31 protein-coding genes (1 of these 31 cut by a window edge) are annotated in these 43,473 nt (G+C 40.0%); 13 read left to right on the top strand and 18 right to left on the bottom strand.

Annotated features, from left to right (window positions below):
• Nucleotides 1–348: 348 nt before the first annotated feature.
• The 3 genes from H6G96_RS26930 to H6G96_RS26920 form a co-directional block, all read right to left on the bottom strand.
• Complete coding sequence (locus tag H6G96_RS26930) at nucleotides 349–1,740, bottom strand: ATP-binding protein (RefSeq protein WP_190915219.1); 1,392 nt, start codon at nucleotides 1,738–1,740, stop codon at nucleotides 349–351.
• Between the two features lie 84 nt (nucleotides 1,741–1,824).
• On the bottom strand, nucleotides 1,825–2,367 hold the full coding sequence (locus H6G96_RS26925) for a methanogen output domain 1-containing protein (RefSeq protein ID WP_190915217.1): 543 nt from the start codon (nucleotides 2,365–2,367) through the stop codon (nucleotides 1,825–1,827).
• Nucleotides 2,368–2,737: 370 nt separating this feature from the next.
• Nucleotides 2,738–4,063 carry a response regulator gene (locus tag H6G96_RS26920; protein ID WP_242063405.1) on the bottom strand — a complete coding sequence of 442 codons (1,326 nt, stop codon included), beginning with the start codon at nucleotides 4,061–4,063 and terminating at the stop codon, nucleotides 2,738–2,740.
• 622 nt (nucleotides 4,064–4,685) lie between these two features.
• Between H6G96_RS26920 and H6G96_RS26915 the strand changes: the two genes are divergently transcribed.
• Both H6G96_RS26915 and H6G96_RS26910 read left to right on the top strand, forming a co-directional pair.
• Complete coding sequence (locus H6G96_RS26915) at nucleotides 4,686–5,654, top strand: terpene synthase family protein (RefSeq protein WP_190915215.1); 969 nt, start codon at nucleotides 4,686–4,688, stop codon at nucleotides 5,652–5,654.
• A 61-nt stretch (nucleotides 5,655–5,715) separates the two neighbouring features.
• Nucleotides 5,716–7,101, top strand: a complete 1,386-nt coding sequence (locus tag H6G96_RS26910; RefSeq protein ID WP_190915214.1) for a cytochrome P450 — start codon at nucleotides 5,716–5,718, stop codon at nucleotides 7,099–7,101.
• Between the two features lie 196 nt (nucleotides 7,102–7,297).
• Here the strand turns inward: H6G96_RS26910 and H6G96_RS26905 are convergent, their stop codons facing one another.
• Together H6G96_RS26905 and H6G96_RS26900 are read right to left on the bottom strand one after the other, a co-directional pair.
• Complete coding sequence (locus H6G96_RS26905) at nucleotides 7,298–12,937, bottom strand: ATP-binding sensor histidine kinase (protein ID WP_190915212.1); 5,640 nt, start codon at nucleotides 12,935–12,937, stop codon at nucleotides 7,298–7,300.
• Nucleotides 12,938–13,645: 708 nt separating this feature from the next.
• A complete protein-coding gene (locus H6G96_RS26900) occupies nucleotides 13,646–14,329 on the bottom strand; it encodes a response regulator (RefSeq protein ID WP_190915232.1) in 684 nt (227 codons plus the stop codon).
• 340 nt (nucleotides 14,330–14,669) lie between these two features.
• Between H6G96_RS26900 and lipA the strand changes: the two genes are divergently transcribed.
• Nucleotides 14,670–15,590, top strand: coding sequence for a lipoyl synthase (gene lipA, locus H6G96_RS26895; protein ID WP_190915210.1), 921 nt, complete (start codon nucleotides 14,670–14,672; stop codon nucleotides 15,588–15,590).
• A 181-nt stretch (nucleotides 15,591–15,771) separates the two neighbouring features.
• Nucleotides 15,772–15,909 (top strand): photosystem I protein PsaX, encoded by a 138-nt coding sequence (locus H6G96_RS26890; protein WP_190915208.1) that lies wholly within the window; start codon nucleotides 15,772–15,774, stop codon nucleotides 15,907–15,909.
• 21 nt (nucleotides 15,910–15,930) lie between these two features.
• Here H6G96_RS26890 and H6G96_RS26885 read toward each other — a convergent pair whose 3' ends face one another.
• Nucleotides 15,931–16,797 (bottom strand): branched-chain amino acid ABC transporter permease, encoded by an 867-nt coding sequence (locus tag H6G96_RS26885; protein ID WP_190915206.1) that lies wholly within the window; start codon nucleotides 16,795–16,797, stop codon nucleotides 15,931–15,933.
• 205 nt (nucleotides 16,798–17,002) lie between these two features.
• On the opposite strand from H6G96_RS26885, the gene hrmK reads away from it, so the two are divergent.
• Together hrmK and larE are read left to right on the top strand one after the other, a co-directional pair.
• Nucleotides 17,003–18,865, top strand: a complete 1,863-nt coding sequence (gene hrmK, locus H6G96_RS26880; RefSeq protein WP_190915204.1) for a hybrid histidine kinase/response regulator HrmK — start codon at nucleotides 17,003–17,005, stop codon at nucleotides 18,863–18,865.
• An 83-nt stretch (nucleotides 18,866–18,948) separates the two neighbouring features.
• Nucleotides 18,949–19,779, top strand: coding sequence for an ATP-dependent sacrificial sulfur transferase LarE (gene larE / locus H6G96_RS26875; RefSeq protein WP_190915202.1), 831 nt, complete (start codon nucleotides 18,949–18,951; stop codon nucleotides 19,777–19,779).
• A gap of 35 nt (nucleotides 19,780–19,814) precedes the next feature.
• On the opposite strand, the gene H6G96_RS26870 is transcribed toward larE, so the two are convergent.
• Both H6G96_RS26870 and H6G96_RS26865 read right to left on the bottom strand, forming a co-directional pair.
• A complete protein-coding gene (locus tag H6G96_RS26870; protein WP_190915230.1) occupies nucleotides 19,815–20,177 on the bottom strand; it encodes a DUF4864 domain-containing protein in 363 nt (120 codons plus the stop codon).
• 71 nt (nucleotides 20,178–20,248) lie between these two features.
• Entirely contained in the window at nucleotides 20,249–21,313 is a 1,065-nt protein-coding gene (locus H6G96_RS26865) for an SGNH/GDSL hydrolase family protein (RefSeq protein ID WP_190915201.1), read from the bottom strand.
• Between the two features lie 1,109 nt (nucleotides 21,314–22,422).
• Between H6G96_RS26865 and H6G96_RS26860 the strand changes: the two genes are divergently transcribed.
• Nucleotides 22,423–22,635: a hypothetical protein gene (locus H6G96_RS26860; protein ID WP_190728355.1), complete on the top strand. Its 213-nt coding sequence runs from the start codon at nucleotides 22,423–22,425 to the stop codon at nucleotides 22,633–22,635.
• Between the two features lie 72 nt (nucleotides 22,636–22,707).
• Here H6G96_RS26860 and H6G96_RS26855 read toward each other — a convergent pair whose 3' ends face one another.
• From H6G96_RS26855 to psaA, 6 genes are all read right to left on the bottom strand, one after another.
• Entirely contained in the window at nucleotides 22,708–23,613 is a 906-nt protein-coding gene (locus H6G96_RS26855) for a site-specific DNA-methyltransferase (RefSeq protein WP_190915199.1), read from the bottom strand.
• A 275-nt stretch (nucleotides 23,614–23,888) separates the two neighbouring features.
• Entirely contained in the window at nucleotides 23,889–24,329 is a 441-nt protein-coding gene (gene cynS, locus H6G96_RS26850; RefSeq protein ID WP_190915197.1) for a cyanase, read from the bottom strand.
• 273 nt (nucleotides 24,330–24,602) lie between these two features.
• On the bottom strand, nucleotides 24,603–25,559 hold the full coding sequence (locus H6G96_RS26840; protein WP_190915195.1) for a hypothetical protein: 957 nt from the start codon (nucleotides 25,557–25,559) through the stop codon (nucleotides 24,603–24,605).
• Between the two features lie 132 nt (nucleotides 25,560–25,691).
• Nucleotides 25,692–26,393 carry a P-loop NTPase fold protein gene (locus tag H6G96_RS26835; protein ID WP_190915193.1) on the bottom strand — a complete coding sequence of 234 codons (702 nt, stop codon included), beginning with the start codon at nucleotides 26,391–26,393 and terminating at the stop codon, nucleotides 25,692–25,694.
• A gap of 265 nt (nucleotides 26,394–26,658) precedes the next feature.
• Nucleotides 26,659–28,890 carry a photosystem I core protein PsaB gene (gene psaB / locus H6G96_RS26830; protein ID WP_190915190.1) on the bottom strand — a complete coding sequence of 744 codons (2,232 nt, stop codon included), beginning with the start codon at nucleotides 28,888–28,890 and terminating at the stop codon, nucleotides 26,659–26,661.
• A 198-nt stretch (nucleotides 28,891–29,088) separates the two neighbouring features.
• Complete coding sequence (psaA, locus tag H6G96_RS26825) at nucleotides 29,089–31,347, bottom strand: photosystem I core protein PsaA (RefSeq protein WP_190915188.1); 2,259 nt, start codon at nucleotides 31,345–31,347, stop codon at nucleotides 29,089–29,091.
• Between the two features lie 537 nt (nucleotides 31,348–31,884).
• On the opposite strand from psaA, the gene H6G96_RS26820 reads away from it, so the two are divergent.
• Both H6G96_RS26820 and H6G96_RS26815 read left to right on the top strand, forming a co-directional pair.
• Complete coding sequence (locus H6G96_RS26820) at nucleotides 31,885–33,543, top strand: hypothetical protein (protein ID WP_190915228.1); 1,659 nt, start codon at nucleotides 31,885–31,887, stop codon at nucleotides 33,541–33,543.
• A 103-nt stretch (nucleotides 33,544–33,646) separates the two neighbouring features.
• Complete coding sequence (locus tag H6G96_RS26815) at nucleotides 33,647–35,452, top strand: ATP-binding protein (RefSeq protein ID WP_190915186.1); 1,806 nt, start codon at nucleotides 33,647–33,649, stop codon at nucleotides 35,450–35,452.
• On the opposite strand, the gene glsA is transcribed toward H6G96_RS26815, so the two are convergent.
• Complete coding sequence (gene glsA, locus H6G96_RS26810) at nucleotides 35,429–36,343, bottom strand: glutaminase A (RefSeq protein WP_190915184.1); 915 nt, start codon at nucleotides 36,341–36,343, stop codon at nucleotides 35,429–35,431. The genes H6G96_RS26815 and glsA overlap by 24 nt on opposite strands.
• A 54-nt stretch (nucleotides 36,344–36,397) precedes the next feature.
• Nucleotides 36,398–37,264 (bottom strand): HAD family hydrolase, encoded by an 867-nt coding sequence (locus tag H6G96_RS26805; protein WP_190915182.1) that lies wholly within the window; start codon nucleotides 37,262–37,264, stop codon nucleotides 36,398–36,400.
• Nucleotides 37,265–37,445: 181 nt separating this feature from the next.
• On the opposite strand from H6G96_RS26805, the gene H6G96_RS26800 reads away from it, so the two are divergent.
• The 4 genes from H6G96_RS26800 to H6G96_RS26785 all read left to right on the top strand — a co-directional run bounded on the left by H6G96_RS26800 (nucleotide 37,446) and on the right by H6G96_RS26785 (nucleotide 41,647).
• Nucleotides 37,446–38,963 (top strand): thioredoxin-like domain-containing protein, encoded by a 1,518-nt coding sequence (locus H6G96_RS26800; protein ID WP_190915180.1) that lies wholly within the window; start codon nucleotides 37,446–37,448, stop codon nucleotides 38,961–38,963.
• Nucleotides 38,964–39,183: 220 nt separating this feature from the next.
• Nucleotides 39,184–39,501: a KGK domain-containing protein gene (locus H6G96_RS26795; protein ID WP_190915178.1), complete on the top strand. Its 318-nt coding sequence runs from the start codon at nucleotides 39,184–39,186 to the stop codon at nucleotides 39,499–39,501.
• 360 nt (nucleotides 39,502–39,861) lie between these two features.
• Nucleotides 39,862–40,512 carry a Uma2 family endonuclease gene (locus H6G96_RS26790; RefSeq protein WP_190915176.1) on the top strand — a complete coding sequence of 217 codons (651 nt, stop codon included), beginning with the start codon at nucleotides 39,862–39,864 and terminating at the stop codon, nucleotides 40,510–40,512.
• 214 nt (nucleotides 40,513–40,726) lie between these two features.
• Entirely contained in the window at nucleotides 40,727–41,647 is a 921-nt protein-coding gene (locus H6G96_RS26785; protein WP_190915225.1) for an RluA family pseudouridine synthase, read from the top strand.
• Between the two features lie 217 nt (nucleotides 41,648–41,864).
• On the opposite strand, the gene H6G96_RS26780 is transcribed toward H6G96_RS26785, so the two are convergent.
• Nucleotides 41,865–42,632: a phycobilisome rod-core linker polypeptide gene (locus tag H6G96_RS26780; protein WP_190915174.1), complete on the bottom strand. Its 768-nt coding sequence runs from the start codon at nucleotides 42,630–42,632 to the stop codon at nucleotides 41,865–41,867.
• 470 nt (nucleotides 42,633–43,102) lie between these two features.
• A protein-coding gene (locus H6G96_RS26775; RefSeq protein WP_190915172.1) for a hypothetical protein crosses the window boundary here: on the bottom strand, nucleotides 43,103–43,473 show its 3' portion. 172 nt of this gene lie beyond the right edge of the window; the window shows 371 of its 543 coding nt (coding positions 173–543); its start codon lies beyond the right edge, outside the window; the stop codon is at nucleotides 43,103–43,105.

Raw genomic sequence — 43,473 nt, 5'->3', positions numbered from 1 at the left:
CAGCAATTCCTCGCTTTGTATCATTGGAGACAACAGGGAGAAATCTTTGAGATGCACTACAGTTTACTTTCAGTGTTGATTACAACACTTAATTTACACAACTTTGAGCCTTAACTGAACCGTATTGACATATAATCCAATACAGTTCAGTTAAGCATTTATTTCTTCTCCCTGTGTTCTCTGTGCCTCTGTGGTTAGTAAAAAAGACTAACTTTGACAAAAAGTTTTAGCCTTAACTGAATAATTTTCATAAATGATTTAGGACTGCTATATATAAATAGAACTATTACTAATAGTTCATGATTTATATATTAATTTTGATAAAAATACTAAAGTAGTAATTAAACTTTATGAGACTGAGCTAATAGGTATCTTAATTACAAATTCTGCACCTTCTCCTGGAACAGAAAAACAGCTAAGTTGTCCGTTATGTTTTTCAACTATAATTTGATAGCTTATATATAGCCCTAGCCCAGTACCTTTGCCTACAGCTTTAGTAGTGAAAAACGGATCAAATAGCTTTGAGTGAATTTGTTCATTTATCCCCAAACCATTATCAACAATACTAACCGTTATCCATTTTTCATCGATTACCTCAGTTTTAATTTCAATTTGGGGATTATTCTTTGTCAGTGTTTGATTGCCAGTATTTCGTAGATTGACTTCTAAAGGCTGGCCATTGACCGCCGACACCTCCAGTGCATCAAGCGCATTAACAAGAATATTCATAAACACTTGGTTAAGTTCGCCAGGGTAACAAGTTACATTGGGTAGTCGACTATATTTTTTGATTACTTTGATTTCTGGGTACTCATCCCTAGCTTGGAGCCGATGCTTCAAAATCATTAAAGTACTATCAATTCCCTCATGGATATTGACTTGCTTAAGTTGTGCTTCATCAAGTCTCGAAAAATTGCGTAGCGATTTAACAATTTCTTGAATGCGCTCTGTTCCTACTGTCATTGACTCGAAAAGTCTAGTTATGTCTTGAAACAGAAAATCTAAGTCTATTTCTTCTACTTGCTCTTGGATCTCTGGAGGAGTATTTGGAAAAACCTGTTGATACACTTGCACTAATTTCAGTAAATCCTGAGTATATTTATGGGCGTGGTAAAGGTTTCCATAAATAAAACTGACAGGGTTATTAATTTCATGGGCAATACCAGCGACCATCTGACCTAAACTAGACATCTTCTCAGCTTGGATAAGCTTGGTTTGGGTAAGTTGTAGTTCGTTTAATGTTTCTTGTAAAGCAGTTGTACGTTCTTCAACTCGAATTTCTAGCTTTTGATTCGCTTTCTTGAGCGCTTCCTCCGCCTGTTTTCGTTTCTGAACTTCTTTTGCTAACTCATCAATTTTCTCATTCAGAAGGACGAAATTACTGCTGGCTAAAGCTCTGTTTTCCAAGCGTAAGAGAATTAAAGCTGAAGATTCAGGAGACCAAGGTTGAATAACGGCTCCTTGACTACGACATATTAAGGTTTGTCCATCATTCTTTCGTAAAGTCAAAGAGCCAATAACCATTGCCCTGCTACTTGAACAAGCTTGCAGGTACTTTACAACATCGTTAGCAAACTCAGTCACAAATTCAAAAAGCATTCTTCCCCGCAGTTCCTGACGGCGTAATCCCAGCATATCTGCTACTGGTTGATTGGTAGCCAAAAGCTGACCCTCACTACTCACCAGGAGTAAAGGTTCTGGTAAAACTCTGGCAAATTCAAGAAATTGTTCAGGGGTCATGGGGCTTTCAATTTCAGGGTTCAACTCTACTTTACATATCTGCGCTCAAGCTTGTATTCTGTGCTTGATATAGTGGTGAAGAGCTTACACAGACTCTATTCCTCTAAAATATTCTCTACCTTCTGCATCTTCTGCCTCTTCTGTAAGTTTTAAGTAAACAATAACTCTACATCCAGAAGCACCCTGTGCTATTGTCTCTTGCAATTCTACTTTCGCATATCCCAGATTATTAGCTGCGATCGTTCCAAAGACGTTTGAAGTCATCATACACATAGCAGGGCGATCAAGCACTTTTTCGGCAAATGGACAGACACGGTTGCCAAAGATAATTTTTTCATCATCCTGCTCAATGACATAAAAATCGCCTTGAATTCGTTTTTTTATATCAATTAAGACATCAGCGACCTGCTTACGAGAAAGATTTGAGACTTCCAGAGCAGATTTGTAATCTTGGTTGAGCTGGCTAGCCATCCTTTCACCAACTACGCTAATAAATCCAGATGCTTCTTCTAAGCCAACTACATCCTGCAAAGTGCCAGATAATTCTCTGATTAATGTACGTAAAAATATATCGCGTTCTAAAGAAAGATTAAGCGTAGGTATTGAGCGGTTAAATGCATTGGTCATAAATTTTGAGAACACAATTTTGGAGCTACAGTTCTAGAGTTCCCCAAAATGCTTCTAAAATAACTGCTTAATCTCTTTTTTTAGACAATTTGATGCTTGCTTTTTTTTAATCAATAGAAATGGCCATCATAAATTTTGAACCTTGTCGTTGTAAAAATTCCCAGTTTTACAAAGTCAGTAAATCGCAAAGTTTTTCCAAGAGAGTGATTGCTAATTAGATACTTAATAGAAGTTAGTTCTGAATAATCTGCAAGAGAACTGGCGCATTGCTAAATCACTTCTTCAACTGCTGATACAGAATCTGGATCGTTACTGTGACCTACTACTGTTTTAAACATAAATTCATTTATATGGATAAGTGTTTTTTCTATTATTTTTCAATTGGAAGCTTAATAATAAACTCTGAACCTTGTCCGGGTGCTGAATTTACCTCCAAAGTCCCACCATGTTTTTCGACAACAATTTGGCGAGCAATTGATAATCCTAATCCTGTGCCTTGGCCTACAGGCTTAGTGGTAAATAAATGGTCAAAAATTTTTTGCTGTACATCAGTCGGCATTCCCACCCCATTATCTTTAATACAAATAAAAATATGATTTTTGTTTTCGCTAAGGCTAGTCTGAATCAAAACTTGGTTGGGATTTGCTTCAATTTCAATATAGGTGCGTCCTACATTAGACTCCTCTAAAGCATCAATAGCATTAGCTAATAAATTCATAAATACCTGATTTAGCTGTCCGATAAAACATTCTAATTCTGGTAAATTATCGTAATCTCTAATTATCTGAATATCGGGGCGTTCCTCGGATGCTTTTAATCGGTGTTTGAGAATCATGATTGTACTATCGATGCCATCATGAATGTTGCAAAAAACTTTGCGATCGCTATCTGCGCGAGAAAAGGTTCTTAGACTTGTACTAATGTTGCGAATGCGCTGAACACCCTCTTTCATTGAAGAAATTAAATTAGGTAGATCGGCAAGGATATACTTCAAATCTATTGCTGTAATTTCCTCTTTAATTTCTGGAACCGGATTAGGATAATGCTGCTGATAGAGGTTAATAATATTAATCATGTCTTGGAAATATGCTGAAGCGTGTCCGAGATTGCCATGAATGAAACCAACAGGATTATTAATTTCATGAGCAACTCCTGCTACTAATTGACCAAGGGCAGACATTTTTTCTGTCTGTACAAGCTGTAGTTGAGACTCTTGTAAGTCTTTTAATGCCCTAGACAACGCTCCTGTCCTTTCTGTAACTCGTTTTTCTAAAGTTTTTGTGAGATTTCGTAATTGAAGATGGGTTTTAATTCTAGCTAATAATTCTTCTTCATGAAAGGGCTTAGTAATGTAATCAACGGCTCCTATATTTAGTCCCTTTACTTTACTATCAGTGTCAGAATTGGCAGTCATAAAAATTACTGGAATGTCACAAGTAGCTGAATTCTGTTTTAGCCTTTTACAGGTTTCAAACCCATCTATTCCAGGCATCATTACATCTAATAAAATTAAATCAGGTAATCTCTGCTCAACCTGTTTAATTGCTCTCTCCCCAGTGGTTTCTGTAGTAACTTCAAAACCTACTTTCGTTAATATATCAAAGACAATTTCTAAATTTGTTGTAGTATCATCCACTACTAAAATTGAATTGTCTTCTGGTACATAAAGCATTTGTATATTTTGCTTGTAATTCATGTATTTAAATTAATTTGGCTCCTTGTTGCTTGTTCAATATTCACCCTACGATCGCAGCTAAGTCACCTTTATGTTATCGGTGGACTTACAGACGAATTTTTCGTCTGACATTCCTATAGTTCCCAAAACTCTGATAACAACAACATTTTTACGCTAAATTGTTCTATGTGATTGGGAGAACGATCGCTACAGGATGGGAATAAGCACTAAATCTTCACTTTTACTAGAGTGAAGCATCTTCTTTTATGAAGGCGATCGCTCTGAAATTAGTCATTATTACCGTTGTATTTTTATAAAAGTGCCGCTAGATCGGAAAAGTATTGCGATGCCATAGGTTGACTTTTTGAGTTCGTCAACAGTACTTATTAGATACCAATAAAACTATAATCAATTTTATAGAAAAATTTATAATTCAGAGTAATTACGGTTATTTATTTTTAAAAAAACCTGAACAATAACTAGATAAGTATTGAGAAATTTATATATAGCTAAAAATAGACGTGTAAAAATTATTTACATACTGTAGAAGTCTTGGAGCTATATTAATTTTTTTTAAAAGCAATACTATATCGCTTTGTTTGTCTTTAAATTCATCTTCGTTACTTTGAACTAATACAATTTTATGCCGCAATTACTTTCCTCTGGTTTGTACTGCCCATTTCCATCCCAGATCAATAAACATGTTGATGTTTTAGAAAAGCATGCTCTCGAATGGGTGCTTCGATTCAACCTACAACCAAGTAAAACTGCTTACCAGCGTTTCTCAAAGTCAAAATTTTTCTTGTTAGCTGCAAGTGCCTATCCAGACTGTGGTTTAGAAGAACTTAAGATTGGAAATGACTGGCTTAGTTGGGTATTTATCTGGGATGATCTATGCGATATGTCAGAGTTCAAAAAACAACCGGCAGCGCTCAAAGTTTTTCAACAAAGATTTATAGAAATATTGAGAGGAGCAGAACCAACAAAGCAGGATATACCCATCAATCATGCCTTAGCTGATTTGCGACAACGAACACGTGAAAGAGCGAGTGAAAAATGGTTCAATTACTTCCTCCACTGCTTTGAGCAATACTGCCACGGATGTGTAGAGGAAGCAGCTATTCGTGCTGAAGGAATTGTACCTAATATTAACACTTATATGAAATGTAGAAGATTCAGCGTAGGAGGATATCTTTTCCTGACAGTAAGTGAATTTTGCAATAATTACATGCTCTCTGATATTTTACGAAATCATAAAACCGTGAAACAACTAGAATTAATAACAATTGATATTCTTGCTTGGTGCAATGATGTTTTTTCAGCATCTAGAGAGATAGACAGTGGCGATGTTCATAATTTAGTTATTGTGCTACATCATCTACATAAACTCCCTTTGAATAAAGCAATAAAGCGCTCTGCTGATATGCATGATCAAAAGGTAAAATCGTTGATAAATTTAGAAGCTTCTCTTCCTTCTTTTGGAGAAGATATAGATGTTGAACTGGCAAAATATATATCAATAATGCACTCCTGGATTAGTGGCAATTTTAATTGGTATTCTCTTACTTCCCGATATGAAAGTGCAGAAAAATTGGAGTTAATTAACTTTTAAGTTAATTTTAAACTTTCAAATAAGCGAATTCGACCGCTCTACTTGTAAGCATAATTTTGAGATGAAAAAACAGGCTCAACTACCAAATATTCTCAAAACCCGTCCTTTTTTTCAAAAAATTCAATGGATCGCTGACCCTGTTGGGTATATGGAAAAAGCGGCTCAGCAATATCCTGACATTTTTACTGCTAGGATAGTTGGTTTTGGGGATACCGTAGTTTTTGTAAACCATCCCCAAGCAATTCAGGAAATTTTAACCAACGATAGAAAGAAGTTTGTAGCTGTTGCTGAGGCTAACAAAATTGCAAAACCCTTAGTAGGAGAATATTCAGTCTTCTTGCTGGAGGGTACTCGTCACAAACAGCGACGACAATTAGTGATGCCTGCCTTTCATGGAGAGCAAATGCAAAGCTACGGTCAGAGGATCTGTAGTCTGGCTGAAAACGCTTTTAGTCAGTTACCACTAGATCAGCCTTTCTTGGGGCATAATGTAACGCAGGAAATCTCATTGCAAGTTATTTTACAAGTTGTCTTAGGCTTGCATGAAGGAGAAAAACTTCAAAAATTTAAGCATCTATTGCTACAGATGTTGAATCTTTTTCAGTCACCGTTCACTTCTAGTGTGTTCTTTTTCTCATTTTTGCAAAAGGATTTAGGAACTTGGAGTCCTTGGGGTAAATTTCTGCGTGATCGTAAGCAAATTGATGAATTGATCTACGCTGAAATTACCGAACGTAGGCAGCAACCCGATACAAAACGTGTTGATATCCTATCTATGCTGATGTCAGCAACGGATGATGCTGGTCAACCGATGACGGATCAAGAGTTACGCGATCAGTTGATCTCCTTAATACTTGCAGGATATGAAACTACGGCAACTGCAACGGCTTGGGGATTGTACTGGATTCACAAAAAGTTACTAGTTCATGAAAAACTACTCAAGGAACTGGATACCCTTGGTGATTTCACAGATCCAATGAGTATTTATCGGCTGCCATATCTCACAGCTGTCTGTAACGAAACCTTGCGAATTCATCCGGTTATAATGTTCTGTTTTCCTAGAGTAGTGCAAGAACCTGTACGACTACTGGGACATCTTTTAGAGCCTGGGACAGTACTACTTGCCAGTGTTTATCTTACTCATCAGCGGGAGGATTTATATCCCCAGCCTAAGGAATTTAAACCAGAGCGCTTTGTTGAAAGCCAATTTTCTCCCTATGAATTTCTACCCTTTGGTGGTGGTGTTCGTCGTTGTATTGGTGAAGCTTTGGCTATATTTCAAATGAAGCTAGTATTAGCAATAGCCTTGTCACGCTATGAGTTTGCACTAGTTGATCGGCGACCAGAGCGACCTCAGCGTAGAGGTTTTACCCTTGCGCCGGCAGATGGAGTCAAGATGGTAATTACAGGACGCCGTGTGTGTCAAGAGTCTTTCAAAAGTCTTTAGTCAATATGACAGCTACACCTGTATCTTAGTAGCTTTTCAGAGTTGTTTTGATGAGTATTATAAACCCAGTTTTTGTGGCAAACTGGGTTTTTATGATTATAGGTTTGGTAGAGTAAAGCAAAATTCAACAAACTTCCAAATGTTAAATTTTACTCCGCTTAACCCAATCGTGTATCTTAATACAAGTGGTACTACTCTAGATACCTGACTGTTGCACAGGGATCTCAATTACGAACTCTGTTCCCTCTCCTAATATAGAATTACAGGTTAAACTACCCTTATGTTTGTCCACAACAATCTGATAGCTAATCGACAATCCTAACCCCGTTCCACTTCCTACCGACTTGGTGGTAAAGAATGGGTCAAATATTTTCTGCTGCACAGCTTCTGTCATACCACAACCATTATCACCAATCCGAATTACAACCGTCTTAAAATCTGTTATTTCAGTAAAAATGCGAATTTTTCCTTTATCTTTTATCATTTGTGTTTTGTCATTTACTAATAACGGGAGATCAATAGCAAATGACTCTTCTAAAGCATCTATTGCATTACTCAAGATATTCATAAATACCTGATTTAGCTGACCAGCGTAACAAGTAATTTTTTCCAGCTTTCCGTATTGTTTTATGACTTTAATCTCAGGGTAATCGCTTTTTTCTTTCAGCCGATGCTGCAAAATCATTAAGGTGTTGTCTATCCCCTCATGAATATCTACAAGCTTCATTTCAGATTCATCTAGGCGGGAGAAGTTGCGTAAACCCAAAACAATATCCCGAATACGGGAACTGCCAACGTTCATTGAATCTAGAATCTTTGGTAAGTCTTTTACTAGAAAATCTATATCAATTTCCTCAGCTTTCTCTTCAACTAAAGGCAAAGGATGGGGGTATTGCTGCTGATAAACAGCTATCAAATCCAGTAAGTATTGAACATACTCACTAGCATAAATAATATTACCATGAATAAAATTAATGGGGTTGTTTATCTCATGGGCAATTCCTGCGACCATTTCCCCCAATGAAGACATTTTTTCACTTTGAATCAATTGGGTTTGGGTACGTTGCAATTGTTGTAGAGTCTGTTCTAAGTGTTGATTCTTCTCATTGATTTCTTGTGTTCTCTTCTCGACTTTTTCTTCTAATGTATGGTTGTATTTTTCCAGATTTTCTTTAGCTTGACCCAAGTTTTTGTAAAGGATAGCATTCTCTAAAGATATTGCTGCTTGGGTGGTGAGGAGTTTGAGAATTTCTATACGATCACGTGTAAATGCCCCTGTTGTCAGCTTATTTTCTAAGTAAAGAATACCGAGTAATTTGTTCTGATTGATAATAGGTATACACAACAAGCTCTTGGGTTCTTCACAAAGAATATACCTATCAGATGCTAAATAAGAAACAGTCATTGCATCATCGATAACCAATATTTCTCTGGAGCGTTTAACGTAGTTTATCAAACTAATGGGAATATCATAACTTGACTCTAGGCAAGTTGAGGGGAACTCTGTGTAGGTATGCTCAAAACTTGAACTTGAACAAACCGCTGTGACAGTTAATGCTAAGTTATCACCTTCGCTTAAAATCAAAGCGCATTTAGAGGCTCCTGCATTCTCCATTACAACTTTCATTAAAGTAGAAAGTAGTCGCTCAAGTTCTATTTCCCCAGAAAGTGCTTGAGATGCTTTAATGAACGCGGCTAAATCCAGAGAGTCAGAAATACTTGTTTTCGATCCAACAACAGTTTGTTGATTACTCAACGTAGATAAAGATGTGCTATTGAAAGAGGTGCTTTCCTCGCTGGAATCAACCCTCAGTTTTTCTTGCTGGAATATAGGAGCGAGTAATTGGGGATAGCGTTTTGCTAAATCGTCAACTTTGGCTAATGCTCCCCAGCGAACGTAGCTATAATAGGCATCTGTAAGGTAGATTTGGGCAATCTTATGCTTGCCCCATTCTAAATAGAATTTGGCTGTAAGTTCTTGAGCTAGCGCTTCTTCATTAATATATTCATGTTCTTTGGCAAGGGAGATAGCGCGATCGTAGAATTCCATTGCTTCAAGATATTGACCAGCAATTCGATACCGTTCAGCCTCAACAAGATAATATTTGTGTAAATAATTCATTGGAGCATGATGTGCCCAATGCTCTATTTTTTCCTGATTCGCTTGAACCTTATCCAGAATGTACTTTTGGTCAGAACTAGATGCATTAGGATATATTGCCAGTCGCGCTAGTGAATCATATAAGTAGAAGAGAGGAGTGACTAGTTGTCCTGTTCCACCATGTAAATACTTTTCTGCTAGGTTAGCATTTTTAATTGCTTGAGAAAAGTCTTGAAATAGGAAACAAAGATGTAACTTTCTTACATATAAATAGAAAATCCCCGTTCCATCATTAGCTTCAACATGAAGCAGCAGCATTTTATTTTCATCGTAAACTTCACCAATTAAACTATAGGGATTAGTTACAGATCCCAGTAAATTTAATATACTCTGTCGATAGATAGTACTCCAGTTAAATACTGCTTCTTGCTGAATTTGCCTGATGGCATTAGTGTAAGTTGCCATCTCCCGTTCTAATCCTGTCAGTTCTCTACCAATGAAATATGCAGAGTAACAATAAGCGTTAATACAATAGGCAGCAAATTCTAAATCTCCTGTTTCCAGTCCAACATAATAACCTTCCAGTAAAGGTTTTAATGTTTCCTTAGTATGTTCCTTCCAATTCCAAATACCTGTGTTAAATATCAGTATAATCTTAGCTTTAACTTCTTTAGCATTAAGCTTATCAGTCAAAGTTGTAGCTAGTTTGCCAAATTTATAACCAGACTCAATATCCCCCACTACCCCGCTGAGTATTAACCCGTAATTAACGTAAGCATAGGCAGATAACGGAGTATTACCATGTTTTAGCGATAAGCTGATTTGTTTGAGAGTAATCAGCAAAAACAATTCAGGAGCGACTGCATAAGCAACAGAGGCTCCAGTTGATAGGATACGCATAGTTGCCATATGCGGCCCTTCTATCATTTCCGGGAGATTAATTAAATCCTCAATGGGCCTACCGTTGAGATTTGATGTTAATTCTGCGATTGCTAACTGAATATTAGACTGGCTTGGATGTTCAGGAAATTCCACTCCCAAAAGTTTTAAAAAGGTTAATGCAGTATTTACAGCCTCTAGTGCTTGATTCTGCGCCCCATAAGCCTGAATTTTGACTTCATAAACTTTCACTTTTTCTAGTAGTGTTTCACGTGCTAACACCACCTCTGCTAATTCCTCCATCTGTTCAAAATTGCCAGCTAGGTATGCTGCCTCTGTCGCAGTCTCATATAAAGCCAGGGTAAGATCATGTTTGGTTTCCCAGCTATCAGCTGCTAGCAATTGAATACCAGTAGTTAAATAGTTAACCGCAGCGAGATAAGCCGTTGATGTTAAAGCTTTACGTCCAGCTATTAAATTCATTTGCGCTAGTTCATCTCGTTTAGCTTGATGAGAGATGAATTCTACTGCGATATTAAACTGGTTGACAAGCTCAAAAATCTTTTCTTCCTGTTCTGCTACTGGAATATTGTTCAATAGCAGTAGTCCAATCTTTAAGTGAATTGGCTTTTTTTGTTCTTTAGGAATCAAAGAATAAGCGGCTTGCTGCACTCGGTCATGTACGAATTTATATTTAGGTAGCTGTAAATTAGAACTCGAAAATTGTGTAGATTCTATTCCATGAACAATAAATTCTTGATTAAGATTATCTTGCGAAAAGATGTTATAATTTTCGGTTTGAGGGAAAACTAGCCCATCGAGTAATGCTTGCCACAAGTCTGATGCTGTATCTACTACAGATTTTTCATTGACGATCGCAAGAGTTTTTAAGTCAAATTGATTACCAATACAGGCAGCAAGTCTCAGAACTTTTTGGGTATTGATTGGCAACTTCTCTATTTGAAGTGCGATAAATTCTACTACATCATCTGTAAGAGCTAATTCTTTGACTTTTGAAATATCATACTGCCAATAACCAATATCAAAGTTTAATACAATTAGTCCATCATCATATAAAGACTTGAGGAATTGAACGGAAAAGAAGGGGTTACCTTTAGTTTTGGCAAACACCATCTGGGTGAGAGGAACAGCAACTACTTCAGGGCAATTAAGGGTATCAGCAATTAGATAATTTAAATCACCCTGATTTAACGGTGCTAGAGTGATCGTATTAATATTTGCTCCTGCTTTTTGAATCTCCTGTAGTGTTAAAGAAAGTGGATGTGCCTTGGAAACTTCATTATCTCGGTACGAACCAACTAATAAGAAACTTCCCTTTGTTTCACGCATATCTTCTATCTGTTCTGAAACAGAAGGCAAGGGGGTTTCAGACATTAATAATTGAATTAATTTCAAAGATGCCATATCTGCCCATTGCAAATCATCCAAAAAAATAACCAGGGGATGTTCTTTGGTTGTAAAGATTTGGATGAATTTTTGAAACAATAGATTGAAACGATTTTGGGCAGCACTACCAGAGATTTCTGTAACCGGAGGTTGCTTGCCAATAATCTGTTCAAGTTCAGGGATTACATCAATAATCACCTGAGTTTGTGTACCCAATCCCCGCAGAATTTTGGCTTTCCATTGTTGAATTTGGGCATCAGTTTCTGAAAGCAGTTGCCCGATTAAGTCCCGAAAAGCTTGCACCAATCCTGACAAGGGAATATCACGTTGAAACTGGTCAAATTTTCCTTTGATGAAGTAACTACGCTGCCGCACAATAGGTTTGTGGATTTCATTGACCACAGCAGTTTTGCCTATTCCAGAGAAACCCGCGACTAATATCATTTCTATTGCCCCTTGTGTCACACGCTTAAAAGCAGCGAGTAGGGTTTCAACTTCACTTTGGCGACCATAGAGTTTTTCAGGAATTACAAAATGGTCTGAAATATCTTTAACGCCTAGTTCAAAGGGTGGAATATTTTTTGTTTCTTGCCACTGGCTTTGGCACATCTCCAAATCATGCTTTAATCCCAAAGCACTCTGATAGCGGTCTTCGGCATTTTTTGCCATCAGCTTGCTGATAATGTCAGACAAAATTAGTGGAATATTAGAGTTAATCCGATCGGCTTTTAGCGGTTGTTTAGCAATGTGAGAGTAAACTAACTCCATCGGATCTTTAGTTGTGAAGGGCAACTGTCCGGTGAGGAGTTGAAAGAAGGTGACACCGAGGGAATAAAAATCAGTGCGGTAGTCAATACCTCGGTTCATTCTCCCGGTTTGTTCTGGGGAAATGTAAGCTAGGGTGCCTTCTAAAACGTTGGGATTCGTGACAAATTGAATTTCTTTTGGTAGCAGGGTGGCAATACTAAAGTCGATGAGTTTTATTTCATCTGTAGTAGGGTTGATCAGGATGTTGGCAGGCTTGATGTCTTTATGAATGATGCGATCGCGATGCAATCCTTCAAGGGTAGAAGCAATTTTAATGGCAATGTTGAAAAACTCATCTAAGGAAAACCTGTTTTCATCCTTCCCTTTGTCCTCCAGTCGCCAGTCTTGGAGGGAAATGCCACCAAAATCTTCCATCACTAGGACGTAGCTGTTACGGTAATTTTCTAAGCTATAGGTTTTGACTATGCCAGGAAGATCGAGGTTTTTGGCAATGATATATTGATTGCGGAACTGGGCAATTTCCGCGAACGTAGGATATTCATTTCGCATCAATTTGAGAACAACTGATTTTTGATCTTGTTCTCTAATGCCACGATAAACTAGGGTTTTACTGCCTAAGTAGATTTGCTCAGTGAGGCGATAGCCAGGAAACGCATATAATGTATCTAATACTACCAACATCGCAGACTATGCTCATAATTCTTGTTTCTATGGCTTAGTATTCCCATGCGAAGACTATCATTATCATGAAATAAGAATTCTTTTGTTTAGTTTGTATTTAAAAATTTAATTTTTTCTTAAAGTATTATCTTGGACTATGTAATTCTAGAAAAGGTAAAACAATTCGCAATTTGCAATGGGCTACGCCCCGCTACGCTAACGCAATTACGTTTTGTGTCGGGGTCTAAATCCCCGTCACAAAACGCGCTACTTGATAGAAGCAGGGGACTTAAACCCCCACCACTTGGTAATTTTGATATCAAGGCATAAGCTGCCTAAATATATTTTTAGCGAATTTTTCTGTGCTTTCGATTAGTGGAGTAGCATCAAGTAGCACAGATTGTAAATGGAGCAGGCTACATAACAAAAAAGCCTGCCGTTCTCATTAGTTCAAGAGCAAACTGCGGCAGGTTTAGTGGGTTTAAGGATGCTTTGCTAGACTGTCAACCTCTTCTTCTCACGAAGACGTTACGCGATCGGGGAATTCAAAATCCAAAGTTGATAAAGGTGGAAATAATTGTTAGCTATTTTTCCAGTTTTTGAATTTTGTTGTCAACGATGATTTATCAACATAAGTATTTTTGAACTAACTATTTTTACCCGCTATTAATCGGACATCCGTTATTAGAAACGGAGTATTTTTGGCTGCGATAATAATGAGCACAAATGCTACTTGATTTTTTGTTTAATAAAGGTCACAACCTGAGTTAGCTGTTTCTTTAAGCCATCGATTTCAGCTTGCATTTTGACAATTTTCTCGTTCAATGCATCAATTTCTGCGTTGGAGGCTCCTCCGGTGCTAGGAGTTGCATTGCTTGCCGCCGTAGGCATCGCAGTATTTGTAGCACTAGGAGTTATTACTGTAGTATTGGCGACACTAGGGGCTGCTACCGTAGCATTAGCGACACTAGAAGTTGCAACTGTGCTATTTTTAACGGCAACTGCTGCTCCTACTGAGGCTAGTTCTGGGCGTGGCTGTTTCGCCTTGGTCATAGCTAACTTAATCGCGCCAATTAGTTGCTTCTGATCAAAAGGCTTACCCAGAAATTCAAAGTATTCAAAGGGTTCTGTGATTTTCTCAGTCACCTCTTCTTTGCGACCAGACATGATCACCAAAGGAATTTTTCGTAACTCCGGATCGGCTTGAACTTTCTGGAAAACCTCCCAGCCACTCATTTTAGGCAACAGGAAATCCAGCATAATCAGGCTGAGTTTTTCCTGAAGAATAAAATTTAGTCCTTCCAAACCGTCTTTTGCTTCCAGTACCTCAAAATTGCCTGGAGGCAACATTTCTCGTACTTTCACCCTGACAACTGTAGTGTCATCGATAACTAAAATCTTGTTGCTTGCCACGACTGTTCGCTCTAACAGAAACTTTAAGTGTAAATAGCGGCTTTGCCGATTGTCATTGAGAATTCCCCCACTATATACAAAATTTCTAGAAATTGGGGGATAGTATATTTCGGTATAAATGACACTGGTAGAGGTATTTTGCAAAACTTTTGCTTTTGCTCTTTTCAATTTGTGTCATGGTGATATTTAAGGCTTTAGCTTAGTTCTAGGGCATAAGGGGCATCGTGATTTGATTAAAAGCATCCTCGCCTCTGCCGATCCCTGCGCCTATTGTTATGTATCATTTGTTAATTGACAGACCGTTACCGTTACTCAATATCCGCATCTTCCCTGGATGTCTATGATTTCGTCACAACAAGCCGACCTAAAGTCTGAAATTAAGGCAATGCCTAGCTGGTTACGTCGCTCTATTGGCAAAGCCAGTGAAATCTCTACCGTACAACGGATTATTAAGCAGCGCCAAATTCACACGATTTGCGAAGAAGGGCGCTGTCCCAACCGAGGGGAGTGCTATGCCCAAAAAACTGCAACTTTCTTACTAATGGGGCCTACTTGCACACGCTCTTGTGCTTTCTGTCAAGTAGATAAAGGTCATGCACCGATGGCTCTTGATTTAGAAGAACCCCAAAAGGTAGCACAGGCGGTGCAGCTTTTGGGATTGCGTTATGTGGTGCTGACTTCTGTAGCCCGTGATGACTTGCCCGATCAGGGCGCAGGTCACTTTGTAGAGACGATCGCAACTATCCGCCAGTTGAATCCAGAGACTCAAATTGAAGTGCTAACACCAGATTTTTGGGGTGGTGCTGGTATTGGGGAGTCAGGTCAATACCAGCGAATAGCGATGATTGTGAAAGCCAAACCTGCTTGTTTTAATCACAATATTGAGACAGTGCGACGGTTAACTGGGCCAGTGCGCCGGGGAGCCAAGTACGATCGCTCCCTCTCGGTACTGGCTATGGTCAAAGAAATCGATCCGACAACTCCCACCAAATCAGGTTTGATGCTGGGACACGGAGAAACACTTGATGAAGTCGTCGAAGCAATGGCTGATCTCAGAACTGTGGGGTGCGATCGCTTAACTCTTGGGCAGTATATGCGTCCTTCTTTAGAACATCTACCAGTCCAAAAATATTGGACTCCAGAGGAATTCGATCGACTCGGCAGATTAGCATGGGAAATGGGATTTAACCATGTTCGTTCTGGGCCTCTGGTTCGCAGTTCCTATCATGCTGGAGAGGAGGGAGTAGGGAGTGAGGAGTAGAAGCCGGAGATGAGGGAGCAGGGGAAGAAATAACTAATGCCCCATACCCAATGCCCAATACCCAGTCCCCAGTCCCCACTCCCCAATTCTTAACTTCACACAAATATTCTTAAAGAATTTGAATATTTGGTACGCCAGTTTGGTATTTCTTAAAAAGTCGTGACATTAGGAGAATCGCATTATGACCGCTAAAACGAAGGATTCCGCAGTTGCCGACAGTGGAGCTAAACCTCCCTACGCCTTTCGCACAGGCTGGGCACTGTTCTTGTTAGCTATCAATTTTGTGGTGGCAGCCTTCTATTTCCACATTATTGAATAGTTAGAAGTGGAATGGTGCTGCTCAAATCGTTCCTTTGAATAAACCTTTGGGACGAATGAGCAGCACCAAAATCATGATTAACAGTGCTACACCTTGTTTGTACTGCGAACCCAGCCAAGGGGTGCTGATTTCTTGGACGATGCCAATAATAAAAGCTGCTGCGATCGCACCGTAAGGGTTGCCTATCCCACCAAGAATTACTGAGGCAAATAATGGTAAAATTAAAAACCATCCCATATTCGGACGCACGGCTGTAATTAACCCATACATACTGCCGCCCAGTGACGTAAGACTGCCGGCAATTACCCAAGTCCAAAGAATTACTCGGTCAACATTAATACCTGAAACTCTGGCTAAGTCCAGATCGTCAGCAACTGCTCGCATCGCCTTACCAATTTTGGTATTTTGCAGCAAGTAATGCAGCGCCAAAATTGCTAGCACCGCTAACCCCAATACCAATAATTGATTTTGCGGCACCTTTAAACCAAAGATGTCTAAAGCTGGCGTGACAGGTAAATTATAATTTTGGTTCTTGCCACCCCAGATAAAAATAATGCCATTGCGAAGAAATAAGGCAAGTCCGATAGAAATAATAATCAGCGTAGTGGAAGTAGCACGAATAGAGCGCATCTTTGACCAGAGTAACTTTTCCGATAACAGCATTGCTGCTACTGTTCCCGCCGCTCCCAGGATCATCGACAGCCAAATATTGACTCCAATAGTGTTTATTAGCCAGGTCAGATAGGCTCCTAGAGTGAGAAAGTCACCATGAGCGAAGTTAGATAACCGTAAAATTCCGTAGGTAAGAGTGAGTCCGACTGCGGCTAAAGCAATAATGCTCCCAACCGCAATCCCGTTAACGATTAGTTGGGCAAATTGTGTATCCATAAGGCTTAAGTTGCTTTCAAAAATTTTAGATCCGTGGTTTATATAATAATTTTTTCGGATTAGCGGCTAAATTTAACATCATAAGTTATGGTTTATAACAACATAGGTTATGGTTTATAAATAAAAGAGAATTGTCCGCTAATATACATAGAATCCTTTTAGGATTTTTATGCAAAGCTAAACTTGTTCAGCGGTCTAGTTGACCATGCAGCAGTATTCAAGCTTACCAGACCAGAACTCACAGATAGATGCAAGGCCAAAACCTTTGACAACAATTCAGCAACTTCGCGCCAAGTTGTGGCTGGAGAGCAGCTTGAACCAGTTGCAAAGTCGCCTTAGTGATTGTGTACTTTCTGCTTGTAACAATGTCCCACAGGCAGAAGCCGCAGAAGCACAAATTCTCCAAACTGTAGTAAACGAGATTAACAGTGCTGTTCACAGCAGTAATCTGGCGCTTACAGATTGTGCCGTAGGCATTGCTCTGTTTCAACCACAAGAAACTGTTGCCACAGTTTGCTATGTTTCTCGTTCTCCATCGCCAAACTCACAACCTTTATTTTTAGAAGTGCTGACAGCAGAAAAAAAGCTGCTGTTGAGATTGCAAGAGGTTATAGAACTCGAAGATTTGCAACAGCTTGAGAATCAGCAACCACCGAGCGCTTGGCGGTTAGCTGATGATTCTGGCAACGTCATGGGCTGGCTAATTATCGCTCTAGCAGGCCTAAACTCTAATCGTGAGTCGCTCATAGAAGAATTACAAGCTCAACTCAGATCACAATTGATGGCAAGGTCTGCCAAACACTGTACTACAGCCTTAGTACAGCTTAGAAAGATCCTGTCTTGGCAACAACGGTATCAACAGTTAAGTAACTCTAATCAAGAATTGGAGCGCACCAATCAACTCAAAAATCAGTTTCTGGCAAACACCAGCCACGAAATTCGGACACCCCTAAGTTCTATGATTGGGTTTACCCACCTGCTTTTAGCTCAAGGGTACGAACCAACTAAAGAACGCCAGCAAGAGTATTTAAATATCATTCAGTCTAGCGGCAAGCACTTGCTAGCTCTGATAAATGATATTTTGGATCTTTCTAAAATTGAAGCAAATCAACTAGAAGTGCAGTGGGAAACAATAGATGTCCCACTACTGTGTACCAATGTTTTGGCACTGGTGAAAGAGAAAGCCGCTAATAAGGGTTTGAAACTTCGTCTAGAACTTGACCCCGATATTACAACCCTAGTAGCTGATCCCTTGCGACTCAAGCAAATGCTGTTTAATTTACTCTCCAACGCCCTAAAGTTTACTAGTAAAGGAAGTGTTGGCTTACAGGTTGCTCCCAAAGGTGTCTTTATGCATTTTACAGTTTGGGATACTGGCACTGGCATTTCCCAAGAAGACCAAGTTCAACTGTTTGAACCCTATTTCCAAATTGCCAAGGCTGTCGCTGGTGGTGCTGAAGGTACTGGTTTGGGTTTAACAGTGACTCGGAAACTCGCCCAAATTCACGGTGGTTCTGTAAAAGTTGAATCTGAAGTAGATCGCGGTTCCCGTTTTACCCTTGTACTTCCCCTTAAGCAAGAGGCGGGAGATGAGGAAGGAGGGGGAGCAGGGGAAGCAGAAGAGGCAGAGGAAGCAGGGGAAGCAAAATATTCATCTTCTTTGCCTTTCACCTCTAGCTCGTCTGTAGAGATTTTGCTGGTAGAAAATGATTTTCCCAACGCTAATTTGATGCAAATTTATCTACGTGAATTGGGATATCAGGTGACTTGGGTTAAGAATGCTGACGAAATGTGGGAAGCTCTAACACAGTTACACCCAGTGGTGATTTTAATGGATGTTCATCTGGCAGATGCAAATGGTCTTAACTTAGTACAGCAGCTGCGAGAAAATCGGCAATATCAGGCGATTCCGATAATTGTACAAACAGCAAGGGCAATGAAAGGCGATCGCGAAATTTGTTTAGCAGCTGGAGTAGATGACTATATTTCTAAACCGATTGATTTACCACTTTTAGCCAGTCTGGTGGCCAAGTACAGTAAAGCACCAAGCTTAGTTGATGGGGAGTAGGGAATGCCCAATCCCCAATGCCCTATAAGTAATCACTACAATAGAATTTGTTGGGTGCTGTAGGGTTTGGGCAGGATTGAGAAATGATGCTGACAGAAAAATTTGAGCAATTAAAAGCTTTATTTGAAGAAATGGAGCAGGCATTGATTGCCTACTCTGGGGGCGTTGATAGCACTTTGGTTGCCAAAATTGCTTATGATGTGTTGGGCGATCGCGCTTTGGCTGTCACGGCTGTTTCTCCTTCGCTATTGCCAGAAGAATTGGAAGATGCCAAAATTCAAGCCGCAACTATTGGGATTCCTCATAGAGTTGTCCAGACTCACGAGATGGAAAATCCCAATTACACCTCTAACCCTGTTAATCGCTGTTATTTTTGCAAAAGTGAATTGCACGACACTCTCAAACCTTTAGCTTTAGATTTGGGTTATCCCTACGTAGTGGATGGGGTAAATGCCGATGATTTGCATGATTATCGCCCAGGAATTCAGGCGGCGAAAGAAAGAGGGGCGCGATCGCCTTTAGCTGAAGTTAGTGTCACCAAAGTCGAAGTTCGCCAACTTTCGCAACAACTCGGTTTACCTTGGTGGGATAAACCTGCTCAACCTTGCTTAAGTTCCCGGTTTCCTTACGGTGAAGAGATTACTGTCGCTAAGTTGCAACGAGTCGGTAGAGGAGAAATTTTCTTAAGAAAGCTGGGTTGGCAGAATTTACGCGTGCGATCGGAAGGGGATACGGCACGCATTGAATTAGCACCAGAACAAATTAAAGAGTTTGTGTTGACTACGGATTTACACAAAGTAGTTTCTGCCTTTCAGGATTTCGGATTTCTTTACGTAACCTTGGATTTAGAAGGTTATCGCAGTGGTAAGTTGAATCAGGCCTTGAATCGGGAAGCCATGAGCGTTAAATTATAATATTTTGGTTACAAAAGGTAAAAAAAGGTAAAAAATTATAAATTTTTACCTTCTACAGAAACTAGAAAGCAACCGTTAATCTTCCAGGTATTATCTGGTTGTTTTTCCATAAAATATAAAGCCCTTAAGGGAACTCCATCAGGAGCTAATAGTAACACTGGCTGAGTTATGTTTCCCTGGATGGTCGTTATCTCCTCAAAAAAGACAGAACGAGGACGGTATACTGCTGGGTAGCTTATCTTCACCATCCGGATAAAATTTTCTGGGGTTCCAAATTGCGCCTGAATTGCCGGACTAGCGAAGGCAAAAGCCCCTTGGGCATCATCCTTTTGAAAGCCTGCCAATTGGTGTTCAATTACAGAACGTATGGTGATTGCATCGTTGTCAGTAACTTCCATAAATCTAAAATTACGTAGGCGCAGCCCGTTGTAGACATCGCTCCAAGCGTCTTTGTTGGCGTAGCGATCGCTCAATTTTCAAGTTGAGTCAGCTTGTATTCTATCTGCTGTAGTGCCAACCGCCATACATCATACCCCTCTTGAGACAGGTGCAACCCATCTGTGGTCAACTCTGGGCGCAAATTGCCTTCCATATCCGTAAACCAGCTATAAATATTTAGATAATTAGCGCCTTCTTGTTTGGCAATCTGGGTTAGTTGTGTGTTGATGTGACGAATACGGCTATTGGAAAGTTTTACTTGGCGAGTAGGCAAAATGGATTGGACAATGATTTGAGCTTTTGGGTGAGCCTGCCGTAACCGACGGACAATCCGGCGATAATTACGCAAAATTGCATCATCACTATCACCTTTTCGTAAGTCGTTAATCCCAGCCATGATGTAAATTACATTCGGCCGCGTTGCCGAAAATGCCCCTAATCTTTTTAAAACGCCACTGGAAGTATCTCCAGATATACCTTGATTCAGCCACAATTTCCCAGCAGGCAGTTTTTCTCTAGGAAACCACATACTCAAAGAATCACCAATTAAGATACTTAAATGATTTGCACCTTGACCTTGAGCGATGGCTCTAGCTTCTAAAGCCAGTAAACTTTTCCAGTCATCATAAGTTAGTTGACGCTTCTTTATCGACTCCCACAATGATTGCAAATTATCACTATTTACGCGTGTATAAATCTGACCTGTTTTCAGAGCCGCCAATCTTTGGTAGTAAAGTTGATTCCCAGATGTCAGCGAAAGACCAGCTGGTTGGGGGCTGGGGTTGAGTGATGACTCTGTTTGGGCTGGTAATATCTGACTACTAACTTCTGGTAAGGAGATATCAACGCTGTTGATATTTTTCTCACCTGCTGGCTGCGAACTTTTTAGGGGTTGGAACGCTTGGCTGCTGAGTTCTGGTAAGGAGAAATCAACACTGGGGATGATTTGTCTACTTACTATTGTCTGCGAACCTTGTTTTAAATCCCACAGGAATCTAGAATTTTCTGGCAGGACAATTGACAAATGTGGAAGAGCCGATGCTGGTATTGCTAATCCTGTTAACAAGCCTGCTGCCAACAGATAAGGGTCCCTCATCGCTTTGTCTCTCCTCTACTCACTGCTTTTCCCTATGACAGCATTAACTGCATGTATTCAGGAAAATTTTACTTCGGTTAAGTTATTATTCTTATTTACACTGTATAGTTCTGTAAAGCGTATTAACGAGATTATATTAGACAATTCACGATCTCTTTAAAGTACGGTTTTTTCGGTGGTATACAAGTCTTATTTGTAAAGATAGTTTTACTGAAAGCACTATTTTCACAAACTGAGCATTTTTTATAACTCAGTTGTAATAAACATTGCAAGTGTATGCGAACTTGACGATTATTGAGTGATTTTTGAATATCTCAGGACGAAGGGTTTTTGCTTTTGATGTTACTAAATACAAGAAATAACCATTTGATTTCAGCTTTCCAGATTTAAGGCAATTGTAGCGATCGCATGAGAGTTTTCTAAATCAAGGGGCGATCGCTTTTTAATTTCTTATATTAAGATTGAGCGCTGCAAATACACCAGTTATTAAATATAGGATTAGTCAGATTAAAGATTCAAAAACTAGCATCAGAAAGGATTGACACTCAAAGAACTTTCTGACCGTTTTGGAGTAATTTCCATCAAAATTAGAAGTTATGCCAGTCGCCGATAAATGACAACAGTTGATTCTACTGCCAATTGCAAATTAAACCACGATTTTGATGTAGCTATTAAATATTTAAGATAAATTCTAGAGGAATAGGCAAAACTTGAACTTTTAAGGATGTTGATATCATACGATGGCGTGCGTTCAATGAGCAAGCATCAAATTCACCATACTGAAAGTTTGAGACCACTCAAAAAAGAGCTTAAGACCCTCAATCAAAAAGGTTTAGGATAATTTTATAGTCATTTATAGTGCTGTTAAAGACTATACCAGCTATCTTGGGATAACAAAAGTAAATTTTTACCTTTGATGCGATAATTGAAATTTGATATACAATGTCTAGTTGGGGAATAGTGCCCTCTGCTTAGAACCGTTATTCTTTACATAGCTAATTTAAAATTAATGTTTACTCATTGAAGTATGAGTTGAAACACATTGAAATTAAGTTTTAACTATAGAAAATAACTTCATGGGAAGTGCTAAGATTTAGGCTTAATCATTAGTGTTTTCCTTTTCTTCCGTGGCTAGAGCTAGTACAGCGATTGGTGTGAGTCCCATTATTAAGGAGATTGTGCAAAAACAGGCACATTCGACACGTTTGACCCTGAAAGAAGTTATTCTCATGGGGATGTTAGCTATTGACAAACTAGATGATCAAGGTCGTCAAGAGCTAGCGGATCAAGTTCATCAAATGCAGGTGAATGGAGAAATTTAAGTGAATAGTTATGAGTTATGAGTTGTGAGTTATAAATTTTCACTTCTCACTCCTGACTCTTTACTTAATCTTTTACGGGCTAAATCGATAACGACTTCCCGTTATGTAATCCTCGTTAATTTCAAAAGATATCCATCGGCGTTGCAGAGTTTCAGCAACAAACCCGCTTGTGTTAGAACCTGCAAATGGATCTAAAACCATATCACCTTCATCAGTTAAAAATTTGATGAAGAACTCGGCGAACCCTTGAGGAAAACGTGCTGGATGGGGTCTAATTTCTGCTGCTTTACAGCGTCGTAAATAAGCACTATTGGATTCAGTATTAGCAATTTCTAGTAGATTTGGCGGAATTGCACCTTGGTTATCCTTTTGGAATTTATCAGAAATATCATGTCCACTAGGACGTAGTTTAGCCTCATAACCATTTTTGAGTAATTGTTTCATACTTTGGCTATAAGGCTTTAAAACTTTTCTGTTATCTGCTTTAGGATTTGGTGTCTTAGACAACCACCAAACTGTATTTACAGAATCTTTCACGCGAATCCGCCTGATTGTTACCCACTCAGCAGGGGTTGGCAGTCGAGCCGGATTATAGTGGTAAAATTCTTGAGCAAGAAAGAAACCTACTTCCTTGCATAATCTGACTAAAAGTTCGTATTGGTAGATACTCCGCACGGGATTGCCAGCAAGGTAAGCGCCACCTAAATCGAGTACGAATGAGCCATTATCTGCCAGTACTCTTTTAAATTGATAGGCAAAAGGTAGAAACCACTCGATATATTTTTCAGCGGTTTCATTACCGTATTCTTTTTTTCGTGTCAGAGCAAATGGAGGCGATGTAATAATTAAATTAATACTATTATCATCAATAAATTTAATAAGTTTAAGGCTATCACCTAAATATGCTCCTCCGTTCTGCTGGGTATAATAGGGATTAAAAATTATTTCTTTTGGTGACGTTATTGATTCTTCTTGCAAGAGTTATAAAATTATCTTGTTTTTTATAGTTATAACTTGTTTTGGGATTGTTCAAGGATTTAATTTTAACAGTTATTTTTTTAACGCATAGGCGCTTCTCTACGTTCGCGCAGCGTGTCGCAGACAGACGCTACGCGTAGCTTGCTTCCCCGTAGGGGTACGCTTTAACGCAGGGGTAGGAACACAGAGGAAAGCGTAAAGTAATGTAGAGGAGTATATTAACTTCGTATGCCTGTGGATGAGAATATACTCCTGAAATTAGTGAGACTGAAGCACTACCACTTTTTGTATGGTAAAAATTTACCAGACATAATGATTTTAACGCGATCGCCTTTGGGATCTTTTTCTTTTTCCACATCTAAGGTAAAGTCAATCGCGCTCATAATCCCGTCGCCGAATTTGTCATGAATCACGGCTTTAATAGGGAATCCGTATACCTGCATAATCTCGTAGAAACGATAAATTAGTGGATCGGTTGGTACAACCGGGCCTAATCCTTTTACAGGATATTCAGTCAATTCTTTAATACAAGTAACATCTAACCCCAATGCTTCAACTAGTAACTTAGCTTCTTCCTCAGAAGCACTAGCTTGACGGTAGAATAAAGCAGCAATCCATACTTCATCACGTCCGAGAACTTTTTCTAAATCGGCAAAGCTTAGTTTTTTTTCTTGTTTCGCGGCTAATAGCTTTTGAGTGATTTCGGGAATAGACACCTGATAACTCCTATAGTGAATTGTAATTAAAGTTTATTTTAGGCATAGGCTTGGCCTGTCGTAGACATCGCTTTATTTTTAGATAGGTTCTCTATCTTTTAGTGAGTATATGTCTGATTCATCGTTAAGAAGCTGAAAGGCTCCATCAGTCTGAGCAAGTTGCATTAAGTCGCTGGTTGACGGCTCTAATGAATCGAAAAATATTTTTCTTCTAAAAGCGATCGCTCCTGATCAGAGAGAGATAGGATAACTTGTATGAGAGATTCTACGAGTTTAATGTTCATTATTAGAAATATTATATATATCTATATTATAAATAAACTTAGCTCTAATTTTATTGAGGTTACTACTTTTTGCTAAACTGCAAATAGCTTGTTCTAACTTTTGGGATGCAGGTAAACCCAGAGCCAAAAATTGCCTAACCATCGAATATAAATCAGGATCACCTTCTTGAAGCCATTGACAATATTCATCAATAGTAGAGTTATTTAGAAATTCAATATCTGCTTTCAACCAAGGCGATATTGACTGGGTATTACTGTTAATTATTTTTTTTAAAGCTATAGTAATATCTAAGGTTTGCTGATATTGATTTTTTTTCTCTTCTAGATATGCTTCCAAATCAGGATATTTACGCAACTTAACTTTAAAGGCATTTAAGTCATCTAAATAATGTGGCTCTAAAGTTTTTAGCATATTTTTTAATAAAGATTTTTCATAGTGAGAAATATCCAATTCTATAACTGAGGCAAATTTTTCAATTTGTTCAAATTGCGAAATACTCAAATCAAAATTATTTTCTTCAAGAAAAGTAATAATTTCATTAACAATCTCTTGTTCAGAATCTCCAAAGGAACTATAGTATGGCTTTCCAAGACTACGAATTTCTTCAATAATTGAAGTTTCTTGTTCTCTTTGATTGAGAATCTCACCTTTTTTAATAAATTCAGATTCAGCAGATATAGATAAAGAGGTTTCAACCGACTGAATTATAAGTTTATCAAGCTCTAAAGGACTATACCCCATAATGAAAGTTTGTTGTATCAATTGTATTCTTTTATCAGAAGTTTCCTGATCCTTGTATTGATATTTTGAAGAATCTATTAAGGATAATATAGCGTCTATATTAATATCAAAACGCTTAAAAAATCCAGTATCGAGTTTTGCTAAATTAATAACAATACTATTTCTTATAACTTGATTACGTAAACTAGGCTGCCAATCCTTCATTAAGGGAATAAGCTCATCAATAAGCCATTTAGTTTTGCGTATAACACGAATATTATTTGTACCAGTATTTATAAATACTGCTTTAATTACTTCTATATCAGGATTATCTTTAAATATGAAATCTAAGTTCTCTTATACTGTTGGCTCAAGCTTAAATTCTCTATCAATTACTTTCTCTCGATAATCCTCTAAGGCTTTTTTTGATGTTGTATCTTCTAAGAGAATATCTTCATTATAAATTAAAATAATTTTACATTTTAGTTCTTGGACTAGATACTCAACAAACCCAAGTAACTCATCCAGCGGAAGCTTAGATTTCCTTTCAAGGTCATCAATACATATAATTGAATTTTTAACATTTATATTAAAAAGTATGTTAAGTGCTAAGTCACCAGCCACAGAGATTAATGAACCTACTATTGGCATGGGAGATTGTCCTGGCAATACTAAGTCTACTTTTCGAGTTTGTTCTAGTCTTTTAGAATTACGATTTATCCATTCAAAAACATTATTTATAATTCTATTGACAAAATTAAAAGGGAATTCATTTTTTGTTTGATAATCTTTATTATTAGATTCTAGATTATTTTTGTAATTGGCTAATATCCGTGCTTTTAGTTGTTCAATTGAAGAAATCCCAAAAACAGAACCATAATAATAATATTCTTCCTTATGTTTATATAAAAAACTCTGTACTAAATGGGTTTTTCCAACACCCCAATTTCCCTTGACAGCTAAAACCTTATAATTTTCATTATCCAAGAATTTTTTAAGAATATTTTCTGCTTCTTCTCGACTAACTCCAGAATTTGCTTTATTTATATTTTCAGTCATAACCGCCTTTAAACTCCAATTATAAAAGTAAATATTTTGCTAATCCTTAATTCTTCTATCTTAGAAACGCGGATATAAGGGTTCAGTTAGAACCAAAAAGCTTAAGCTACCATTCTCCTCCATTCTCCTCAACTGAACCGTATTTGGATTATCTGTCATATTGTATTAAATCCAAATCTTGCCGACCTTCATATTTATCCAAGAAAAAATCCCCCACCTTGCGGCAGGGGATTTTTATTACTTATCTACAAAACTAGCAGCTTAGTTAACCGAACTTACCAGCAGTAGAAGCAATCACGAATGCGGCGTAAGTCAAGACATAGCCAACAGTGAAGTGAGCTAGACCAACCACACGACCTTGAACGATAGACAGAGCCACGGGCTTATCTTTCCAGCGAACTAGGTTAGCTAGAGGAGTGCGTTCGTGTGCCCAAACAAGGGTTTCAATCAACTCTTGCCAGTAACCTCTCCAGGAGATTAAGAACATGAAGCCAGTAGCCCAAACTAGGTGTCCAAACAAGAACATCCAAGCCCAGACAGACAGGTTATTCACGCCATAGGGGTTGTAACCGTTAATCAACTGAGCAGAGTTAGCCCAGAGGTAATCGCGGAACCAGCCCATGAGATATGTAGAGTTCTCATTGAACTGAGCTACGTTGCCTTGCCAAATACCTAGATGCTTCCAATGCCAGTAGAAGGTAACCCAACCAAGGGTATTGAGCATCCAGAACGCGGCTAGGTAAAAAGAATCCCAACCTGAGATGTCGCAAGTACCGCCACGACCAGGGCCGTCGCAAGGGAAGGCATAGCCGAAGTCCTTTTTATCGGGCATCAGCTTAGAACCACGGGCATCCAAAGCACCTTTGACCAAGATCAAGGTGGTGGTGTGCAGACCTAAAGCGATCGCATGGTGTACCAAGAAGTCGCCAGGGCCAATTGTCAAGAACAAGGAGTTAGTGCCAGCATTGATGGCATCTAACCACCCTGGTAACCAAACGTTAGCGTAGTTGGGCCATGCTGTATTGGCAATACTATCTGGGTTAGACAGCAAGGTGTCTAAGCCGTACAGTACTTTACCATGAGCAGCCTGGACGAACTGGGCAAACACTGGCTCAATCAGGATTTGCTTTTCAGGAGTACCAAAAGCAACCACTACATCGTTGTGGACGTACAAGCTGAGGGTGTGGAAGCCTAGGAAAAGGGATACCCAGCTAAGGTGGGAGATAATCGCTTCTTTGTGCTTCAACACGCGCTCAAGGACGTTGCCTTTGTTTTGTTCTGGGTCATAATCACGTACCCAGAATATAGCTCCGTGAGCAAAAGCACCAAGTATTAGGAAACCAGCAATGTATTGATGGTGCGTGTACAGCGCTGCCTGAGTTGTGTAGTCCTTAGCAATAAATGCATAAGGAGGCATGGCGTACATATGCTGTGCCACCAAAGAGGTGACGGTTCCCAGAGCAGCTAGGTGAATACCTAACTGGAAGTGCAATGAGTTGTTATAGGTGTCGTACAACCCTTGGTGAGGCAGGTTGAACTGACCTTCACTCTTTGTACCAGGTACTAAACCGGATTTGGAGTTCAGCATTTCTTTGATGCTGTGACCAATTCCGAAGTTAGTCCGGTACTGGTGACCAGCAATTATAAAGATAACTGCGATCGCCAAGTGGTGATGAGCTATATCAGTTAGCCACAAAGCTTCTGTCTGGGGATGGAAACCACCCAAGAAAGTCAGAATTGCAGTCCCTGCACCTTGAGATGTGCTGAATATATGCCCAGGAGTGTCAGGGTTTTGAGCGTAAACGCCCCAGTTGCCTGTAAAGAATGGTGTCAAACCTGCTGGGTGGGGTGGGGTATTCAGGAAGTTATCCCAACCTACGTGCTGTCCGCGAGCTTCGGGGATAGCAACGTGAATTAAGTGACCAGCCCAAGCCAAAGAACTAACACCAAACAAACCAGCTAAGTGGTGGTTTAGGCGGGGTTCAGCGCTCTTAAACCATGCCAAGCTAGGACGGTACTTGGGTTGCAAGTGCAGCCAGCCAGCGAACAAGAACACTGCTGCCAACAACAACAGACCAACTGAACCAGTGTACAGTTCACTGTTTGTCCGCATACCGATGGTGTACCACCAGTGGTAAACACCAGAGTAAGCAATATTTACTGGATTACTAGCGCCAGCTTGGGTAAAAGCTTCGATGGCTGGTTTACCAAAGTGGGGGTCCCAAATCGCATGGGCGATGGGACGGATATGAAGGGGATCTTTAATCCACTGTTCAAAGTTACCTTGCCAGGCTACGTGGAACAGGAGGCTGGATGCCCACAGGAAGATGATTGCCAAGTGACCGAAGTGAGTTGCGAAAATCTTTTGGTAAAGATTTTCTTCCGTCATGCCATCATGGGTTTCAAAATCGTTGCCTGTAGCGATCGCATACCATATCCGACGAGTCGTCGGGTCCTGTGCGAGATCCTGGCTAAATTTCGGAAATTTCGTCGCCATAGGTTTAATAAATCCTCTGACCTTTAGCCATCAAGTATCAGCTCGGATAGTTAGGAGTTATGAGTTGTGAGTTATGAGTTGAGATTTATGAGTTGTCAGTTATGAGTTTTCAATTTTTATTTCTAACTCCTAACTTCTAACTCCTAACTTCATTCCTAACTCCTAACTTTTAACTCCTAACTTGTAGAAAGCTGATTGCTACCCTACTGAAAGGATGTGTGCATGGAAGAACGCCCAAGTTGTGGCAATTCCTCCTAAGAGGTAGTGAGCTACCCCTACAGCCCGACCCTGAATAATGCTCAGAGCACGAGGCTGAATTGCTGGTGCTACCTTCAGTTTGTTATGCGCCCAAACAATGGACTCAATTAGTTCTTGCCAGTAGCCGCGACCACTGAACAGGAACATCAAGCTGAATGCCCAAACAAAGTGAGCGCCTAAGAACATGAGTCCATAAGCAGATAGCGCACTGCCATAGGAATTGATGACTTGTGTAGCTTGTGCCCACAAGAAGTCTCGCAACCAACCGTTGATGGTAATCGCGCTTTGGGCAAAGTTACCACCGGTGATGTGAGTTACAGCACCATCTGCATCTACGGTTCCCCATACATCTGATTGCATCTTCCAGCTGAAGTGGAAAATTGCGATGGATATGGTGTTGTACATCCAGAATAGTCCGAGGAACACGTGATCCCAACCAGACACTTGACAGGTACCACCACGACCAGGACCGTCGCAAGGGAAGCGGAAGCCCAGGTTTGCTTTGTCTGGAATCAGACGAGAGCTACGGGCAAACAGGAATCCTTTTAACAGAATCAGGACGGTAACGTGAATTTGGAATGCGTGGATGTGATGGATCATAAAGTCGGCTGTACCCAAAGCAATAGGCATCATCGCCACTTTGCCGCCTACTGCCAAGATTCCACCGCCAAACGCATAGCTAACTGGTTCTAAGGCATTGGGAGCAGTGCCACCAGGAGCTAAGGTGTGGATGTTTTGTACCCATTGGGCAAAAACTGGTTGCAATTGGATTGCTGTATCCGAAAACATATCTTGGGGACGACCCAAGGCACGCATCGTGTCATTGTGGATGTACAACCCAAAGCTATGGAAGCCAAGGAATATACACACCCAGTTTAGGTGAGAGATGATTGCATCTCTATGACGAAGTACTCGATCCAAAACGTTGTTTTGGTTGACCACAGGATCGTAATCCCGCACCATGAAAATGGTAGCGTGAGCCGCACCACCTACTATAAAGAAGGCTCCAATCCACATATGGTGAGTGAATATGCACAACTGTGTAGCATAGTCAGTTGCCAGGTATGGGTAAGGAGGCATGGCGTACATATGGTGCGCCACAATAATGGTCAGCGAACCCAATAAGGCTAGGTTCGTTCCCAACTGAGCATGCCAGGAACTGGTCATGTTTTCATAAAGACCTTTGTGACCTTCCCCGGTGAAAGGACCTTTATGGTTTTCTAGGATCTCTTTAATGCTGTGACCAATACCCCAGTTGGTACGGTACTGATGACCAGCAATGATAAAGACAACTGCGATCGCTAAGTGGTGATGAGCAATGTCAGTCATCCACAAGCCGCCTGTTACTGGGTTTAGACCGCCCTTGAAGGTGAGGAAGTCAGCATACTGACCCCAGTTCAAGGTGAAGAAAGGTGCTAAACCAGCAGCAAAGCTAGGATACAGCTCGGTCAACAAGCCTTTGTTCAAGATGAACTCGTGGGGCAAGGGTATATCTTTAAGAGCTACGCCTGCATCCAAAAGCTTGTTGGTCGGTGCTGACACGTGAATTATGTGACCGGCCCAGCCTAATGAACCACAACCCAGCAATACTGACAAGTGGTGATTCAGCATCGACTCCGTGTTCTGGAACCATTCCAGTTTTGGAGCGCGTTTGTGGTAGTGGAACCAGCCAGCAAATAAGAATAAGCCTGCTAATACCAAGCCACCGATCGCAGTCACGTAAAGCTGGAAGGAGTTTGTGATACCCCAGCCACGCCATACTTGGAACAAACCGGAGGTGATTTGAATCCCGTGGAAACCACCGCCAACATCACCGTTTAAAATGTCTTGTCCCACAATGGGCCAAACGACCTGGGCACTAGGCCGAACGTTTAACGGGTCGCTTAACCAAGCTTCGTAGTTAGAAAACTTCGCACCGTGGAAAATCATCCCACTCAACCAAACCATCACTACGGCTAAGTGGCCGAAGTGGGCTGAGAATATCTTACGGGATATGTCTTCTAAATCGCTTGTATGTGTATCAAAATCATGGGCGAGTGCGTGCAGGTTCCAAATCCATGTGGTGGTTTTGGGACCTCTGGCTAAGGATCTGTCAAAGTGTCCAGGTTGCGCCCATCTCTCGAATGAGGTTGGAACTGGGTCATTATCGACGATTACTCTTGCCTTTTTTTCCTCTCGCTCCGGAGGACTTATTGTCATTCGACCTCCTCTCTAGATAAGGAATGAGGAATCATGAATACCACAAAGTTAACCATTATCACATACTCCAGAATTTTACTGAAGCCGTAATGAACACCCTATGTGGATAGTTGTTTCTCGTTGAATTATAGAGTCTTAACCTGCACTTTGTTAGAGATATTTTAACAATAATTCAAACTTGCTGAAATCTAGCTGGAATTACTGCCTTGTATGCCTTTTAACTTCAAGCTCTTTGTCTAAAAGTCAATAGTTTTTCCATTTAATTTACAAAGAATAACAATTTGTAAAATTTATGGTTTGGCAGGCTGTGTCTGGCATTCCAGCTTTTGCTGCTATTATTCATGAACATTTGTGTCATATTTTCATTGTTGTAAGTAAAAAGCTGTAAAGAATATGACTTATTTTAAAATTTCCTGAGATACACGAGAAAACTTATGAGATTTGAGCCAAATTTCATCTTTTAGGCTATTGTTCCCTATGGACAGTTTGAGCCAAAATAATCTGTCAATTGTCGAAGACTATCACTGGGTGCAACGCATGAACTCTTGGCAGAAAAGGGTATTACAGAAGCTCCTCCCTCAGAGGTTCCCGATTCTCAGGTGGGTAATGACATTATTGCTGGTATTAAGCTTGACCAGTTGTGGTGGAAAAGTCAGTAGCCAGGAAGTATCTACTGAATATAGAGAAAACTCTCCAGAGATTTCTCAAATTTCAAAGCAATTTTCGGAAGTTTCCCCACCATCTGTTATCCAAGAACTGCGGACAATTTTGGAAGTTTATCAGCCACAGGTTACAATTGTTACTCCGCAAGCTGATGAAGTTCTCCAAGACAGCAAAGCCATAGCCAGTTTTCAGGTTAAGGATCTACCAATATTTAAAGACTCACAATTACAGCTAGGGCCCCATTTACACGTAATTTTAGATAACCAACCTTATATACCTGTTTACGACCTGAATCAGCCCTTGGTTTTGCCAGACTTGTCTCCAGGTACTCATACCCTGCGCGTCTTTGCCTCTCGTCCTTGGCATGAAAGCTTTAAGAATGAAGGCGCTTATGCCCAGACGAAATTTCACGTTTTCACCAAAACCGACGACAACAACCCAGATCCTAATTTACCCCTGCTAACTTACAGCCGCCCTCAAAGTAGCTACGGAGCAGAACCAATCTTACTGGACTTTTACCTAACTAACGCTCCTCTGCACCTCGCCCTGAAGGAAAACGCTAACGACGAATTCAGTGATTGGCGCATCCGCTCCACAATTAATGGTGAAAGCTTTATTTTTGATCGCTGGCAAGCAGTTTATCTTCAAGGCTTCCGTCCAGGAAAAAACTGGGTAAAACTAGAATTTCTTGATAACCAAGGAAATGCTCTTAAAAATGCCTTTAATACTACAGTCAGGCTGATTGACTACCAACCAAATGGTAAAGACACTTTGTCGAAAATTGTCAGAGGAGAACTCACAGCAGATGAGGTGCGTGGCATTGTAGACCAGAATTATAAACTCACACCTACGCCGTCTGTTGAGAAAACACCCCAAATACAACCGAAGCTAGAACAACAGCCCATTCCTGAAACTGAAATTCCAAAAGAATCAAAAACACAGCCAGAACAACCAAAATTGGAAGTTCCAACGGCTGTACCATCTCCTAGTCTGTCACCGACACCATCAGAAATAATTGAGCCTCCGGTATCAGAACCGCAACCAGAAGTAAAACCAACACCTGAATCAACGCCTTTACCTGAAAAAGTTGTACCTCAACCAATAAAACCTAGATTAGATGGATATTTCAACCGTAGGGCTGGTAAAGTCCCCAACCCACAATCATCAGTTGAGCCATCGCCTAGTTTGCCACCTACACTGCCAGAGATTATCGAGTCTCCAGTACCAAAAATAATTACGCCAACACCAGAACCACAGCCAGAGGTAACGCCAACTCCTGAATCAACGCCATTACCCGAAAAAGTTGTGCCTCAGACAACAAAACCTAAATTTGGCGGATTTTTTAACCGTCGAACAGGCAAGACACCTACTCCACAAGTACCAGTTACGCCATCTCCTAGTTTGCCACCTACACTGCCAGAGATTATTGAATCTCCAGTACCAGAAATAATTACGCCAACAGCAGAACCACAGCCAGAGATAACGCCAACACCTGAATCAATGCCATTACCGGAAAAAAGAGAAGTGAAATAATTTGCTTTACCGTCGGGAGCAAAAAGTTGCAAAGTTTTTATTTTGCAGAACAACTAGGGAATTCTAAGTAAGGATTAGCTTTTATTACTTACTTAGGATTACTATGCCTTATCAGAATCAAGTTTCAGATTTTCAGGCAGTTTCTAGTGATATTGCTGCTGTACAATCGAACCAAAAAGGGTGGTTTTCACGACTTACAAATGGTCTGAGTGTTGGTAATAAAATTAAATGTGGTTATGCTCTTGCCCTTAGTGTTGGAATTTTAGGAACTACGATTGGATTAATCTTTGGAGACCACTATCAAGAAAAGGCTTTGCAGGAGCAACAACACGCTTTTAAAGAACTTAATTTGCTTTATCGCCTCCAGACAGGTATCCTCCAGACACGGACACATCAACAGCAGCTCATTCCATTAGTGCCATATCCAAACTTGTATAGAGAGGAATACAGCCATATTACTGATATACATGCACCTGGAATTGAGCAAGTCTGGTCTGAACTCCAAAAATATATAAAAAGTGTTGATTATGCGGGCGAAAACCATGCTGAGAATATTCCCCTTCTTCTGCGAACCTATGATGGTCTACCAGAAACTTATATTCGGCAACTTGACGAATTATTTCAGCAACTTGATCTATCGCCTTTAACTGAGAAGAAAATTGCGCTCGCTCAACAAAAATTGCTAAAGTTTACCAATAGTGAGTTAGCAATCAAGTTTGACGGGATCTCTGATGAATTGGTTAGTGTTATTAATGCTTCTTATAAGGATTTAACAGCAGCGACAGCTGCGTTCAAGACAGCAGCACAAATGCGGGTTTATATTATTACTGCTAGTGTAGTGTTATCAGCGTTAATTGCTACTCTTTTAGCTTTATTCACGAGTCGAACCATTACCCATCCGGTCGAAGTGCTGACGAATATGGCGCAGCAAGTTACCAAAGAATCTAACTTTGACCTGCAAGCACCCGTCATGACTACAGATGAAATTGGGATACTTGCTATTGCATTTAACCAAGTTTTATATAAAGTTAAATGCCTACTGGAAGAACAGCAAGCAGCAGCTTTTCATCAGCAGCAAATGCAAGAAGCCCAATTGCTTCAAAGCGAGAAAATGTCTAGCTTAGGACGAATGGTAGCTGGTATTGCCCATGAAATTAATAATCCAGTAAATTTTATCTATGGAAATTTAGATCCTGCTATTCAATATGTAGACGATTTATTAGCATTGCTACAAACCTATCGCCAAGAAGTACCTAATCCACCTCTAGCAGTGCAAGCCTATGCCACTGAAATTGATGCAGAATTCTTAGAAGAAGATTTACCCAAACTTTTGCAGTCAATGAAGTTTGGTGCCGATCGCGTGCGGCAAATTGTTTTAAGTTTGAAAAACTTCTCTCGTCTAGATGAAGCAGAAGCGCATCCAGTAAATTTGCACGAATGCATTGAGAGTACGCTACTCATCCTCAATAATCGGATCAAAAAAGGCGTTACAATTGAGCGCTTATACGGCGATATTCCCAGCATTGAGGGTTTTTCTAGCTCGCTTTATCAAGTGTTTATGAACATTCTTAACAATGCGCTTGATGCATTGGAAGAACAGCACAATACTCAGGACTCCCCACGAATTGCGATCGCTACTGAACTTCAAGATAAAAACTGGGTAGTTGTTCGCATTACTGATAATGCTTCTGGTATTCCCCCTGATGTTCAAGAAAGAATTTTTGAGACGTTCTTCACTACTAAAGCCAGAGGTGTTGGCACTGGTATGGGACTTTCAATTAGTCATCAGATTGTAGTCGAGAAACACGGAGGACAATTAATGTGTAAATCTGAAGTGGGTAGTGGTACAGAATTCATCATTTCTCTTCCAATTCAAAAGCAGCATTTACCCGAAAATGCTCAAGCGTAACTCTTGCGCTAAAACCTCAACAAATGCGATCGCACCTACAGAATTTCCTATATCATCTAACGGTGGACTATAACAAGCGATCGCACCCTCACCTGGTACTATTGCTATAAGTCCACCACCAATCCCTGATTTCATCGGTAGACCAATTTTGACTGCAAACTGGGCAGAAGCTTCATATAACCCACAAGTTGACATCAACGCGTTAACAATCCGGCGGTTTTGTACCGATAAACAGTCACTTTCATAAGCTAGGAGTTTTCCTAACAGGGCTAAATCTTCAACCCGCCCTGATATACAGCATATTTGCTCGTAAGTGTCAAGTGCCGTTTCCCAGTTTTCTAGATGACCTGTTTCAGCAAGATAGTTTGCGATCGCTTCATTGGCTTTTGAGCGTGTTAATCGCACTGAAGCTAGCATGGCCTTATCCAAATTTAGTTGACAACCTGCTAATTGGTTGAGCCATTGACAAAATAAAAGAGTGCGAACGCTTGCGTCCCTTCCTGGTAATTTACCAGCGAGAGTAATTGCTCCACTATTAATCATCGGATTGCGGGGGTATCCGCGATCGGTAATGAGTTGTTCTAAAGAATTGAAAGGTGCATCCGATGGTTCCATCCCAACCCATCCAAAAACTTTTTCTGCTCCTAGATGTTCTAGCAGATAGAGTAAAGAAAATGTCTTAATCACGCTCATTAGCGGGAAAACACAAGCTGTATCTCCAAAGCTGATAGTTTTCCCCGATTCACAGCAGATATGAACTGCGAACCAACCAGGATTAGCTTTAGCTAATTGCGGAATGCGATCAGCAACTTGTCCCTGTTTAGCCTGTGTTTTAGCTTGTTGTACCAAAGCTGATAACTCTATAGTAGTTAGTCTGTCAAGTGTTTTCAAAAGTGATATCCGTTAAAACCATTTCTAGTTTATGCGGTTACTGAAAGTTAAAAACTATGTCACAGTCCGGTTTAAAAGCATATTTTTCGACCAATTCTGATGAATGTATTTAACAACACTGTCTTCTATATTTGAGCCAATTTCTAATGTTGCATAACGTTTGAGTTCGGCATCTGCATTAGCAACTGCAATGGCATGATTAGCAATTTTGAACATTTTGATGTCATTAATTTGATCGCCAAAGACCACAATTTCACTTTCCTCTAATCCATAATTTTCTACCAGAGTCTGAATAGCTTGATCTTTCGTAGCTTTTCGGTCATGAATTGTTAACCAATACCAACCCGGAGAGTATTGGTTTTCCATCAAGTGTGTCTCTACATTAGTTCCATGTCTTTCAATAATCGCGCTTTGAAGTTCAAGCAGTTGACGTGCATAACTAATCACTGTTAGACAAACGACTTGATCGCCAAAAGAATGCCTCAAATCCGCAATTGTTCGCCATCTTCGGTCTTTGCTTGTTAGGCGATCGCTAAGATACCAACGCATACCATCGTTGATTACATCTTTATAGTAGGCACAATCTTCCGTGCCATTAAAACTAGATACAAATGGAACACAGCCAAACTCCAGGATAATTTGGTAGATACTTTCAACTACAAAAGGAGAAATAGAGTTAATGATTTCATGTCTACCAAAATCCAAATCAGAAATAAAAGCACCATTAAATTCGATAACTGGTAGACGAAGATTCAAATCTTTCAGGATGACTTGCATAGAAACAACGCTACGCGCACTAGCTATAGTAAACTGTAGTCCTTGATGCAAGAGTTCACAAATAATTTTTTTGCTGAAAGCAGAAAGAATTGCATTATCTCCAAGCAATGTACCGTCTAAATCTGAAACATAAACAGTGTTCATAAACTTGATCTGACACTGGTTGAAAGGAAAATTATACTTTAAATTATGATAAATCGATCTAAGCCGTCGTCTCCCTTTTATATTTAATTATTGTGTATAAACTGTGTAAAAAAGCAGCAAAATATGCATAAAGACTGCTCTTAATTTAAAGTGATAAGCTAACTTTAGTAAAGGATACTTTATGATTCCCCGTGTTAGAGCGCCAGAATTACCACAAAATTACTCTTGGCTAAACACCGAAAAACCCTTGTCTCTAAAACAAGCCAGGGGTAGAGTCGTAATTTTAGACTTTTGGACATACTGTTGCATCAATTGTCTGCATATTCTGCCAAACCTGAAATATTTAGAACAAAAATATAAAGATAGCCTTACTGTTATCGGCGTTCACTCTGCCAAATTTGACAACGAAAAAGAAACAGAAAACATTCGTCAAGCTATCCTGCGCTACGACATTGAACATCCAGTTGTTGTTGACAGAGATTTTCGCATTTGGGAAGGGTATGCTGTGCGTGCTTGGCCTACGTTAATAATTATTGATCCAGAAGGTTACGTAATTGGCCAGATTTCTGGTGAAGGAAATCGTGACACTTTGGACGAGTTAATTCAAAAGGTAATTCAGCAACACCAAGAGAAAGGCACAATTAATTTTCAAGAAATCAGCTTGACTTTAGAAAAACAGCGCCAACCATTAATCACACCCCTAGCTTTTCCTGGTAAAGTTCTAGCTACTCCAACAGGTTTATTCATCGCTGACTCTGGACATCATCGCTTGATTATGAGTGGCTTTGATGGGGAAATTTTACACTTGATTGGTAGTGGAAAATCTGGCTTAACTGATGGTGCTTTTAACGAAGCGCAATTTTTTGCACCACAGGGAATGGCTTATGATGCCGAAAATGAAATTCTTTATGTTGCTGATACAGAAAATCATACCCTGCGGCGAGTTGATTTGAAACGTCAAGTAGTGGAAGCGATCGCAGGAACAGGTGAACAAAGCCGCAATATCCTTCCTCATGGCGGTACTGGTTTAGAAACTGCGCTAAATTCCCCTTGGGATTTAGTGAAAGTGGGAAATACCTTGTTTATTGCAATGGCTGGGCCTCATCAAATTTGGGAAATGGATTTAGAAACTAGTATCATCAAAACTTATGCAGGTACTGGTGCAGAAGCTTGCGTTGATGGTTCACTTACCGAATCTGCTTTTGCTCAACCTAGCGGTATTAGCACCGATGGGAATGAATTATATATTGCTGACAGTGAAGTTAGCTCAATTCGCGGTGTTGGAATTGTAGAACCGTACCAAGTGCGAACTGTTTGCGGTAGCGGCAGTTTATTTGGTTTTGGTGATGTAGATGGACTAGGTGAAGATGTTCGTTTACAGCACTGTTTAGGAGTGGAATATGCTGAAAATTTTTTGTGGGTAGCAGATACTTACAATCACAAAATTAAATTAGTAAATCCCAGTACAGGGAATTGTCAAACAGTTTTAGGAGATGGTACTAGTGGTTTACAAGATGGCCAGGGTAAAAACACTCGGTTTTTTGAACCTTCGGGATTGAGTGCAATTGGTTCATATCTATATATTGCTGATACTAATAATCATGCCATCCGTCGCTTGCGTTTGAATACTCTTGAGGTGACAACACTAGAGTTTCTTGGGTTGTGTGCGCCAGATGTTTGTATTCCAGTTAATTTATAAAATGATTACCTAGCGTGAAGGGGTAAAACCTCAAAGGAAAACTTTGCATCTAAGGGTGAGATATTAAAGAATAATATTGTAAAGCGATCCCTTGATGTTTGCTAAGATTTGTTTATAGTTTATATTCAGTATTTCTACTAAAATACTGTTAATAAAACCACAATATAATTTAGTATTAGGTATAGGCTGTCAACTTTGAATTGTCAGTATAAATATTGATATGACAAATAAATTCATTCCTCTAGACTGTGGAGATGATGTCATTTTATTGGAAAAAGATACTTATAAAGTAAGTAAATTTAGAGAGTTAGTTATACGACAATTTATAAAAAAATGGCGGCAGGAAATTTGTACAGATAAAACTCGAATTAACAATAATTCAGTTGGTAGTTTGTTTGGCAGTATCTCTGCTGAAGGCGAGTCCATACCCTTTAGTGAAATTAAACTAAATGCTGTCAAAGATTGTCAGGTTCTTAAAATTGATGGTAAAGGTTGGCAGAAAGGCAAATTAGAGATTAGGATAATGTATATATCCTAATAGTCATCAACCAAATAATGTATGTCTTGAATTTCATCCAGACGAACCTACTTAAATCGCTTTGAACCTGCTGAAATAGGGGAATTATTTATTCACCTTTATGGGAAATTAAATATTAATGTTGTATATCAGGTGATTGATTTTGAGGCTGAGTAAGATGCTTTGTTTGAGTTGCCACAAAAAGTTATAAATTTAGAATTATTAACCGCAGAGGCACAGAGGAAACGGAGGAGGAGAGATGAAAAAAATTTAAGCGATCGCTTTTTTGCTAGGGCATTTGCTACATCGAATTTGAGACAATTCCCTTTTCGCTGATGTCAATTTTGAGTAAAAATAGAATTATTTAACAACTAACATCTTATGGTTACTCTTCAACTCAAACAAATTCGAGTTCCACCAGGGCAAAGAATAATTTTGGAAGATGTGACTTGGCAAGTATTTGAAGCAATTCTCAACGAGTTAGGGGAGCATCGCGGGAGTCGAGTAGCATACAGCCAAGGAACGTTAGAAATTATGGCTCCATTACCAGAACATGAGCGATCTAAGGTAATTATTGGAGATTTAGTTAAAGCCTTGCTAGATGAACTCGATCTCAATTGGGAGTCTTTAGGTTCAACTACCTTTAAGCGAAAAGATATAAGTGCAGGTATTGAACCCGATGATTGTTTTTATATTCAAAACTATAAGCTAATGATTGGGAAAGATAGGATCAACCTAATTGTTGACCCTCCTCCTGATTTGGCAATTGAAATCGATGTCACCTCTAAAACCCAAATTAGTGCATATCAGGCGTTGAAAGTACCTGAAATTTGGCGATATGAAAGCAAAAACCTAGAAATTAGCTTGCTGCAAGGTGAGCAATATGTGAAATCTGTCATCAGCCCCACATTCCCCACTTTTTTTATCACAGAACTCATTCCCCGATTTGTGGAAATGGCGCGAACCACAGGAATGAGTTCAACACTTAAAACGTTTCGACAATCGGTAAGAGAACAAATGCAAGACAGCTAAGGCAATAGAATTCGCGGATACATCAAGGTTTTACCTGAGTAGACACAATCCATAACCCCCCTTTTCAAGCATTCCGCGCTTTACTTAAAGAACGGGGAATTAATAATTTAGAGCAATTGTGACCGAATTTAATTTACAAACCCAAGAAAATAGCGATCGCTTGTCAACTCCACTAGAGGATGCAGAGTCTAGCTTACTTCCCTTCAAGGATACGATACACTGCGTTAACACTAAAGGCAACGATCGCCTTGACCGTTACCTTTCCCAAGAATTACCAGACTTATCCCGTTCCCGCATCCAACAGTTAATTGAACAGGGTAACGTCCAACTTAACGATAAAGTTTGTACATCTAAGAAGATCAGTGTCAAGCTAGGCGATCGCATCACTCTCGAAATACCAGAAGCGCAACCTTTAGAACTCCTTGCAGAAGATATCCCCCTAGATATCCTCTACGAAGACGAGCAGCTACTCATTCTAAACAAACCCGCAGGTTTAGTTGTCCATCCTGCACCCGGTCATCCAGATGGCACTTTGGTAAATGCTTTATTGGCTCATTGCCCCAATTTACCAGGAATTGGCGGAGTCCAACGTCCGGGAATCGTCCATCGATTGGATAAGGATACAACTGGTGCGATCGCGATCGCTAAAACAGAAGTTGCCCATCATCACCTACAAGCACAACTCAAAGCTAAAACCGCACGCAGAGAATATTTGGGGGTGGTTTACGGTGCGCCAAAAGTTGAAAGTGGCAGAATTGACTTGCCTATTGGTCGCCATCCACAAGACCGTAAGAAAATGGCTATTATGCCTGTTGAACAAGGCGGACGAGTCGCCGTCACTCATTGGCAAGTACTAGAACGCCTCGGTAACTTCACGTTAATCCACTTCCAACTCGAAACTGGACGTACCCATCAAATTCGCGTCCACAGCGCCAAAATGGGTCATCCTATTGTTGGCGACCCAGTTTATAGTTCTGGTCATTCAGTGGGGGTAAATTTGCCCGGTCAAGCACTACACGCTTGGCGACTAAAATTACTGCATCCCATATCTGGAGAGTTGATTGAAGTGACAGCAAACCCTCCTAGCCACTTTACAAAACTTTTAGAGATGTTAAAAAGACGAACTACACTTTAAGCTCATCCCACATCTGAAAGCAACACCATTCGCAGACATCAAGTATTGCGAAAACCATGTCCCATGCCCAATCCCCCTTAACAACTAGCGTGCATTAGACATGGGATAGAGTCTGTTCCACTAGTTATACCTAAATGAAACTCCTACGTAACCCAAGACTTATGCACGCTATAAAATGATCAAATGGATGTACTAGACAGCCGTCGAACAAAAATTGTTATTTAATTCCTGCTAGTTGCCGATAAGGTACAGACTTTTCGATATCGATGTTGAATGACGAGATCCTTTGTGGCGTATTGCCTTTTGCATTGACACTTTGTGCCATAGACAAAAATAGAGCTGGATCGCCTGCCTTGGGCTTTCGCTCTTGTGGAAGGAATCTGCGTACTTCGACCTGCCAAATGATTTGGGGGAAACCCAGTTTGGCGCGGTGGTAAGCTTCGTACCGCGGAGATTTGATGTTGAATGGCAACTCACCCTCAGCGCGGGATGGCAATATGCGACGGCGCTGATAAGGCACTGTGGAGTCTCCAAAATTGCTCAGATACTCTTCAGTGTTGAGGACTTCATCAACAAAGCCTCTAATACCTTTGGTAGCAACTACAATTGACCAGGCAATTTTTTCCCGCTCACTGTATGGGTCGCGTCCTAGAACGCGCTGGATTACTTGCTCAACAAAGCGATAATTATTGTTGAGGTCGTAAAAGCTTTTCTTAAAGGTATTAGAAAGCAGCAACCCACGTATAAAGTCCCGCACTGTAATCTGTCCATTACGGAGTTGGGACTCTAAAAATGTTTCGCGATCGGCAGCAAAGGCATGAAAGAAAATTTGACGATATGCTGCTTCAATCAGAACATCTAAATCTGACGGAGAAAGCAAATTGTCTGTAGTAAAAATCCTAGGCTGTTCATCACCCGGTACTTCGTATGCAGCTACACGCTGGTTTTGACTTGAAGGGTCGTATGTTAACAGAGGAATTGCCACTCTAAAGCCTCCATATTCTTAATTAAAGTTAACAACTTTAGATCACATATTAAGGGAGTAGTTGTATCAGAACTTCAGATTCTGATAAAATTTCACGAAACTTAACTAAGGGGAATTTAACTATTCCGAAAAATAACCATTAGCCTGTTGGATTCAAGCCATAGCTAAATCAATAAAGGCATTGGGGCTTTTAGGCTAAATAACTACCTAGAAAATTTTATTCACATATTTCAGATTAGGAGATTCAGTTTCACCTTTTTGAAATAAAGCAATAATTATTAACATATAGCAAAAGAAATTAATGAGGAATTGGGCATTGGGTATTGGTTATTGTCCTTAGGTAACTCCAAATAATAAATTATCCAATTTTTGGAATCACAACGACTTGCCCTGCCCCCTGCTCCCCCGCTTTAAAAGCGATGGGATATTTTTTTCTTTGGAAGTCTCTTACCTCCTGCCTCTTGCCTCCTTCAATGACCTAACCAAAATTCCAAAGGATCTATGGTTGACTTACAGTAAGGCCAGCTACGCAAAGTTACTTCCATCCCTGCCTCCCAATAGGGTGGTTCTAATCCCAGCCCTAAACATAGATGAGATAGGATGTTAGCAAACTGCTGATTGTGACCGAAGTCTCCTAGATGGGCATGGGCGTATTCATGAATGACTATACCAAACCAGTCTTTAGGTGCAACACGACCAACATCTACCAGAATGGTAATTGGGTTTATGAGAATATTACACAGCCCGTCGATGCCGAAGGATTGAGCTATGGGGACTGCAAAAATTTGGATGTGGCGACGCTCTTGGGGATGAAAGCACTCATGACAAAGCTGTAGATAGG

This window comes from Nostoc sp. FACHB-892, from assembly GCF_014698795.1.
Classification (GTDB): Bacteria; Cyanobacteriota; Cyanobacteriia; order Cyanobacteriales; family Nostocaceae; genus Nostoc.
The sequence above is the reverse complement of the archived record's forward strand: the minus strand, read 5'-3'. Positions and strand labels throughout refer to the sequence as shown.

Excerpts from the sequence above, each read along its gene's own strand:
- H6G96_RS26930 (WP_190915219.1), bottom strand. The coding sequence starts at position 1,740 with ATGACCCCTGAACAATTTCTTGAATTTGCCAGAGTTTTACCAGAACCT.
- H6G96_RS26925 (WP_190915217.1), bottom strand. The coding sequence starts at position 2,367 with ATGACCAATGCATTTAACCGCTCAATACCTACGCTTAATCTTTCTTTA.
- H6G96_RS26920 (WP_242063405.1), bottom strand. The coding sequence starts at position 4,063 with ATGAATTACAAGCAAAATATACAAATGCTTTATGTACCAGAAGACAAT.
- H6G96_RS26915 (WP_190915215.1), top strand. The coding sequence starts at position 4,686 with ATGCCGCAATTACTTTCCTCTGGTTTGTACTGCCCATTTCCATCCCAG.
- H6G96_RS26910 (WP_190915214.1), top strand. The coding sequence starts at position 5,716 with ATGAAAAAACAGGCTCAACTACCAAATATTCTCAAAACCCGTCCTTTT.
- H6G96_RS26905 (WP_190915212.1), bottom strand. The coding sequence starts at position 12,937 with ATGTTGGTAGTATTAGATACATTATATGCGTTTCCTGGCTATCGCCTC.
- lipA (WP_190915210.1), top strand. The coding sequence starts at position 14,670 with ATGATTTCGTCACAACAAGCCGACCTAAAGTCTGAAATTAAGGCAATG.
- H6G96_RS26890 (WP_190915208.1), top strand. The coding sequence starts at position 15,772 with ATGACCGCTAAAACGAAGGATTCCGCAGTTGCCGACAGTGGAGCTAAA.
- H6G96_RS26885 (WP_190915206.1), bottom strand. The coding sequence starts at position 16,797 with ATGGATACACAATTTGCCCAACTAATCGTTAACGGGATTGCGGTTGGG.
- hrmK (WP_190915204.1), top strand. The coding sequence starts at position 17,003 with ATGCAGCAGTATTCAAGCTTACCAGACCAGAACTCACAGATAGATGCA.
- larE (WP_190915202.1), top strand. The coding sequence starts at position 18,949 with ATGATGCTGACAGAAAAATTTGAGCAATTAAAAGCTTTATTTGAAGAA.
- H6G96_RS26870 (WP_190915230.1), bottom strand. The coding sequence starts at position 20,177 with ATGGAAGTTACTGACAACGATGCAATCACCATACGTTCTGTAATTGAA.
- H6G96_RS26865 (WP_190915201.1), bottom strand. The coding sequence starts at position 21,313 with ATGAGGGACCCTTATCTGTTGGCAGCAGGCTTGTTAACAGGATTAGCA.
- H6G96_RS26840 (WP_190915195.1), bottom strand. The coding sequence starts at position 25,559 with ATGAAGGATTGGCAGCCTAGTTTACGTAATCAAGTTATAAGAAATAGT.
- H6G96_RS26835 (WP_190915193.1), bottom strand. The coding sequence starts at position 26,393 with ATGACTGAAAATATAAATAAAGCAAATTCTGGAGTTAGTCGAGAAGAA.
- psaB (WP_190915190.1), bottom strand. The coding sequence starts at position 28,890 with ATGGCGACGAAATTTCCGAAATTTAGCCAGGATCTCGCACAGGACCCG.
- psaA (WP_190915188.1), bottom strand. The coding sequence starts at position 31,347 with ATGACAATAAGTCCTCCGGAGCGAGAGGAAAAAAAGGCAAGAGTAATC.
- H6G96_RS26820 (WP_190915228.1), top strand. The coding sequence starts at position 31,885 with ATGAACTCTTGGCAGAAAAGGGTATTACAGAAGCTCCTCCCTCAGAGG.
- H6G96_RS26815 (WP_190915186.1), top strand. The coding sequence starts at position 33,647 with ATGCCTTATCAGAATCAAGTTTCAGATTTTCAGGCAGTTTCTAGTGAT.
- H6G96_RS26805 (WP_190915182.1), bottom strand. The coding sequence starts at position 37,264 with ATGAACACTGTTTATGTTTCAGATTTAGACGGTACATTGCTTGGAGAT.
- H6G96_RS26800 (WP_190915180.1), top strand. The coding sequence starts at position 37,446 with ATGATTCCCCGTGTTAGAGCGCCAGAATTACCACAAAATTACTCTTGG.
- H6G96_RS26795 (WP_190915178.1), top strand. The coding sequence starts at position 39,184 with ATGACAAATAAATTCATTCCTCTAGACTGTGGAGATGATGTCATTTTA.
- H6G96_RS26790 (WP_190915176.1), top strand. The coding sequence starts at position 39,862 with ATGGTTACTCTTCAACTCAAACAAATTCGAGTTCCACCAGGGCAAAGA.